The following is a 56,311-nucleotide window of genomic DNA, read 5'->3' as shown; positions in this document are numbered from 1 at the left end:
TTCCTGGGTGTTGTACAGCGGGCGCTGCACCAGCGTGACCGGTGGTGCCTGCGGTGCGCCCATGAAGGCCGCCTGGCCGACCACGGCGTCACGCCCGAATGCGCCCAGTGCATCGGCCACGCTGCCCAGCACCCAGCTGGCACGGCCCAGGTAGGCGCCGTTGCCGAGCAGTACCAGCTTGGCGGGATGGCCGCGCAGGATGTCGCGCTCCAGGTTGGCCGGGATCAGCACGATGCCTTCGGCATGGCCGGCTTCCAGCTGCTGGCGCGCACTGTCGATGTCCGCCGGTTGCCCGACCACGCGTGCAACGCGGAGTGCATCGAGCTTTCGCAGCAGCTCGCGGCTGGTGGCACTGTGGTCTTCGTCCACTACCAGCACCGGCAGGTTGCCGGCCACCTGGTGGCGATACGCGGCCGGGTAGAAGAACGAGTACAGGATGACCGCACCGACCATCACCACGATCGCGTAGCGGTCGCACAGCACCGCCATCAGGGTCTGCCGCAGGCTGCGCCACAGTGCGCTCATGCGTCTGCCCCTGCCGGTTGTGCGGCTTCGGGCGTGCGCGCGAAGGCGATCAGGCGCACGCCGCCGATGCCACCGGCCACCACCGTCATCAACAACAGCGTGGCCAGCGGCCATGCCGAAACCTGCAGCGGCGAACCGATGAACTGCTGCTGGGTCTGCAGCTTGATGTAGGCGCTGAGTGGCAGCAGTTGATGCCAGATGCGGGTGAACAGGGGGCCATCCAGCACCGGGAAGGTGGCGCTGGAAAATGCCAGCGCGGTGCCGATGCTGAGGCCCACCGCGGATAGCGCAGTACCCATGTCGCGGGTGACCCCGACGAAGAACAGCGCATAGGCGGCGGTGGCCAGGTAGAACACCGGCTGCGCGAGCAGCAGCAGGAGCACGCTGCCCGCAACGCCATCGCCGCGCAGCCAGGCCAGGTAACCGATGCCGAGCGCGCCATACAGCGAGAACAACAGGATGTACGGCGTGATCTTGCCGGCAATCGCAGCCCACGGCGTGCGGCCCAGCCAGGCGGGCAGGGTTCCGTCGCGGATCTCGCGGCCGAGGCTGCCAGCCACGGCAAGCGCCAGCACCAGCGACAACACTGCCGGGAAGATCAGCGGCAGCAGGAACAATTCGTAGCTGCGCGCCGGGTTGTAGAGGATGTCCGACTGCACCGCGATCGGTGCTGCACGCAGCTTGCCCGGGCCGACCTGCAGGCCGATGCGCTCGCGCAGCAGGCGTGCGTTCCAGGCCGAGACCGCATCGCCGATATCGCGTGCCGCCGACTGGCCGGTGGTCATGTAGGTGGCGTTGTAATAGGCGAACACCGTGCCCTGGCGGCCGCGCAGGGCCTGCCGGGTGACGTCGCGCGGCACCAGCACGATGGCGAACACATCCAGGTGGCGCAGCTGCGAACGCGCATCTTCCATGTCCGCAGGCTGGCTGGCGATGCGCACGCCGGGGCTGGCATCGAGCATGCGCAGCAGCAGGCGGCTGTCACTGCTGTGGTCGAGATCGACCACGGCAATGGGGATGTCGCGCATCACCGAAGGCGTGAACATCCACGCCATCACTACCAGCATCAGCAGTGGCAGCAGGGTCACCAGCATCAGGTCGGCGCGGTTGCCGCGCAGCGCATACAACTCGCGCCGCCACGAGGCGCCGAAACCGCCGGTATCCGGGCTCAGTGCTGGGGCCATGCGAACAGCACGCTCATGCCGGGGCGGAAACCCTCGATGCGGCGTACCGGGCGCACCCGCACCTCGAAGCTGCGGACGTCGTAGCCGGACGACTGGCGGGTTGTGCGCCAGGTTGCATAGTCGCCGGCCGGGTTGATGAAGTAGACCTCGAACTCGCCGTCCAGGCCGAGTGCCGGCACGCTGCCCTGCAGCTTGCTGCCGACCTTCAGGCCCTGCATCTGCGATTCGCGCAGGTTCATCGCTACCCACATGCGATCGATGTCGACCAGGGTGAACACCGGGTAGCCGGCCGGCACCAGTTCGCCCGGGTCGGCCATGCGCTTGTTGATCTCACCCGCCACCGGCGCGCGTCCTTCCACTTCGGCACGCGCAGCGTTGACCTCGGCCACCGCGCCTTGTGCCTGCTGCACCTGGCCCTGCGCCGCGCGCTTGTCCTGCTCACGTGCGCCGGCCAATGCCATGTCGTACTGCGCGCGGGCGGCACGCGCCAGTTCGCGCGAGCTGGTGGCCTGGGCATGCGCTTCATCGCGCTTCTGCCGGGTCATCACCCCTTCGTTGAACAGGTTCTGCACGCGCTGGTAGGTGGCTTCAGCCAGCGTCGCACCGGCTTCGGCCCGCTTCCAGTTCGCTTCGGCGGCGCGGATGTCCTCGCTACGCGCGCCTTCGTCGGCCTTGTCGGCCACTGCCTGCGCGGCGGCCAGGGCACCGTGTGCCTGCTGTTCCTTGGCGGCGACCTCGGGGCTGTCGAGCAGGAACAGCACCTGCCCGGGCTGCACGCGGTCACCCTCGCGCACCTTCAGTTCGGCCACGCGCGCGGTGATCTTGGCGGCAACGTTGATGGTGTCCGCATCGGCCATGCCCTGGATCTGGTCCGCCGGGCTGCGCCAGGCCAGCCACAGGCCGAGCACCACCACGACCAGCAATACCACCACCAGAATAGGTCCCAGCCGGCGCTTGCCAGGGGGCGTCGTCGCTTCGTCGTGCAGCACATCACTCATGGTCGATCACCTCGTCCGCACGCCGCCGGAACTCTTCGAAACGGTCCATCTGTCCACTGATCTCCAGCAACTGTGCCAGCGCAATATCGTATTGGTAGGCGGCCTGCGCACGCTCGACACGGGCGCCGCCGAGGCCGAGCCGCGCGTCGATCACATCCAGCGAGGTGGCCTGGCCTTCGCGGAACGCCAGTTCCTGCAGGCGCAGGTTTTCCTGTGCCTGGGCGATGCTGCTGTCGAGCAGCACGTACTGCTGGCGCGCGGTCTCCAGTTCGTTCCAGGCCTTGCGCACGCCCAGTGCGACCTGGTTTTCGGCCTCGCGCAGGCCGGCTTCGGCCTGCTCCTGCTGCGCGCGCGCGGCACTGATCTGCGCCGGCCGCGAGTTCGGCGACAGGAAGGTGTACTTCAGGCCGATGCCGAACGCCCAGTCCGGATCAGTCAGCATTTCGTCGCGGCGGCGGAAGTCGTACTGGCCGAAGGCGAAGATCTGTGGTTTCAGCTTGGCCTGCTGCACGCGCACGCCTTGTTCGGCCTGCGCCACCATCGCCCGCAGGCGCGCAATCTGCGGCTGGCGCGCCTGGGCGGTGCGCTCGAAGCTGGCGACCGGTTCCAGTGGCACGCGCTGCACGAACAGCGGCGATACCGGCTGCACTTCGCCTCCGCTGCGCAGCAGCGTGGCCAGTGCGGCCTTCAGCGTGGCCAGGTCGTTCACCGTCTTCTGGTATTCGCGCTCGGCCTTGTCGCGTGCCACGGTGGCCTGCAGGCGCTGGGCGCGGGTAGCGAAGCCCTCGCGTTCCAGCTTCTCCGCGTCGGACAGGTGGCGGTTGAGGCCATCACGTACGTCGCGGCGTACGTCCACGGCCTGCTCGGCCAGCCGCTGGCCGAAATAGGCCTGGGCCAGCTGCACGGTCAGCGATTGGCGCTGTGCCTCGCGCTCGGCGCTGGCCTGTTCGTGGGCGGCGCTGGCGGCACGTTGCGCGGCCGGAATCACGCCGCCGGTGTACAGCGGCAGCACAGCAGTCACCACCGGGCGCGTTCTCCAGTCGCGTTCGGTGAACGACAGCGGCGAGTCGATGCCATAGGCCTCGGCGACCGGCGCCAGCGAACCCAGCGGCAGGGTGAGGGTCTTCTGGAACTGCAGCCGGCGTACTTCGCCGGTGATTTCGGGCAGGCGCAGCAGGCGGGTCGCCTCCTGCAGGTCCTGCTTGTTGCGCACGGCGGCGTCGGCGGCGGCCAGTGCATCGGAGACCTGCTCCAACCGTTGCCGCGCCTGTTCCCACTCCAATGCGGGTGCATCGCCGGTGGTCTGTGCCAGTGCGGCGGGTGGCAGGCAGGTTGCCAGCGCCAGCGCCAGCGCCAGCGCGGCCTTCGCGCGGTGCATCCTTGTACGTCGGCCGATCACGCCCATGCCGTCCCAGTGGTGAAGAAGTGCGCAAACGGTAGTGCGCGTGGCGTGAAGCCCGGGTCTGCGGTCATCGGATTGTCCTCAACGAAGGGTGCCGCTGGCCGCAGTGCGCAGCGCCTGGGTGATGTGCTGCAGCGTGCTCGAGCGCACGGCGGCATGCTGCCAGTACAGCGGCACATCGAGCCAGCGGCGGGGTTCCAGTACCACCACGCGGCCGGCGCGCACGGCGGGTGCGACCAGCGATTCCGGGGCCATGCCCCAGCCAAGTCCGCACGCGGCGGCTTCGACGAAACCGGTGGAGGAGGGCAGGTAGTGTAGCGGCGGCTGCAGCCGCGCGCGGGTCAGCCTTCGCACGAAGCGCCACTGCAGTTCATCCTTGCGGTTGAACACCAGCATCGGCGCGCGTGCCAGTGCCGTGGCGTGCATGCCGTCGCTGAAGTACTGGCGGGCAAAGCCGGGCGAGGCGATGGCGTGGTAGCGCATGGCGCCGAGCGGGTGCACGTTGCAGCCCTTCACCGGCTGGCTTTCGGCGGTGACCGCACCCAGCACGCTGCCGTCGCGCAGCAGCTGCAGGGTATGGTCCTGGTCGTCCATGCGCAGGTCGAACAGGTAGCCATGGCGCTGGTGCAGGTCGGCGATGGCCGGCACGAACCACGTATCGAGCGAATCATCGTTGACCGCCAGCGGGATCGGCGTGCGTACGGCGTCACTGCCACGTTCGGGCAGCAGCTCGGCCAATGCCTCGGCCTCCAGCGCCTGCATCGGCCGTACCCGGCGCAGCAGCGCTTCACCCGCGGCGGTCGGCCGGCAGGGTGCCTGCCGTACCAACAGCACCTGGCCCAGCCGGTCCTCCAGTGCCTTGATCCGCTGCGACAGCGCCGACGGGCTGATCGACAGACGGCGTGCCGCGGCCTCGAAGCTGCCTTCCTCCAGCACGGCAGCGAACGCGGCCAGTTGTGGATGTACCAGGTCCATGCGGGGCCTCTTCAGTTTTTCTGCACAGGATAAAGAAAAACCAGATTGTCTTAACCGGCCATTGGCCGCACCCTGCGCATCCCTTCGCTGCCTGGCTTGTCCTGATGTGGATCGCCGCTACCGTTGCCGGCCTGTTCGCGGGCGCCGGCCTGATCATCGCCATCGGTGCACAGAACGCCTTCGTGCTGCGCCAGGGCCTGCAGCAACGTCACGTGGGAACGGTGGTGGCCGCCTGCGCCGGCGCGGACATCGCGCTGATCCTTGCGGGCGTGGGCGGCATGGGCGCGCTGGTGCTGCAGTGGCCGGTGCTGATACAGGTGCTGCGCTTCGGTGGTGCAGCGTTCCTGCTCTGGTATGGCCTGCAGGCCGGGCTGCGCGCGTGGCGCGGTGGCAGTGCGCTGGCGGCGGGCGAGGTGGAGGGTGGCAATCGACGGCAGGTGCTGCTGACCTGCCTGGCGTTCACCCTGCTCAATCCGCACGTGTACCTGGATACCGTGGTGCTGCTGGGCAGCCTGTCCACGCGCTATCCGGGCGAGCTGCGCTGGGCGTTTGCTGCTGGCGCCTGCGCAGCCAGCGTGATCTGGTTCTGTGCGCTGGGCTATGGCGCGCGCCTGCTGCAGCCGGTGTTCCGCAGGCCGAATGCCTGGCGTGCGCTGGACGCCGGCGTGGCGATCTTCATGTTCTGCCTCGCCACGCTGCTGCTGTTGCGCCCGCTCTAGGCCGCTTCCACCGCGCACAATGGCGTTTCCCCCGGACGCAGGGTCAGTACGCGCACGCCGTTGCGGGTGACCGCGACGGTGTGTTCGAACTGCGCCGAGAGCTTGCCGTCGCGGGTGTAGACCGGCCACTCGTCCGGCTGCTGGCGGATCGCCGGCTTGCCCTGGTTGAGCATCGGTTCGATGGTGAACACCATGCCTTCTTCCAGCACCATGCCGGTGTTGGGATGGCCGTAATGCAGGATCTGTGGTTCCTCGTGCATTTCCTGGCCAATGCCGTGCCCGCAGTACTCCTTCACCACGCTGTAGCCGTGGCTGCGCGCGTGGCGGGCGATGGCGTGGCCGATGTCGCCCAGGCGCGCGCCGGGGCGCACTGTGGCGATGCCTTTCCACATCGCCTGGTAGGTGGTCTGGACCAGCCGGCGCGCGGCGTAGTCGACCTCACCGACCAGGTAGGTGGTACTGGAATCAGCGATGTAGCCGTTCTTTTCCAGGGTGATGTCGAGGTTGACGATCTGGCCGTTGCGCAGCACGTCGGTGGTGCTGGGCACGCCGTGGCAGATGACGTTGTCGATCGAGGTATTGAGCACGTACGGGAAGCCGTACTGGCCCTTGCTGGCCGGCCGCGCCTGCAGCTCGTCGACGATCATGCGCTCGACGAAGTCATTGATCTCCATCGTGCTGCGGCCCTGCAGCGGCAGCTGGTCGAGCGCGGCGAATACCCGTGCCAGCAGGCGCCCGGATTCGGCCATCAGCGCGATCTCGTGCGGCTGCTTGATCATCGCCATGTCAGGCCCGCCCAGGCGCCAGCGCCTGCGGCTGTACCCCGGCCGCGCGCAGTTCGCTGGCGACGATGTCCTGGAAGCTCAGCGTGGGGTTCATCTCGCACAGCATGCCGACCCGGATCCAGAAGTTGGCCTGGGCGTTGATCGAGCGGCTGGAGACGGTGCAGGCACGGCGCAGCTGGTCGTGCAGGGTGTCATCGATGTTGACGATGCCCATGGGCGGTCCTTGAGAAACGATTATACGAAGCATATATGTTTCGTATATCCATCTCAAGCCGGCGTCGTTCAGTCCACGTGGGTGGCAAAGCGCAGCCGGTTGCCGTCGGGGTCGCGCAGCAGCATTTCGCGGCTGCCCCATTCGGTGTCGTGCGGTGGCTGCTCGATCGGCACGTTGGCCGCACTGAAGGCGCGGTGCAGGCTGTCGACGTCGTCGACAATGAAATACACCGCGCCGCCGACCTCGCAATCGCCGCTGTGTTCGGTGAGGAAGATCGTCTGGCCATCGCGGGTAAGCTGGGCGAACAGCGGGAAGCCGGGTTCGAAGCGGTGTTCCCAGTCGACCACGAAGCCCAACCCCTGCACGTAGAACGGCAAAGTGGTGTCGGCGTGGCGCATGCGCAGCTGCGGGATGACGGTCTGGGGCATGGCGGTGGCTCCGGGGTGGGAACCCAGTGTAGAGCCGAGCCATGCTCGGCTGCTGCTCGCGGTCCCCTCAGTCGAGCATGGCTCGACTCTACAGAAGGCGCCAGCCGAGCGTGGGCTCGACTCTACCCGGCTCTGATGGTTACCAACCTTGGTTGGCATTGCCGGCCAGCGGTCAACCGGCCATCGGCACCGAAGTCATCGCCGCCAGCAGTTCGCGGTTCACCTGCTGGTGCCGGGCCTGCCAGGCAGGAAGATCATCGGCGCTGACGTCCGGCTGGCCATCCAGCGACGACAGCCAGCGCTTGAAGCGGCTCTGATAGTTGGCCAGCGACACTTCGCCGGTGATGTCACTGCCGACCAGGCCGCCGGCACGCAGCGCCTCGATCACCACCAGCGCGTCCTCCAGCTGGAAACGGCCCTGGTCCCAGTTGCTACGCGCGACGTCCTCGGCGAACACGTCCTTGTCGATCGACAGGTAGGTCGGCTGCGGCGACTTGGCCTGTTCGGCAGCAAACGCAGCCACCAGCGCTTCGGGGTGCTCGAAGCGGCGGAACGCGTGGCCCATGCCGAGGCGATGGCCCCAGCCGACATCCACGTCCATGCACCAGTAGGTCAGGCGACCGCCCATCAGCGGGCGCCAGTGGTTCTCCCAGGCATGGCCGAGGCCGATGTCGCTGGAGGTGATGCCGAGCACATGGATGTGCGAGATCTGCGGCAGCTTGCTGGCGGCATTCACCCATGAACCGCAATGCATGCCGAACGGAAAACGCATGTTGTCCGGATGGTTGTCCAGCACCACCAGCTGGAACGGCGCCTGTGCGCGCATGCGGCGCAGCAGCGGCAGGCTGAGGTGATGGAAGTCACCACTGCCGAGCATTACTGTGCCGAGCTGGGCCGGCAGCGGCGCAAGCACCTCGGTGCTGAAGCGATCCAGGGTGCCGTTGCTGCAGGCGAATCGCAGCGGGTCGTGCCACTGCGGCAGCGCCAGGGTCTGCGCCTGGGCCAGTGGCAGCACGCCACCGTCCAGGTCGAGGATCAGCGGAGAACGCAACTGCATCGCTCAGCCGCCTCCATCAGGTTCGCCCTGCAGGTACGGGGCCAGCCGGCGCAGGGCGGCACGCAGCAGTGGGGAACGGGCGTGGATCGCGTGCCGGGTTGAGGTGAAGCTGGCGCCCAGCTCGGCCTTGATCCGCGAGTCGGTCCAGCCGGCCACGTAGTGGCTCAGGCCGTGCTGCAGGGCGTACTCGAGGTTGTGCATCCAGCTGACCGCGTACAGGTTGTGCTCGCGCGACTGCGGGTAGGCCAGGCCGATGTACTTGTCCACCAGTTTGCCGGCGTGCACGTAGCACAGGTTCCAGCCGATCAGCTGGCCCTCGTGGCGGTACAGGAACATCCGGCCGTGACCCTGGCTGTCGGCCAGCAGGTGCTGCAGGTAGGGCAGGCCGAGCTGGTCGAAGTGCACCGCGCTCTGCGCATACACGCCCAGGTACAGCGCATGCAGTTCGGCCTGCAGCCGTGGGTCGGCCAGGGCCGGATCACCGGTGGCGATGCAGTCGATCTGCAGGTCGTCGCGCGAGCGCAGCTTGCGCCGGATGTTCTTGCGGCGCGAGGACGACAGGCGGCCGAGATAGCCGTCGATCGAATCGAAATCGATCGCCACCCAGGCCAGCGGCATGCCTTCCAGTTCAACGAAGCCGCGCGCCAGCAATGCCTGCAGGAAGGCAGCACTGTGCGCGTTGGCCGCGTCGTCCAGCAGTGGTGAATCGATCGCCAGGTCCTTGACCACCAGCAGCCGGGTATCGCCGATCGCGTGACGCGTCACGTCCTCGGCCAGCGCCTCCGGCGCGACGTGTGCCGGCAGCGGGGTGTACTCGGTGCTGGTGGCACCGACGAAGCGGGTCTTCCAGGTGATCCACGGCCGCCACAGGCGCGACAGCGGCAGGCCGAGCAGCTTGCCGCGCAGCGCGTCGTCCATCGTGGTGGTCAGGTCGAGCGGTGCACGGAAGGTCGGCAGGCCGCTGGGAAGGCGGCCTGCCTCGAATCCGAGCGGCGGGTGGGCCAGGAAGCCCTCCAGCAGCGCGGCCGGTTCCAGCGCGGTGCTGGATGCACGTGACGTCATTTCCATCGGCACGGGAACCGGCAGCGCATCCAACCTCAGCCCTTGGCCTTGGTCAGCGCCTGGTCGAGCAGGGTGATCGCCAGGTCGATCTCTTCGTAGCTGATGTCCAGCGACGGCGCGAAGGTGATCACGTTCTTGTACCAGCCACCCACGTCGAGCACGAGGCCCATGCGCTTGCCGTCGTGCAGCAGGTCACCAGCCAGGCCGATGTCGACCATGCGGTCCAGCAGTTCCTTGTTCGGGGTGTAGCCATCTTCCTGGCAGATCTCGGCGCGCAGGGCCAGGCCCAGGCCGTCGACATCGCCGATTTCCTTGTGGCGCTTCTGCAGGCCACGCAGGCCGTCGAGGAAGTAGGCGCCCTTTTCCGGCACGGTGCGCTCGTAATCCATCTCCTTGCCCAGCTTCAGCACTTCCAGGCCCAGGCGGGTGCCCAGCGGGTTGGAGTTGAAGGTGGAGTGGGTGGAACCCGGCGGGAACACGGTCGGGTTGATCAGTTCTTCGCGCGCCCACAGGCCCGACAGCGGGTTCAGGCCGTTGGTCAGCGCCTTGCCGAACACCAGCACGTCCGGGGTCACGCCGAAGTGCTCGATCGACCACAGCTTGCCGGTGCGCCAGAAGCCCATCTGGATTTCATCGACCACCATCAGGATGCCGTACTTGTCCAGCACGCGCTTGAGGCCGGTGAAGAAGTTGCGCGGCGGGATGACATAGCCGCCGGTGCCCTGGATCGGCTCGACGTAGAACGCGGCGTACTCGGCCTGGCCGACCTTGGGATCCCACACGCCGTTGTACTCGCTTTCGAACAGGCGCTCGAACTGCCACACGCAGTGGTCGGAATACTCGTCCGGGGTCATGCCCTTCGGACGACGGAAGGGGTACGGGAACGGGATGAACATCGCGCGCTCGCCGAAGTGGCCGTAGCGGCGGCGGTAGCGGTAGCTGGAGGTGATCGACGAGGCGCCCAGGGTACGGCCGTGGTAGCCGCCTTCGAAGGCGAACATCAGGCTCTTGCCGCCGCGCGCGTTGCGCACGATCTTCAGCGAGTCTTCGATGGCCTGCGCGCCGCCGACGTTGAAGTGCACGCGGCCGTCGAGGCCGAACTTCTCATGCATGTCCACGGCAATGGTCTTGGCCAGCTGCACGCGGGTCGGGTGCAGGTACTGGCTGGCGACCTGCGGCAGGGTGTCGATCTGGTCCTTCAGCGCGTCGTTCAGGCGCTTGTTGCTGTAGCCGAAGTTGCAGGCCGAGTACCACATCTGCAGGTCGAGGTAGGGCACGCCCGCACCGTCGAACATGTAGCTGCCTTCCCCGCGCTGGAAGATCTTCGGCGGGTCGACGTAGTGGACGGTGTCGCCGAAGGAGCTGTAGCGGGCTTCGTCGGCCAGCAGCTGCGCATCGGAGGCAGCGGCGTCGGCGTTCTTGTCAAAAATGTTCATGCAGTTCGGTTCCGTGAAGGACGTTCGAAAGGGGGCAACGGGGGAGCGTGGCTGGAAGGGAGTGCTCAGGCGGTGGCCAGCAGCAGGGGCAGTACGGCGGGCTGCGGGCTGGCGTCGACGCGACGTGGCTGCAGCAGGCTGCCATCGAGCAGGCGCGGCAACAGCGCGATTGCATCGTGGAAGGTGTCAATGGCGGCATGCTCGATGCCGGCATTCGTGCAATGGGTGATCAGGCGGCGCTTGGCGAACACGAAGTCGGCATCTTCGGACACGCAGAAATCCGAGCTGCCGTCGCCGATCATCAGCACGCGCGGCGCTTCGTTGGCACGCGCCTGCGCGGCGCAGGTGCACTTGCAGGTACCGCTGCGGCAGCCTTCGGCCTGATAGGGCGATTCCAGTTCCCAGTGGCCGTCGCACCAGCGCAGGTGGTTGGCCACCACCGGCAGCCGCGACAGGCCGTGGTTGGCGAGGATGCGGTGGATCGCATAGTCCAGGCCGTCGCTGACGATGTGCAGCGGCAGGCCCAGCTGCTCGGCGCGGGCGACGAAGGCGACGAAGCCTGGATCGATCTGCACCTGGTCCAGGTGCGCATCAAGCGTGGCCGGGTCCAGCTTCAGCAGCCGCACCTGGCCCTGCATGCATTCGCGCGAGCCGATCTTTCCAGCCTTCCACTGGTCTTCCAGCGCCTGCCAGCCCGGCTGGCCGTACTTCTCCAGCAGCGAGTCGATGACATCTTCGAGGCTGATGGTGCCGTCGAAGTCACACAGGATGCTCCAGTGCATGGGCAGGTCCGTCGATGAAAGAAGCGTCCGGCACGATGCCGGGGCAGGCTCAATGTAGGCAGGCCGCCTTTCTCGTTCCTTTCCTGTTGAAAGGCTCTTTTGACGGGCTGGGAAAGCGTTCAGGAAGGTGCATGGATGAATGCGCGAAACGCAGGCCACGCCTACGCGTGCGGGTCAGGCGCGGGCCAGCACCTGCAGTATTTCAGCCGTCTCTTCACGGGTCTGCCAGGCGCTGTTGCCAAGGGTCAGCATGCGTGCGGCGAAGTCGCGTGCGTTGGGCATGTCGTGCTGCGGCACGATGCCGCGCAGGTACGCGTAGTCGGGCAGGGCATGGATGAACATGCGGCTGGCGCCGAGACCGCGTGGCCACAGGTCTTCCAGTACGGCATCGCGGGCCCGCTGGCTGGGCAGCAGCAGCATCAGCATCGGCCAGGTGCCGCCGGTACCGGCCAGCCCATCGACCACTTCCACCGCCGGCAGCTGTGCCAGCTGCACGCGCAGCTGCAATGCACGCAGGCGTCCGGCCTGCAGGAAGGCAGGCAATCGCCGCGCGGCATGGGCACCGATGTTCTGCCGCCACTGGCTGACCCGGTGTTGCGGAATCTCCAGCGGGAAAATGTCACCGACCGCTTCTTCCAGGTCGCCACGCTGCAACGCACTGCGCAGCGGATTTCCGTACACCAGCGATAGGAGCGATGGCCGATAGCAGGCGGCCAGGCCGAGCAGCTGCACACTGCGCAGCAGTTCCCAGCGCAGGCTGAAACGCACCTGTTCGGCGGCATGTCCGGCCAGCGCGGCACGCAGCTCGTCATCGCGGCTGACCATCAGGCCGCCTTCGTGCAGGCTCAGGCCCTTGCCGGCGGCCAGGCTGAAGAATCCGATATCACCGCGCAGGCCGACACTGGTGTTGCCAACGCGTGCGCCGAGCGCCTGCGCGGCATCTTCGATTACCCAGGCGCCTGCGCCGCGTGCGACCTCGCAGGCCAGATCGACATCGGCGATGCGCCCGCCCAGGTGGGTGGGCAGGATCGCCAGCGTGCGTGCGTCGGCCAGGCGCTTGAGCTGGCCAGGATCGAAATCGAAGTGGCCATGACGGGTGTCGCACAGCTGCACGCGCAGGCCCAGGCTGTGCACCGCGATCGGCACCAGCGGGCAGGTGTAAGCCGGCAGGATCACGGTGTCGCGCTTGGGCGCGCGCTTGCGCAGCGTCCGCAGGGCGATCAGCAGCGCGTGCGTGCCGGAACAGGTCAACTGCAGCGGCGGTGTGCCAAGCTGGCTGGCCAGGATCGCGCGCAGGTCGCCACCGCCGGGGAGGAAGTCGCTGGCCTGCATGGGCAGGCCGGCGGTGGGCGGCAGCTCGCGCGCGAACAGGCTCATCGCAACGCGCTCATGCGGCGCTTTCGGCAGGGCTGTGCGGATCGTCCGCTTCGGCACGGCCCAGGCAGACGATGCCGGCCACGATCAGGACCGCACCGACCAGGTGATGCAGGGTCAGCGGTTCGTTCAACAGCCAGGCCGACAGCAGCAGCACGCTGATCACTTCCAGGTGCGATGCGGCAAATGCAGGGCCGATCGGCGCATGCCGCAGCAGGCTCATCCAGGTGAAGAACGCACCCACGTAGCCGAGGATGGCGCCGTACACCCACGGCTGCGACAGCACGCGCAGCAGCCATGCCGTGTTGGCCTCGACCGGCAGCGCGGCATCGCCGGCGTACTTGAAGCACAGCTGGGCCAGCGTGTCGAAGGCCATCAGCAGCGGGAAGCCGATCACATACAGGCGCCTCATGAGCCCGCTCCCACCACGGCCACGCCGGCGGTGACCAGCAGCATGCCGGTCACCCGCAGCGGGGTGAGCTTCTCGCGGAACAGGAAGCGGCCGGCGATCATCAGCGCGACGATGTTGATCGAGCCCAGCAGCACACCCTTGGACAGCGGCACCAGCGACAGGAAGGCGATCCAGGCGACGAACTCAAGCACGTAGCAGGCGATGCCGATCCACAGCCACGGCCGGCTGAGCATGTGTTTCCAGCGCTGCAGGCCTTCGCCGTCCTGCGGGTCGCTGGCGGCGGCCTTGAAGGCAAGCTGGCCACCGGTATCGAGCACCACGTTGGCCAGCCACAGCAGCGTGGCAAGTGCCCCCATCTCAGGCCACCGCCTTGAGCACACCCGTACGCTCACCGATCTCGGTGAAGAAGCGGGCGCTGCGGCGGATCACGTCGCGGCGTTCGCGGTCGATGGTGATCATGTGGTAGCTGTCTTCCAGTACCACCAGCTCCTTCGGGCCGCTGACCCGCGACATCACCAGCTCGGCGTTGCCCATGCTGGCCACGTCGTCCTCGCGGGCGTGCATCACCAGGCACGGCGCGGTGACCTGGTGCAGGTGGCGGCGGGTCCAGTGGCTGAGCGCACGCATTTCGGCCAGCGCATGCCAGGGGTTGCCCGGCAGGCCAGCGGCGGCGCTGTCGCCGGACAGCATGGCGGCGCTGACCTGCGCACGCAGGCGCTCGTCACGCAGGCCGTACGGCGGTTCTTCCATGAACATGCGGTCGCGGCCGATGTTGAAGCGCTTGAACCACGGCAGGAGGAACGAAAAGCGGGCCACGGCGGGAATGTTCCAACCGTCGTAGCGGAACGTGGCGCCGTATACGCCCACGCCGGACACCCATTCCGGGCGTCGCGCGGCCAGTGCCAGCGACAGTACCGCGCCCATCGACAGGCCACCGACGAACAGCTGGTCAACCTTGCCGCGCAGGCTGGCCGCCGCATCTTCCACGCCCTGGTACCACTGTTCCCAGGTGGTCGCCAGCAGGTCATCCACGGTGCCGCAATGGCCGGGCAGCTGCACGCCGTGCACCGTGAAGCCGGCATTGTTCAGGCCCTTGCCCAGCATGCGCATTTCCGCCGGGGTGCCGGTCAGGCCGTGGACCAGCAGCACGCCCTGTGGGCCACCGGGGAGGAAGAAGTCGTGCGATTCGGTCACCTGGCGGCTCCGGGACGGCAGTGGGGATGGCAGGATCGCAAGCGCGATTTTCACCAGCCTTTCAGCGCCCCGGGCCGGGTCAGGGGGCCTTCAGCAGCGGCAGCGTGATGGCGACCTTGAGCCCGCCACCCGGGCGGTTGAGGAAGCTCAGGCGACCGCCGAAGTGCTCCACCGCCTCGTGCGCGATGGCCAGGCCCAGCCCGGTGCCGCTGGCAGTGGTGCCAGGGGCGCGGAAGAAGCGCTCGCCGAGGCGCGGCATCACGTCTTCCGGGACGCCCGGGCCGTTGTCTTCCACATAGAGTTCGACATCATTGTCGTCCAGTGCGTGCACGCCGACTGTGACGGTGGCTTCCCGGCCCGCATAGCGCAGGGCGTTGTCGATCAGGTTGTCCAGTGCTTCCTGCAGCATGGCACCATTGCCCAGCACGCGCAGCGGCTGGGGGCTGCCACGGTAGCCTAGGTCGATGCCATCACGGATCGCTTCCGGTACCCGCATGCCGACCCACTGCGGTACCAGAACGCCCAGGTCCAATGCCTCGACCGTTTCCGGCACGGTCTGCGCCCGGCTCAGTGCCAGCAGCTGGGTGCTGACCCGGGCAGTGCGCTGGTTGAGCCGGCGGATGTGCTGCAGAGCCTCGCGCACTGTGTCCGGATCGCCATGTGCCAAGGCCTGGTCCACGTGCAGGGCCATTCCGGCCAACGGCGAGCGCAGCTGGTGCGCAGCGTCGGCGATGAAGCGGTTCTGCAGGGTGATCATCTCCGCCTGGCGCGCGAACAGATCGTCGATGGTGCTGATCAGCGGCTGGATCTCTTCCGGTACGTCGGCATCGGAGATCGGCGCCAGCTCGCCGCGGCGCTGCGCCAGGCGGGTTCTCAGCGGGGTCAGGATGCGCAGGCCGTAGGTCACGCCGAACCAGACCAGCGCGGCGGTGCCCAGCGCCAGCATGGTCATCAGCGGAATGATGATCATCAGGATCTCGCGTGCGCGCTGGCGACGGTCGGCCATGCTCTCGGCCACGGTCACTGCCAGCTGGTCCTGCGGATCATTCATCGCCTGCGTGCAGACCGTGGCCATGCGTACCTGCTGGCCGTTGAGGGTGCCGTCGTACAGCGCCGGGTGCACGCCGGTGCAGTCCTGCGAGGGGGCATAGGGGCTGAAGTCGGCGTTGCCGCTGAGGGTGCCCTTGCGGCTGCTGTCGACGTTGAAATAGCGGTGGCCGTCGGGGTCGTACTCGATCAGGAAGCGCGCCTGTGGTGACAGGTCGCTGGTCACCGGCATGGTGCTGAGCATCTGCGCGAACGAGTGGGTGTCGTCGATCAGGTTGCGGTCGTGGATGCGGTTGGAATAGTCCAGCGCAACGTAATAGGCCAGGATCGTGTTGAAGGTGAGCAGGCCCAGCATCGGCAGCGCCAGGAAGGCGAGCAGGCGCCGGCGCAGGCTGGGCGGTCCACTGATCACGGGGTGCTGTCGTCCTGCGCGTCTTCCAGCATGTAGCCCAGCCCGCGCACGGTGCGGATGCCCATGCCGCCGGGCTGCAGCTTGCGGCGCAGGCGGTGCAGGGCGATGTCCAGGCCGTTGTCGGTCAGGTCCTGGCCCCAGTCGCACAGCGCTTCCACCAGCTGCGCGCGCGATACGATGCGCTCGGCGCGTACCGCCAGTGCCGACAGCAGGCCGAATTCGCGCGCGGTCAGTTCCAGCGACTGGTCGTCGATCCACACCCGATGCCCGGCCAGGTCCAGGCGCAGGCGGCCGATGCGCAGGTCCGGGTTGCCATTGCTGGTGACCCGGCGCAGCTGGGCACGCACGCGTGCTTCGAATTCGTCCAGCGCGAACGGCTTGACCAGGTAGTCGTCGGCGCCCAGGTCGAGCACGCGCACGCGTTCGGCCAGGCCGTCGCGGGCGGTCACCACCAGCACGGCCAGGCCATCACCGCGCTGGCGCAGGCGCTGCAGCACGTCGCGGCCATCCAGCTGCGGCAGGCCCAGGTCCAGCACCAGCAGTGCGTACTGGGTCGAGCCCAGGGCAGCGTCGGCGTGCGCGCCATTGTCGACGTGGTCGACCACGTGCCCCTGCCGGCGCAGCGAGGCGCACAGGCCGGAGGCGATGTCCGGGTCGTCTTCAGCAATCAGAACGCGCATGCGCGGGGCTCCTGTAACGGTCAGGCCCACCGGATGGACGGGGTGGGCCTCTCGGCTGCCGAGGGTAGCCGCAAACCGGGTGAAGGTGGAGCGCGGCGGCGGCGTCGGACGCCGTCGCGCTGTCCGTCCATTCAGTCCTGAAGGCCGGGCTCGCCCTGCGCCAGCGGCACCCGCGAACCGTCCAGCAGGCCACGGCTGAGTTTGCCATCTTCGATGAACAGCAGTTCGCCGTTCTCGCCGTTCTTGATGCTGCTGTCGATGGCGATCACGCGGTCGCCGTGGAAGCTGCTGACGTGCGGCATCGAGGTGTGGCCGACCACGATGCGCGAGAGCTGCAGGCGGTCGAGCACGTTCTGCACTCCTGCGGTGTCGAGGCGGCCATCGAAGTAGCCGCGATACCAGATCGGGCTGGTCTTGCCGTCATACAGTGGAGCGGTGGCCGGATCGGCTTTCACTTCGGCCTTGGGCAGGCCCAGCGAGGCCTGGTAAGCCGCGTTGGTGCGTGCCGGGTCCAGCGCCAGCTCGACGGCTTCGGGCGAGATGCCGCCGTGCAGGAACAGGGTGTCACCGATCTTCAGCAGTACCGGGCGGGTACGCAGCCACTGGCCGATCACCGAGTCGGGACCGTACAGCTGCGGGTAGCTGCGACCAAGCAGCTGGGCGCTGCGCAGGTACTTCGGGTTGACGTAGCGCAGGTCGTCGTACAGCACCATGGTTTCGTGGTTGCCGAGCACGAAGTGCACCGCGCCACCGGCCGCAGCTGCCTGCTGCTGCAGGCTGTACAGCAGCCAGAATGCCTCGGTCACCTGCGGGCCGCGGTCGAAGACGTCGCCGGCGATGACCAGGGTGTCCTTGCCCAGCGCCCAGCGGTCCTGTGCGTCGATGACCCGGTTGGCGCGCAGGAGGCGCACCAGCAGCCCATATTGGCCGTGGATGTCGGACAGCGCGACGATGCGAGGCACCGCAGGCAGTACGGAGACCGACGGCGTACTCGCTGGCGCCACATGCACGCTGTGCTGGTAGCCGCACAACGGGGCGATATCGGTGCCGGCCGCGTTGGCGGGCAGCGTGCGCGACTCGACCTTGTCGGCGCAGATCCAGTTGGCCTGCAGCTGCTTGCCCTGGCGGAACACGTAGGGGCCGTCGGCCTCCACATGGGCAGCCGGTGCGGCGACCTCGCGGGCCTGCAGGGTTCCGGTGGCGCAGGCCAGCAGCAGGGCGGTCGACAGGAAGGGGCGATAGCGCGACATTGGCGGCATCCAGCGGCGGAAAGCGCCGATGCTACCCGGCGCGGCCGCGCCACGGTGTGCGCGAATGGGCGGATCAGGCGTCGCGCCCTTCGTCCCTGAGCTTGCGCACACGGGTGGCCGCGGGCTGAAGCGGTTGGCCATCGCGCCCGCGCGGCTGCATGTAGGGCAACGGCCGCCGCGTGCTGGATTCAATCAACTGCGAATGTGCTTCGCCCGCGCCGAAGCGGTGGCGCTCGCCCCACTGGCGCAGCGCGACCAGCAGCGGGAACAGCTCCTGGCCAGCGGCAGTGAGCACGTATTCCTGGTAGGCCGAGCCGTCGGAGGCCGGCTGCAGCCGCAGGATGCCGGCATCGACCAGCCTGCGGAGGCGGTCACTGAGGATGTTGCGTGCCGCGCCGAGGCTGCGCTGGAAGTCGCCGAAGCGGGTGACACCGTCGAACGCATCGCGGATCACCAGCAGCGCCCAGCGATCACCGAGCAGGTCGGCACTGCGGGCGACGGGGCAAGGGCTGTCGGCGTGCATGGGGCATCTCCTGAATGTGGTTGCAGTTTAAAACCAATGTCGTTAGCCTGCATCAGGTTTCAAATTGCAACTGCATGATGAGCGTCTTACCTGTTCCGCGCCCACTGCGGGTCCTGCTTGCGATTGCCGCCGGTGCCAGTGTCGCCAACGTCTATTACGCCCAGCCGCTGCTGGAGCAGCTTGCGCGCGCTTTTGCACTGGACCGTGCGGTGGCCGGCGCGGTACTGGCCGCGACCCAGGCGGGCAGCGTGCTGGCGTTGCTTGGCCTGCTGCCGCTGGCCGACCGCAGTGACCGACGGCACCTGCTGCGGCTGCAACTGGCGGCGCTGGTTGTCGCCCTGCTGTGGCTGGCGGCCGCGCGCACTGCCGGCTGGCTGCTGTCGGGCATGCTGCTGGCCGGACTGCTGGGCACGGCGCTGACGCAGGGGCTGATTGCCTACACGGCAACATTGGCACCGCCCGAGCAGCGCGGTCGCGTGGTGGGCGTGGTGCAGGGCGGTGTATTCATCGGACTGCTGCTGGCGCGTGTGGTGTCGGGTACGGTGGCGGCAGCATTGGGCTGGCAGGCGGTCTATCTGCTGTCGGCGCTGGTGATGGCAACCCTGGCGGTGCTGTTGTGGCGGCGCCTGCCCGCAGTGCCGGTGCCGGAAGTCCCCCCACGCTGGCGCGAGCTGCTGGGCTCGATGCTGGGCATGCTACGCACCGACCGAACGCTGCGCGAGCGTGGGCCGCTGGCACTGCTGCTGTTTGCCGGGCTCAACGTGTTCTGGGCGGCCGCTCCGTTGCCGTTGTCGGCACCGCCATTGCACTGGTCGACTGCGGCCATCGGTGTACTCGGCCTGGCCGGGGTGGTCGGCGCATTGATGGCGGCGCGGGTCGGGCACTGGATGGACCGTGGATTCGCACATCGGGTCAGCCTCGGCGCGCTGCTGCTGATGCTCGCCGCGTGGTGGCCGCTGCTGGGCCTGCCGCACTCGCTGGCGTTGCTGCTGCTGGGCGTGGTGGTGCTGGATCTGGGTGGGCAGGCACTGCACGTCGCCAACCAGGCGCTGCTGCTGCGTGCGCCCGGTGAACAGCATGGACGCCTGGTGGCGCTGTACATGCTGTTCTATGCGATGGGCAGCGGTGCCGGTGCGACGGCGGGCACCTGGATGCAGGCCCATCATGGGTGGCCGGCGGTCTGCCTGCTGGGCGCCGGCATCGCGCTGTTGGCAGTGCTGTGGTGGGGCGCGTGGCGAGTGGCGGCGCTCAATGAATCGGCCGCGGTGCGAAGCGGTAGAGTTTGCCGTCGGTAGAGTCGACTGTTAGTCGACTGCTCTTGCGTCACTTTGCGAAAAACCCCGCGCTGCGCGCGGTAGTCGACTGACAGTCGACTCTACACGCCACCGGGATGTTTCATTTCCGCCGGTTCACCGCTGCAGCGCACGCCGTCCCGGCGCATCCTGCAAGGCGTCGCTGGCCACCACCACCCGGTTGCGACCGCTGCGCTTGGCCTCGTACATCGCGGCGTCGGCGCGCGCCATCAATCGTTCGTAGTCCGGGTGGCCATCATGGCCTGCCACACCGATGCTGGCGGTCAGTTCCAGTACCTGCCCGTTGGCCAGCGTCACTGGCGATTGCGCGATCTGCCTGCGCAGGCTTTCGGCAATCACCCCGGCCTGTGATTCGCTGGCCGCAACCAGCACCACCACGAACTCCTCACCGCCATAGCGGAACAGGTAATCACTGCCGCGTGTGAGCTGCCCCAGCAGGCCGGCCACATGCTGCAACGCGCGGTCGCCGGCATCGTGGCCGTGGCCGTCGTTGATCGCCTTGAAATGGTCCAGATCGAGCAGCAGCAGCGAGAACGGCGTGCGGTTGCGGGTGGCCAGTTCGATTTCCCGGCGCAGCACGGTGGGCAGGAAGCGGCGGTTGAGCAGGTTGGTCAGGGCATCGCTGCCGGCATCCAGTTCGCCGATGCGTTCGAACAGCAGCGTCATCAGGGTGCGGATCGCGGCCAGGTCCTCGCGGATGGCCGGCAGCACCGCCAGTCGCTGCCCCGGAGCATCGCCGCTCGCGCGCTGCAGGTGCCCGTCAATGCGGGCCATCAACTGGCCCACCTGCTGCGTTTCGCTGCTTTCGCCGAAGCTGGGGATGCCCTTGTGGGTGAACCACAGGCCGAACTCCGAAGTGGCGAGGCTGGCGTTGTCGCTGGCCTGCACGTGGCCGGCGAGTGCGTAGAGCAGGGCGTTCTCCCAGTCCAGCAGCAGTGCGCGCTGGCGCTCGCGTTCGGTACCGACGTTCTGTACCAGCGAGAACAGCCGGTAGGCGGCGTCGGCACGGGTGGAGCGTTCGCGCGCATGGGTGTAGGCCAGGGTCATGCCTTCCATGGCGATGTCCATGACCGCGCTGAGGCAGTCGATGGCAGCGAAGGCGGTGGCGCTGTCCGGCGCATCGTCGCGCAGGCGCAGGAACAGTTCGTGCTTGAGCACGCGTGCGCCGCGGGTGACCAGATCGACCGGAATGCCAACCCGCGCATGCACGTCGCCGATCACCCGCTGCGAGGCGACGGTGGCGACGACGCCGGCGGTGTCGGTGGTCAGCAGCTGCACCAGCCAGCGTTGCATCGCCGGCTGCAGGCGTTGCTTGACCTGTTCGTGGGACAGGAAGCGGCGCGCGCGGCCATCCTGCAGCAGCACTTCATAGAAGCGCCCGGCGAGCGCCGGTGGCGCGTCCGCGGCGGCGGCGTGCAGCAGCGCGGTGGCGGCTGGGCCGGCCTGCTGCAGGCACAGCTGCCACGCCTCGGCCAGCGGTTGGCTGGCTTCATCCAGTTGGGGTGTTTCCACGTCGATCTCTGACTGCGTACGGCAAACCACGGGTATCGGCCGCGGCGGCGTGCGGTTGATGGCGGGTTAGCCAGCCAGTTTACGCGCGGTGCAGGGTTGCGCGGTGCGCAAACCACAACGGTGCCGCTGCGGCAATGAGTGAACGCATTTGAGAATCACTCGCATTGATGGGAGAATGCGCGCACGGAGCGGGGTGCAGGTGCCTGCAGCAACGTTCCGCGCCTCCCCCTCGTCGTTGCCTCAAGCCCTTTGCCAGAGGCCCCGTTGCCCTGCCAGAAGGTCCAGACCATGTCCCCTGCCGTTGTCCTTTCGCCGCGCCCACTGGCGCTCGCCGTTGCCGCCCTGTTGGCGGGCGGTGCCCTGACCGCCCATGCCGAAACCGACGCCACCGATATCGACACGGTGCATGTCACTGCCTCGCAGATCGCACGCCAGGCGCTGGGCACCTCGACGATCACCGCTGAGGATATCGCCAGGCGCCCGCCGGCCAACGACATCGCCGAGCTGCTGCGCACCATGCCGGGCGTCAACCTGACCGGCAACAGCGCCTCGGGCCAGTACGGCAACAACCGCCAGATCGATCTGCGTGGCATGGGCCCGGAAAACACCCTGATCCTGGTCGATGGCAAGCGCATCGGTGCCCGCGATGCAGTACGCATGGGCCGCAGCGGCGAGCGCAATACCCGTGGCGATACCAACTGGGTGCCGGCGGAAATGATCGAGCGCATCGAAGTGCTGCGTGGCCCTGCGGCGGCGCGCTACGGCTCGGGTGCCTCCGGTGGCGTGGTCAACATCATCACCAAGCGCCCGACCGGTGATCTGACCGGCGCGGTCGACCTGTATGGCCTGGTGCCCGAGCACAGCGCCGAGGGCGGCAGCGAGCGCGTCGGCCTGCAGCTGAGCGGGCCGATGACCGACACCCTGTCGTTCCGCCTGTACGGCAACCTCAACAAGACCGACGCCGATTCGCTGGACCTCAACCGACAGTACGCCACCAATCCGAACGCGGTGCCACCGGCCGGCCGCGAGGGCGTCAAGAATCGTGATGTCAACGCGCTGCTGCGCTGGGACGTGACCGCCAACCAGGTGGTCGAGTTCGAAGCCGGCACCAGCCGTCAGGGCAACATCTATGCCGGCGACCGTGCGGTCAGCACCACCGGCACTTCGACCGGCATCGATCTGGCCGCCCTGGCCGACGACAAGGCGGAAACCAACCGCATGTACCGCACCACCGGCGCGATCACCCATCGTGGCCGCTGGGGCGATGTCACCTCGCGGGTGACGGCCGCGGTGGAAGCGGTGAACAACTCGCGCATCAATGAAGGCCTTGCCGGTGGCCCGGAAGGCAGTTTCAACGGCACCGACTGGTCGACCTCGCGCCTGCGCAACTACCAGCTGGATGGCGAAGTGAGCTTCCCGACCACGCTGGGCGGCGCCGAGAACATCTGGACGCTGGGCTTCGAGTACCTCGACAGCCGGCTGACCGATCCTTACTCGATGAGCCAGTCCAGCACCAGCGGCGGCGGCTTCCCGGGACTGTCGGCCGATCGTGCGCGCGGCAAGTCCGATGCGCAGACCACCGCCGTGTTCGTCGAAGACAACATCTACCTGGGTGAGCGCTGGATCGTCACCCCGGGCCTGCGCTTCGACCACCACAGCCAGTTCGGCAACAACACCAGCCCCAGCCTCAATGCGCAGTTCCGCATCAACAGCGACTGGGTGGTGAAGGGCGGCATCGCACGTGCGTTCAAGGCACCGAACCTGTACCAGTCGAATCCGGACTATCTGTACTACACCCGCGGCAACGGTTGCCCGAATGCACTGCCGAGCCTGGGCGCCGGCTGCTACATGCGCGGCAACGCGGACCTGAAGGCGGAAACCAGCCTGAACAAGGAACTGGGCATCGAGTGGGCGCCGCAGAGCGGCTGGCAGGCGTCGCTGACCTACTTCCACAACGACTACAAGGACAAGATCCAGGCCGGCTACGTCCAGATCGGCCTGACCGCCGACGGCCGCGGCCGCATCTTCCGCTGGGAGAACGCACCGAAGGCGATCGTGCAGGGGCTGGAAGGCAACCTGGTGATCCCGCTGCTGGGCGAGCAGGGCAACCGCCTGAAGTGGAGCAACAACTTCACCTACATGGTGGAGAACGAGAACAAGACCACGCGCCAGCCGTTGTCGGTGATCCCGAAGTACACGATCAACACGATGCTGGACTGGCAGGCCACCGACAAGCTGTCGGTGCTGCTGACCGGCACCTTCTACGGCAAGCAGAAGCCGGCCACCGCCAACATCAACAACGATCCGCGCTGCACCGGCAGCTGTGATGCGTCGATCGCACTGCAGGACCGCGGTGCCTACAACATCTGGGGCGTGAGCGCGCGCTACAAGGTGACCGAGACGGTCAGCTTCGGCTTCGGCGTCAACAACCTGGCCGACAAGCGCCTGTTCCGCGAGGCCAACAGCAGCGATGCCGGGGCGGCGACCTACAACGAGCCGGGCCGCGCGTACTGGGCCAGCCTGCGCTTCGGCTTCTGACCGCGCGGGGCGTTGCTCCGCTGCGCTCGCCAGGCATGGCCTGGCGCTACCCTGGTAGCGCCGGGCCATGAGCGGCGGCGTTCCAGCCGCGGTAGCGCAGGGCCATGCCCGGCGGCCTCAATCCCGCAGGCCTGCAATGTTATAAACACCGTGATAGTTTCCCCACGGCCGCCAGCGTAGCCTGCCTCCATCGCAAAGGAGCTGTTGCCATGGGCCACGACCACGACCACCTGCCGTCCGAGATCCGCCACGAGAAACCCTTGTGGTGGGCACTCGGCCTGACCTCCACCTTCCTCGTCGTCGAGGTGGTGGGCGCGTTCTGGACCAACAGCCTGGCGCTGCTGTCCGACGCGGCGCACATGGCCACCGATGCACTGGCGCTGATGATCGCGCTGATCGCGGTGCGGCTGAGCCGGCGCCCGCCGGATGCGCGCCGCACCTATGGGTATGCGCGCCTGGAAGCACTGGGCGCGATGATCAACGGCGCGATGCTGTTCGTGGTTGCCGGCTACATCCTGTGGGAAGCCGTCGGGCGCTTCAGCAAGCCGCAGGAGATCGCCTCCACCGGCATGCTGGTGATCGCCTCGGCCGGTCTGGTCATCAACCTGATCTCGATGCGCCTGCTGCAGGCCGGCAGCGGCGAGAGCCTCAACGTTAAGGGCGCCTACCTGGAAGTGTGGGCGGACATGCTCGGCTCGGTGGCGGTGATCGCCGGTGCGGTGCTGATCCAGTTCACCGGCTGGAAGCCGATCGATCCGATCCTGGCGGTGCTGATCGGCCTGTGGGTACTGCCGCGCACCTGGGTGCTGATGCGCGAGGCGATCAACGTGCTGCTGGAAGGCGTGCCCAAGGGCATGGACGTGGCCAAGGTGCGCGACAGCCTGTCGGGGCACGACGCGGTACTCGATGTGCATGACCTGCATGTGTGGGCGCTGGCCTCCAGCACGCCGGCGCTGACCGCGCATGTCGTGATGCGCGACGGCACCGATGCCGATGCGCTGCGCCGTGAGCTGGGCGCCCGCCTGCACGATGATTTCGGCATCGAGCACGTGACGCTGCAGATCGAAGCGGACCACTGCGGTGAAGCCTGTGGCGAGCCGGCACCGGCCAAGCGCGGCGAGCACGAGGGCCATGAAGGCCACGACCATGGCGAGGACGCGCAGGGCCATCGCGGCCACGTGCATCGTTGAATGGGATGTGCCGTCACGCGGATCGGGTGAAACCGACCGGGCGAAACCGGTGGGGCAAAACCGCTTGAACGAAACCGGCTGGACGAATCCGGCTTGGTAGAGTCGACTGTCAGTCGACTGCTCTCCTACGAGGCTGCTACAAAGCCCGCGCTGCGCGCGTTAGTCGACTGTCAGTCGACTCTACCCTGTCGCGAGGCCAGTTGGGTCGGTTCCGGCAAGAGGCCGCCATGCAGAGTCTGCTACGAAACCAGCGGGGTGGGACCGCCTTGGTAGAGTCGACTGTCAGTCGACTGCTCTCCTGCGAGGCTGCTACAAAGCCCGCGCTGCGCGCGTTAGTCGACTGACAGTCGACTCTACCCTGTCGCGAGGCCAGTTGGGTCGGTTCCGGCAGGAGGCCGCCATGCAGAGTCTGCTACGAAACCAGCGGGGCGGAACCGCCTTGGTAGAGTCGACTGTTAGTCGACTGCTCTCCCGCGAGGCTGCGACAAAGCCCGCGCTGCGCGCGTTAGTCGACTGACAGTCGACTCTACCCAGTCGTCCCGACGCGATCGCGCAGGCTGCATCCGTCCAGAGCAGCGAAGGTCATTCGTCCCGTCGGGAAGCCAGCCGATCCGCCAGCCGGGTCGGCTCAGGCAGTCGGTAACCGCGCAGGGTGCGCTGCACCCAGTCCAGCGCGGTATCGGCACTGACCCGATGGCCGCCAGCGACGAACAGCGGCTTGCAGCGCAGCTTGCTGCGCAGCACCCAGCCCAGCTGCTCATCGCCGTCCAGCAGTGGTGTATGCGCGCCCGCTTCGGCGCCCGGTTCGACGAACCGGCCGACCAGCTTCGACTTGGCCACACCGATGCTCGGCAGGTCGGTGACAACACCCAGGTGCGCGGCCACGCCCAGCCGGCGGGGATGGCTGATGCCGTGGCCATCGACGAACACCAGGTCCGGCGTGCGTGGCAGCAGTGCCAGTGCGGCCAGCAGTGCCGGCAGCTCGCGGAAGCTGAGCAGGCCAGGAATGTAGGGCATCACCGTGGGGATGCGCGCGATCTCCTGCGCCACGGGCTGCAGCGTCTTCGCATCCAGCAACACCGCTGCGGCACGGGTGGTGGCACCGTTGTCCTCGAAGCCGACATCGAGCCCGGCCAGCCAGCGCACGTCGCGGGGCAGGCGGTCCTGACGCTCCACGCGGCCGGCAAGCTGGGTCTGCTGCGCGCGGGCAGTGGCGACGCTGCCTTCCCAGCGTCCGGGGTCGATCACCGTATTCATTGGCCGCAGCATCGCATGCGCGGTGCCACGGCCCGGTGAGCGGCGGCCGGGGCTACAATGGCGGCCTGCCTTTCCTCGCGTTGGAGACCCTGCAGTGACCCGTAAACTCGTACTGTTGCGCCATGGCCAGAGCCAGTGGAACCTGGACAACCGCTTCACCGGCTGGGTTGATGTCGACCTGACCGAGCAGGGTCGCCGGGAAGCGGCCGCCGCCGGTCGCCTGATGCGCGAGGAAGGCCTGCAGTTCGACGTCGCCCACACCTCCGTGCTGAAGCGCGCCATCCACACCCTGCAGGGTGCGCTGGCCGAGCTGGAGCAGGACTGGCTGCCGGTGAACAAGTCCTGGCGTCTCAACGAGCGCCACTACGGTGGCCTGCAGGGCCTGGACAAGGCCGAGACCGCCGCCAAGCACGGCGAGGACCAGGTCAAGGTGTGGCGTCGTTCGTACGACATCCCGCCGCCGCCGATGGATCTGGAGGATCCGGGCCACCCGATCCATGACCGCCGCTACGCCGGCCTGGACCGCAACGCGCTGCCGGGCACCGAATCGCTGGCCACCACCCTTGACCGCGTGCTGCCGTACTGGCACGACGCGATCGCGCCGCAGCTGAAGGACGGCAAGACCGTGCTGGTCACCGCCCACGGCAACTCGCTGCGCGCGCTGTACAAGTACCTCAACAACGTCTCGCGCGAGGAAATCCTCGAGCTGAACATCCCGACCGGCATCCCGCTGCTGTTCGAACTGAACGACGATCTGACGGTGAAGTCGTTCCGCTACCTGGGCGACCCGGAAGCCGCCCGCAAGGCCGCCGAAGCCGTGGCCAACCAGGGCAAGGCGAAATAAGAAGCAGAAGGCCGGCGCAAGCCGGCCTTTGCGTAACTTGTGTTCTTGTACTCCGGCGATCGATGATTCGTCGCGGTATCGATTTGCAATTCGCGTTATCGATTTACAATTTTTTCAATATTGTCGCCGAACTTGTCGAATGATACTGACTGCATTAAATCATCAGATAATTTCTGCACGAACATAAGTTCCTCAATGCCTCTCTGTTCGAGATTTTTTCTCAGTCTGAAATAGAATTTTTTGTCGGGTTGTTCCACTTTCTTTCCGCTATAGTGCGTGTTGTGCTCCGCAATTAGCGAGTCCAATGATTCGAGTTGGAAGTACTTGTCGTTCACCGTCCTCTTAAGGACTGGATCCTTTCCTTCATATATGGCGCTATACAAGAGCTTTTCAATGCTCTTGATTGGGAGGAATAGCTTTCGCAGATCGGGGTGGTTTTTGGATGCCTCGTTCTCTACATCGCCATCTAATATGCTGAACACCTGTCGGCCGACGCCCAGTACATTTCCTCGAAGCAGGTCTTGCTGCAGAGTTAGAACGTTCTTCCATCCGCCAGCAGGGACTACGTGGATCAGTTTGCTTGCAGAAAGTCCTCGATTTTCAATTACTTTTTCGACCAGAGTCTTTGCAAGGATGTCTTCAACCAGTAGGAGGAAATCAAATCCATCATGCCTATAAACGTCGCGAATCACGTAGCTCGGGAAACCTGGATTGACTACGTCAACTATTCCGAGATTGTTTTCGATCTTGTAGATATTCTTTGGCTTTATTTTTCTTATCACCTCGGGCGAGTGGGATGTCAGGATGACGGTGAGATTGGCTGACGTGTGGACCAGTTCCTCCATCAGGTCAATAAAGCGGCTTACTGCGATTGGATGTAGTGCAACCTCAATTTCGTCGATGAGGACGAGGATTGGTTTATCTGGCGTAAGTGATCGCCTTACGATTGCGTTGTATACGAAGTGAAGGAGTGAAATTAGCAAGCACTCGCCTGAACTCATTCGATACTGACTTATTAGTCTTCCGTTTACGGAATTAAAATATGGCGTGCTTGCGAATCCTAGTTTCGCTGAGATATTTTTGTTCTTTATTCTCTTTAGGTTCGGATACTTGTCCTTTGAGCCGCTTAAAATAAAGCTAAGCTTTTCCTTGACGTAGTCATCTGCGTCAACTATTTCCTCATCCTTGATGTTGCCGTCGCGAAGGTGTGAGTCAACGGTTCGAGAGTCATTGAATCTAGTGCCGTAGAAGAGGCTTCCTTCGTACATTCCATTTACGGAGACCATTTTTTTGGGGATTTGCCATCTCGTCGATCCTAGCCAATCATCAACCTCGCTATCCAGTGAAATTTGAACCCTGGACGATTGATCGTAGTCCTCATCTCCGAGCGATTCGAGCGATCGCTTGATGGATTGCGACAGAGCAAGGAGGATTGTGCTTTTACCGGATCCGTTGCTTCCAACTATCAGATTAAGGCTCTTTTCAAGAGGGAGTTCGAGTTTTGCATACTTTATGTTCTTTACATTTTCAATGGTGATTGAAAGTTCTTTCACTTTTGCATTCCTTGCGATCTCGGCTGGTCTGTCCGGCAAGGACGGAGACTATCCGGAAATGCTTGCGTGAGGAAGTTGCAAAGTCTTAGGGTGTTTGCCTGCACCTGTGACCTTTGGCCGGTCCCCGCGCTGGGCCTTCCCGGCTACCCTGTGAAATTACCCGCAGGAGAGCCTCATGAACTTCCGCAACCTGGCCCCGCTGGGCCTGACCATCGCCATTGCTGCCTCGCTGGCCGCCTGTGGCAAGAATGAATCTGCGTCGGCTGCCAACGCCGACGCCAAGCCGGCCTTCGACCAGTCGCAGATCAAGACCCCGCTGATCTCGCTCAACAGCGCCGATCTGGACCCGTCGATCTCGGCCTGTACCGACCTCAATGGCTTCGTCAACAGCAAGTGGCTGAAGGCCAACCCGGTGCCGGGCGACCAGACCACCTGGGGCAGCTTCGAGATCCTTCGCGAGCGCTCGCTGGAAGTGCAGCACACGCTGGTGCAGCAGGCCGCCGCCAGCCAGGCCAAGGCCGGCTCGGTGGAAGCCAAGATCGGTGACATCTGGAAGACCGGCAACGACGAAGCCAAGATCGAAGCCGCCGGCCTGGCGCCGCTGCAGCCGCAGCTGGACAAGATCACCGCGCTGAACGACACGGCCGCCATCACCCAGTACCTGCGCGACAGCCAGGCCGAGGGTAAGGGCGTGCTGTTCTCGCTGTTCGCCAATGCCGACTACAAGGATTCGGCCAACGTCATCGCCTACGTCGGCCAGGGCGGCCTCGGCCTGCCGGAGAAGGGCTATTACTTCGACGACGCGCAGGCCAAGATCCGCGATGCCTACGTGGCCTACATCGCACAGGTGCTGACCCTGTCCGGCGTGGACGCCGCGCAGGCCGCCGAGCAGGCCAAGGCCGTGATGGCCTTCGAGACCCGCCTGGCCAAGGCCTCGATGTCGCGCATCGAAATGCGTGACCCGGCCAAGCGCTACAACCCGCTCAGCGCCGCCGACGCCGACAAGCTGACCCCGAACTTCAGCTGGACCGCGCTGTTCGACACCCTGAAGGTGCCGGCCGCGCAGAAGTTCTCGCTGGCCCAGCCGGGCTTCTTCGGTGAAATGGACAAGATGCTGGCCGACGTGCCGGCCAGCACCTGGCAGGCCTACCTGCGCTTCCACACCATCGACGACGCCTCGCCGTACCTGAGCAGCCAGTTCGAGAAGGCCAACTTCGATTTCTACGGCACCACCCTGCGTGGCCAGAAGGAAATGCAGCCGCGCTGGAAGCGCGTGCTGGAGTCGGTCAACGGCGGCATGGGTGAAGCGCTGGGCCAGCTGTACGTCGACGCCGTGTTCCCGGCCGAATCCAAGGTGGCCATGCAGCACCTGGTGGAAAACCTGTCGCAGGCGCTGAAGGCGCGCCTGGAGCAGCTGCCGTGGATGGGCGAAGAAACCAAGAAGAAGGCACTGGAGAAGTGGGCCAGCTTCACCCCGAAGATCGGTTACCCGGACAAGTGGCGTGACTGGGCGGGCCTGCAGACCAACGGCGACAGCTACCTGGGCAACATGCAGGCGGCGCGCGCGTTCAACTACCGCTACATGCTGGACAAGATCGGTAAGCCGGTGGACAAGACCGAGTGGGGCATGACCCCGCAGACGGTCAACGCCTACTACAACGCCACCAAGAACGAGATCGTGTTCCCGGCGGCGATCCTGCAGGCGCCGTTCTTCGACGCCAAGGCCGATCCGGCGCTGAACTACGGCGGCATCGGTGCGGTCATCGGCCACGAGATGATGCACGGCTACGACGACTCGGGCAGCCAGTTCGCCGCCAACGGCAACTTCGACAACTGGTGGACCGACGCGGACCGCAAGGCCTTTACCGAGCGTACTGACCAGCTGGTCGCACAGTTCGATGGCTACGAGTCGGTGCCGGGCGTGTTCGTGAAGGGCAAGCTGACCCTGGGCGAGAACATCGGCGACCTCGGCGGCCTGACCGTGGCCTACGACGCACTGCAGATGGCGCTGAAGGAAAACCCGAAGGCGAATGTCGAGGTCGATGGGCACAGCCAGGACCAGCGCTTCTTCATGAACTGGGCCACCGTGTGGCGTCGCAACTTCACCGATGGTGAACTGCGCGTGCGCCTGAACACCGACCCGCATGCCCCGGCCAACTTCCGTGCCAACGGTGCGCCGTCGAACATGCCGTCCTTCGCTGCGGCGTTCCAGTGCAAGGCTGGCGACGCGATGGTGCGTGCCGACGACAAGCGCGTGGTGATCTGGTAATCGATCGCACGTGATGCGTGATGCAGAAGGCCCGGCGAACGCCGGGCCTTTTGTTTGCCGGCACGATGGCGCCGGATCGGTAGAGTCGACTGTCAGTCGACTATCGCGCGCAGCGCGGGATTTTCGCGATCTGAAGGAAGAGCGGTCGCCCCTCTGGGCCGATGGAGCCAGGTCGGTAGAGTCGACTGTTAGTCGACTATCGCGCGTAGCGCGGGATTTTCGCGATCTGTAGGAAGAGCAGTCGACTAACAGTCGACTCTACCAGCAAGTCGGTCGGCGCATCAGCCGCCGTGCCCGTCGGCAAGTCGGTCGGCGCATCAGCCGCCGTGCCCGTCGGCAAGTCGGTCGGCGCATCAGCGGCCGTGTCCGTCGGCAAGTCGGTCGACGCATCAGCCGCCGTGCCCGTCGGCAAGTCGGTCGGCGCATCAGCCGCCGTGTCCGTCGGCAAGTCGGTCGGCGCATCAGCCGACGTGTCCGTCGGCAAGTCGGTCGACGCATCAGCCGCCGTGCCCGTCGGCAAGTCGGTCGACGCATCAGCCGACGTGTCCACCCGTAAGTCGGTTAGCACATCAGCCGCCGCGTCAGCGGGCGCATCCGTCAGCACATCAGCCGACGGGTCACTTCACGTTCGGGAAGGACTCAGGCCAGCGCCGGTTCCTGTGCCAGCATGCGATGAAAGCGCTGCAGCACATACGGATCGATCAGCCCACCCGACTGCTCGTCGATGATGCGCATCGCAGTATCGTGTTCCATCGCGGCACGGTAGGGGCGCACGCTGGTCATCGCGTCATAGGCGTCGGCCACGGTCATGATGCGGGAACCCAGCGGAATACCCTCACCGCGCAGCCCATCGGGGTAGCCGCTGCCATCGAAGGCCTCGTGATGGGCGCGGATCAGCCGCGCAACCGGTGCCGCGTCGCTGCGGCCGGTGGCGAGGAAGATGTGTTCACCGCGAACGGGATGCTCGCGCATGATCGCGCGTTCCTCCTCGGTGTGCCGGCGCGGCGTCAGCAGCACCTCGTCGGGGATGCCGATCTTGCCGATGTCATGGAAGCGCGCGGCCAGGCTGATCTGCGAACAGGCATCGTCATCGAGATCGCAGTGCACGGCCAGGCGCTGCGCAAGCAGGCCGACGCGGTCGCAGTGGTGGCGGGTGTAGGCATCACGCATCTGCAGCGACATCGAAAGGGCATCGATCAGGCAGGCCTGCGCGTGCAGCAGGTCGGGGGCGGGTACGGCGTCAGGAAACATGGTCATCCGCCCGCACCGGGTGGGGACCGGTGCGGGGTATTCGGGGGCGATCAACCCGGGGCGAGGGTGGTCAGAAGGGCGCGGGCCGCGTTGAAGCGGTCTTCCGGCAACGGCAGCGGATGCTTGATGCGCAGCTTGTCAGGCCCTTCCATGGCGTAGAGGTTCGGTTGTTTCTGGATCAGCTGGATCACCGCCATCGGATCGATGTTCGGCTTGGACTCGAACACGATGCGGCCACCATTCTCGCCCAGGTCCAGCTTGCGGATGCCCAGCGTGTTGGCTTTCAGCTTCAGTTCTGCGATGGCGAACAGGTGCTTGGCGGCATCCGGCAGCAGGCCGAAACGATCGATCATCTCTACCTGCAGCTCGCGCAGCGCATCGCTGTCGCGCGCGCTGGAAATGCGCTTGTACAGGGTCAGTCGAGTGTGCACGTCTGGCAGGTAATCTTCCGGAATCAGCGCCGGCACGTGCAGCTCGACCTCGGCACCGCGCACTTCCTCGCCAGCATCCAGGTCGGGCAGCTTGCCCTGCTTGATGCTGCGTACCGCGCGTTCCAGCAGCTCGGTATACAGGCTGAAGCCGACCTCGGCCATCTGCCCGCTCTGGTCCTCGCCGAGCAGCTCACCGGCACCGCGGATCTCCAGATCGTGCGTGGCCAGGGTGAAGCCGGCGCCCAGTTCGTCCATCGAGGCGATCGCTTCCAGGCGCTTCTCGGCGTCCGGGGTGATCGATCGGCGGTCCGGCGCCACCAGGTAGGCGTAGGCGCGATGGTGCGAACGGCCGACGCGGCCGCGCAGCTGGTGCAGCTGGGCCAGGCCGAAGCGGTCGGCGCGGTTGATGATGATGGTGTTGGCGTTGGGGATGTCGATGCCCGACTCGATGATCGTGGTCGACAGAAGCGCGTTGAAGCGCTGCTTCTGGAAGTCCAGCATCACCTTTTCCAGCTCGCGCTCGGGCATCTGCCCATGGGCAATGCCGATGCGCGCTTCCGGCACCAGCTCGGACAGCTCGCGCTGCATGCGGCCGATGCTTTCCACGTCGTTGTGCAGGAAGTACAGCTGGCCACCGCGCGCCAGCTCGCGCTGGAAGGCTTCGCGCAGCAGTGCGTTGTCCCACTGGGTGATGAAGGTCTGCACCGCCAGCCGGTTCGGCGGCGGCGTGGCAATGATCGACAGGTCGCGCAGGCCGGCCATGGCCATGTTGAGCGTGCGCGGGATCGGCGTGGCAGTCAGCGTCAGCAGGTGCACGTTGGCGCGCAGCGCCTTCAGCGCTTCCTTCTGGCGCACGCCGAAGCGCTGTTCCTCATCGACGATGACCATGCCCAGGTCCTTGAACTTCACGTCCGGCTGCAGCAGGCGGTGGGTACCGACGATGACGTCGATGGTGCCGGCGGCAACCTTCTCCAGTTCGGCCTTGATTTCCTTGGTGGTCTTGAAGCGCGACAGCACCTCGACCTTCAGCGGGTAATCGGCGAAGCGGTCGCGGAAGTTACGGTAATGCTGTTCGGCCAGCAACGTGGTCGGCACCAGCACGGCCACCTGTTTGCCGGCGCTGGCGGCGGCGAACGCGGCGCGCACGGCGACCTCGGTCTTGCCGAAGCCGACGTCGCCGCAGACCACACGGTCCATCGGCTGGCTGCTGGCCAGGTCGCGCAGGGTGGCATCGATCGCGGCCAGCTGGTCTGGCGTTTCCTCGAACGGGAAGCCGGCCGCGAACGGCTCATACATCGCGCGGTCCACCTGCAGTGCCAGGCCGGCACGCGCCTGGCGGCGGGCCTGGATCTCCAGCAGTTCGGCAGCGACGTCGCGCACCTTCTCGGCGGCCTTGCGCTTGGCCTTGCTCCACTGCTCGCCACCCAGCGAATGCAGCGGCGCGGTTTCCGCCGAGGCGCCCGAGTAGCGGCTGATCAGGTGCAGCTGGGCGACCGGTACGTACAGCCGGTCACCCTTGGCATACTCGATTTCGAGGAACTCGCCGGGCATGCCGCCGACGTCCATCGCGATCAGACCACGGTAGCGGCCGACGCCATGGTCCTCGTGCACGATCGGCGCGCCCTCGGTCAGCTCGCCGAGATCGCGGATGATCGCTTCCGGCTCGCGGCCGGCACGGCGAGTACGGCGGGTGCTGCCGGCGCGCTCGGGGAACAGCTGGCGTTCGGTCAGCACCGCAATGCGCGGATCGTCCAGTGCGAAGCCATCCTCCAGCGGCGCCACCGCGATCGCGAAGCGCGCATCGTCGGCGAGGAACGCGGGCAGGTCGGCCACCACCGGTGGTTTCAGCTCGGCGGCCTGCAGCACTTCCAGCAGGGCTTCACGACGGCCGGGCGAATCGGCGGCGATCAGCACGCGGCCCGGGTAGTGGCCGAGGAAGGATTTCAGTGCGTCACCGGCCGGTGCGTCGCGCGCGGCCACCGGCAAGGGCGGCAACGGCTGGTCGCCCAATGGGTGCGCGTCGGCGATGCGTGCGTGGTCAGCAGCCCACACCTCGATGCGCGGGGCGTCGTTCAGGCGCTCGCGCAGCAGTTCCGGCGACAGGTACAGCGCCGATGGCGGCAGCAGCGGCCGTTCGACATCGTGGCGGCGCTGTTCGTAGCGCTCGCCGGTCTGCGCCCAGAACGCCTCGGCGGCTTCGCCGGCACCGGCGCAGACCACCGGCAGGCTGCCGTCGGGCAAGTAATCGAACAGGGTTGCGGTGCGCTCGAAGAACAGCGGCAGGTAGTACTCGACGCCCGCCGGGGCCAGCCCGGACTTCAGGTCCTGGTACAGCGCGCTGCGCCGGGTATCGACATCGAAGCGCTCGCGCAGCGTGGCCAGCACGCGGGCGATGCTGGCCTCGTCCATCGGGACTTCGCGGCCGGGCAGCATGTGCACCGCTTCGACCCTGTCCAGCGAACGCTGGCTTTCCGGGTCGAAGGCGCGGATCGAGTCGATGTCCTCGTCCAGCAGTTCGACACGCAACGGCTCATCGGCACCCATCGGGAACACGTCGAGCAGACCGCCGCGCACGGCGAAATCACCCGGGTCCATCACCTGCGGCACGTTGCGGTAGCCGGCGCTTTCCAGGCGTCGCTTCTCCGCTTCCAGGTCCAGGCGCTGGCCGACCTTCAGGTCGAAGCTGCCACCGATCACATAGCTGCGCGGGGCCAGCTGCTGCAGCAGGGTCTGCACCGGCACGATCACCAGGCCGCGCTTCAGCGTGGGCAGGCGGTGCAGGGCCGACAGGCGCTGCGAGATGATGTCCGGATGCGGGCTGAAGCGGTCGTAGGGCAGGGTTTCCCAGTCCGGGAAAGCGACCACCGGCAGGGCGGGGTCGCCGCCGAGCAGGGTGTGCAGGTCGGCTTCAAGCTGGTTGGCGCCGTGGTTGTCACGGGTGATCACCAGCAGCGGAGCGTCGTGCGCACGCGCAGCCTGGGCCAGGTACCAGGCCAGGGCGGTCGGCGAAGCGGGGGCGCGCCACCAGGCGCGGAGCTGGCCGGCACGCGGCAGCGGCGGGGCGGGGTATGAGGTACGCGACATGGACCCCGGATTTTAGCAGAAGCCCCCGCCGGGCCCATGATCGTGACGTGAGCGGGGTAGCGCCGGGCCAAGCCCGGCGAGCGCAGCGGTTGAATCAATGTCGCCGGGCCTGACCCGGCGCTACCTTCAGTTGTCCAGCTCCAGCACCATCCGCACCAGGCCTTCGGCGCCAGTCGGGTGCGGCACCGGCTTGAAGCCCAGCGACGCGGCCAGCTGCTTCATCGGCTCGTTTTCGGCGGCAACGTCGCCGTACAGGCGGTCCAGGTACTTGCCGCGGCCCCACTTCACCAGCTTGCGCATCAGCTGCCGGCCCAGGCCCTGGCCGATCAGGAAGCGGCTGATCAGGATCGCGTACTCGGCTTCACGGGTACCGGGGATGATCGAGGCCCGGGCGACCGCACCGACCACCGCTTCGCCAGCCGGCAGGGATTCGGCAGCGACCAGGGTGATCTCGGTCTTGGGATTGGGATGGGTCAGGCGCTGGGTGGTTTCCGGCGACAGCTCGGTCACCGCCTGCAGGAAACGATCACGGATTTCTTCCGGCCCGAACAGGCTGAACGCCGCTTGCAGCGGTGCGCCATCTTCCGGGCGGATGGGGCGGATCAGCAGCTCGTGGCCGCTGGGAGCCTTGAAGATCTCATGCCAGGGCGGCATGCGGTTGCGAGTGGCCATACCGGGTGATTCCTTGGTGGTCCATCGATTGTGGCATCACCGGGGCTGCATTCCGTGAACGAAAGGCTCACGGCGGTACAGCCTCGTGAAGGCCGTTATTCGGGTGCTTTGAGCCAATCCAGGCGGGTGCTGGCACCGGGCTCGCCCAGGTGCTGGCGCAGTGCCGGCAGGGCCGGGCCGACCACCCGGTCGAACTGCCAGGGCGGGTTGAGCAGCAGCATGCCACTGCCGTTGAGGCGCAGCGGTGAGTCGTCCGGGCGCACCAGGAATTCGATCGTCATCGCCGATTTCACCGGCAGGGCGGTGGCCTTGCGCAGGAAATGCAGGATGGTGCGGCGCTGCTTGATCGGGAACCAGACCGCGCAGGTGGCCTGCGGCCAGCGTGCCAGGGTCTCGGCCAGAGCGGCCAGGACGGACTGGTACTCGGCGTCCTGCGCCTCGTAGGGCGGGTCGATCAGCACCAGGCCGCGGCCGATCTTGCTGCCGTTGAACTTCGGCGGCAGCAGCGAACGCAGCAACGCGTAGCCATCGCCCGGATGCACTCCGACCCGGCTGTCATGCGCGAACAGCGCCTTCAGCGTGGCCGTTTCGGCTTCCTGCAGCTCGCACACCGCCATGCGGTCCTGGGAGCGCATGGCCTGCGCGCTCAACAGCGGCGAGCCCGGATAATTGGTCAGCGCGCCCACCGGGTTGTCGGCCTGTACCGCCTTCAGGTAGCGCTCGACCACCTCCGGCAGCTTGGGCTGGGCCATCAGCCGCATGATCCCGGATTCGGCCTCGAGGGTCTTGCGGCTCTCTTCGCTGGCCAGCAGGTAGCGGCCGGCACCGCCGTGGGTGTCGAGCACGAAGAACGGGCTGTCCTTGCGCTTGAAGCTGTCGATCAGGGCCAGCTGCACGATGTGCTTGAGCACATCGGCGTGGTTGCCGGCATGGAAGGCATGGCGATAGTTCATGGGCGGCAGTGTACGGGGCGGCGGCCGCAGCGGCTATGCTGCGCGCCATGACAGCTCCCGTTGCCCATGTCCTGGTAGTCGAGGACGAAGCCGCCATCGCCGAAACCGTGCTCTATGCGCTGCGCAGCGAGGGCTATGCCGCCAGCCACTGCCTGCTGGGCGGCGAGGCCCTGCAGCGGCTGCAGGCCGGGGATATCGATGTGGTAGTGCTGGACGTGGGCCTGCCCGACCTGGGCGGCTTCGAGGTGTGCCGGCGGCTGCGAGCGCAGCCCGGACCGGCGGCCCAGCTGCCGGTGATCTTCCTGACCGCCCGCAACGATGAAGTGGATCGCGTGCTCGGCCTGGAGCTGGGCGCCGACGATTACATGACCAAGCCGTTCTCGCCGCGCGAACTGGTGGCGCGGGTGCGTGCGCGCCTGCGCCGCGCGGCACCGGTCGTGGCAGCATCCGGCGCCGATGCGGGCTGGCAGGAACATGGCGCCTTCGCCATCGACCGTGAAGGCCGGCGTATCCGCTTCCATGGCCAGGCACTGGACCTGACCCGTTACGAGTACGCGCTGCTGGAGGCGCTGCTGCAGCGCCCCGGCGCCATTCTCAGCCGTGCCCAGCTGATGGACCGTGGCTGGGACAGCAGCGCCGACAGTGCTGACCGGACCGTTGATACGCATGTAAAGACGCTGCGCGCCAAGCTGCGTGCGGCCGGCGCCAGCGATGATCCGATCCGTACCCACCGTGGCCTTGGCTACGCGCTGGAGGTCTAGCCGATGCGCCTGGTACTGAAGCTGTTCCTGGGCTTCTTCCTGATCACCGGCATCGCCGCCTTCTTCGTGATGCGGGTGTTCGTCAACGAGGTGAAGCCCGGTGTGCGCCAGGCGATGGAATCGACCCTGGTCGATGCGGCCAACGTGCTGGCCGAAATGGCCGCCGCCGACGTCAAGGCCGGCACCATCCGCAGCGGCAGCTTCACCCGCAACCTCGCCAAGGCACGGCAGCGTGACCTGAAGGCGATGGTCTGGCGCTTCCCGAAGCGCTCGCTGGATTACCGGGTGACCATCACCGATGCCAAGGGCATCGTCATCTACGACTCGCTGGGCCGCGACCTGGGGCGCGACAACTCGCGCTGGAATGATGTGTACCGCACGCTGCGCGGCGAGTATGGCGCCCGCTCCAGCCCGGAAACACCGGGTGAGGAAGGCGATACAGTGATGCACGTGGCGGCGCCGGTGTACGACCCGGCCGATGGGCACACCCTGATCGGCGTGCTCAGCCTGGCCCAGCCCAACCGCAGCATCGATCCGTTCATCGCGGCCAGCCAGCGCGCCATCATCGAGCGCGGTGCCTGGCTGATCGGCTTGTCGGCGCTGGTCGGCGTGCTGGTGACGATGTGGCTTACCACTGGCCTGGGCCAGCTCAGCCGCTATGCGCGGGCGGTCAGCGCCGGCGAACCGGTGCCACCGCCGCGCCGCCGCCGCGACGAGATCGGCGATCTGGGTCAGGCGCTGGAAACCATGCGCCGCAAGCTGGAGGGCAAGGCTTACGTCGAGCAGTACGTGCAGTCGCTGACGCATGAAATGAAGAGTCCATTGGCGGCGATCCGCGGTGCGGCCGAGCTGCTGCAGGAGCCGCTGCCGGAAGCCGATCGCATGCATTTCGCGCGCAGCATCGTCGATCAGCAGGAGCGGTTGACCGAGACCATCGACAAACTGCTGGCGCTGGCCGAAGTGGAACAGCATGGCTGGCTGCAGACCCGCGATCCAATCGCGCTGCCAACCTTGTTGGCCGATGCCGCCGCGGCCGCGCAGGTGCGCGCGCAGGCGGCGGGCGTGCAGGTCCGCATCGGCAGCGTGCCCGACCTGCAGGTGCAGGGCGACGGCTACCTGCTGCGGCAGGCACTGCACAACCTGATCGACAACGCGATTGCGTTCTCTCCGGCCGGCGCGGAGATCGCGTTGCAGGCCGAGGCGGACGGGCAGGGCGTGCGCCTGCAGGTGGCCGATCGTGGTGCCGGCATTCCCGACTATGCACGCGAACGGGTGTTCGAACGCTTCTATTCGCTGGCCCGCCCCGGCAGCGGACGGCGCAGTTCCGGCCTGGGCCTGCCGTTCGTGCAGGAGGTCGCGCGCCTGCATGATGGCCGCGCCAGCGTCGATGCCCGCGACGGCGGCGGTACCGTGGCCAGCCTGTGGTTGCCGCTGGGTACACCGGGCCAGCGTCCCCGCCGCTGACTTCACATTCGCTTCAAATTCGCCACAAACCCTGCTCACTGCAGCGGTCCATCCTGCAGCCCTCTCCAACGAGGATGGACCATGAAATCCCTGAAGATGCTGCTGCGGTTCGCCATTGTCGGCGGGCTGATCCTGCTGCTGCTGGTTCCGCTGACGATGATCCGCGGTGTCATCAACGAACGCAGTGCGTACCGCGACGAGGCCTTCGCGCGGGTGGCCGACAGCCGCGCCGGTGCACAGCAGCTGGTCGGCCCGGTGCGGGTGGTGCCGTGGGTGGAGCGCAAGCAGGTTGAGCTGGTCGACCCGCTGGGCGTCAAGAAGACCGAGGTACAGGTCACCGAAGGGCACTGGCTGCAGATGCCGGCGTCGCTGGAGGTCGGCGGTGAAATGCTGCCGAGCCAGCGTGAGGTCGGCCTGTTCAAGGTGCCGGTGTACAGCTGGAACGGCCAGATGAAGGCAACCTTCGCCGAGGACGACTATCCGGTGAAGGCGGGCCGCAGCTACGGTCAGCCGTATGTGGCGGTGGGGGTTTCCGACGTTCGTGGCCTGGTCGGTACGCCGAATCTGCGCGTGGATGGCAAGCAGCTGCGCCTGCTGCCCGGCGTCGGCTCAGCCAGCGAAGTCGGCCGCGGCCTGCATGCACCGGTCGCCGGATTCGCCGAAGACCATGGCGGCACGCTGGCCGCCAGCACCGTGGAGCTGGAGCTGCGCCTGGACGGAAGCCGCATGCTGTCGGTGGTGCCGGTGGGCGATGATACCCACATCGCACTGCGTTCCAGCTGGCCGCATCCGTCGTTCAGCGGCGCCTTCCTACCGAATGAGCGCCGCGTTGATGCGCAGGGCTTCGATGCGCGCTGGGCGGTGTCTTCGCTGGCGTCCGATGCCCAGCGTCAGCTGCGCAGTGAGGGGGCCATCGATTCGCAGGCGGTGACGGTGTCGCTGGTCGATCCGGTCGACACCTACACCCAGGCCGACCGCGCTTCCAAGTATGGCGTGCTGTTCGTGCTGCTCACCTTCGTCGGCTTCATCCTGTTCGAGCTGATCAAGTCCCTGCGCATCCACCCGTTGCAGTACCTGATGGTCGGCCTGGCACTGGCGATCTTCTTCCTGCTGCTGATCAGCCTGTCCGAGCACATCGCGTTCTGGAAGGCCTACCTGGTGTCAGCGGTGGCGTGCATCGGCCTGCAGGCGGTGTACCTGGCCAACGTGCTGGGCCACTGGAAGCGCGGCCTCGGCTTCGCCGCGCTGTTGACCGTGCTGTACGGCGCGCTGTACGGCCTGCTGGTCTCGGAAAACAACGCCTTGCTGATGGGTTCGCTGCTGCTGTTCGTGATCCTGGCGCTGGCGATGTGGGTGACCCGCCGGGTCGATTGGTACGCGCTTGGCGCGGAACTGAAGTAAGGAGCACGCCATGGGCTGGCGCCAGGGATTGCGGCAACGGGCACGGCAGGGCATTCCGGCCCTGCTGGAAGTGGATGCACTGCTGCAGGCACATGGCGTGCTGGCGGCCCTGCCGGGCGCACGGATCGCCCCCGGCCTGGTCCGCTTCCAGCTGGCCGCGGAGACCTGCGAGGGATTGCAGGGGCAGGGGCTGGCATGGCTGCAGGGTGCGCGGCAGGGACGCGGCGCACTGGCGGGCAAGGTGCCGCGCTACCGGCCATGGAGGGCCGGGCCGGAGGCGCTGGCCGAGATCGGCATCGGCGGCCTGCCGGATGACTGGCCGGCACATGCGGCGGTGTATGGCTGCAGCAGCATTGATCGGCGGCACTGGTTGCTGTTGCTGCCGGAGCGGGCGCAGTTGTGGTTGGGATGGAGTGGGTGATTCGGCTGTTCATCCACGCATGGCGTGGATCTACAGGTGGGAACCCCAGCCCTTTGGTGGGTGCGAACCGACCGGTCACCTGTGGGTGCGAACCTTGGTTCGCACGCTCCTGCCCCATGACCGATGGGACGGTATCGCCGCGCCCCTGCTGGCTAGACTCGATGGGTTGATGATCGAGCCGAAAGGCAGGGGTGCGATGTGTTGAAGTGGGGCGTGCTGGCCGCAGCGCTGGTGATGGGTGGCAATGCAGGGGCGCAGCAGCGCGAAACGGTGGACCTGGACATGGTCAGCCGCATCCGCCAGGAGGCCTTCCACCGTTCGCAGGTGATGGACACCTTCAGTTATCTCACCGAGCGCATCGGCCCGCGCCTGACCAACTCGCCGGCGATGGGCCGCGCCAACGCCTGGACCCGCGGCAAGTTCAACGAATGGAAGCTGGACAACGTCCACGACGAAGCCTTCGATGACTTCGGCCGTGGCTGGGAGTTCACCTCGGCCAGCGTGGAAATGCTGGGTGACCGCGTGCAGCCGCTGCATGCGCTGCCGAAGGCTTGGACCCCCGGTACGAAGGGGCCGGTCGAAGGCGAGCTGGTGCAGGTCGAGATCAAGAAGCCCGAAGACATCGAGAAGTACCGTGGCAAGCTGCGCGGCAGGATCCTGCTGCTGGGCGAGGCACGCGAATACAAGCGTGGCACCGAGCCCGATTCGCACCGCCACGACGCGACCTCGCTCGAGGGCCTGCAGGAGTTCACCCTGCCCAAGGACAAGGACGCTACCGCCGAGCGCGCCAAACGGGTCAAGGAGTACCAGGAGCGCCAGCAGCTGGCGGCCAAGGTCAATGCGTTCTTCGTCGAAGAGGGCGCACTGGCCTCGATCAGCATCAGCAGCTGGGACAACGGCATCATCCGGGTTGCCGGTGGTGGTTCGCGCAAAGCCGGCGAGTCGGTGGGCATCCCCGAGCTGGCGATGATCAGCGAACACTTCAATCCGTTGGTGCGCGCGCTGGAGGCCAAGCAGACGGTACGCCTGCGCGTGGATGTGGCCGCACGTTTCACCGACGAGGCCAACCAGCCGGGCTACAACACGCTGGCCGAGATCCGCGGCAGCAGCAAGCCGGATGAAGTGGTGATGATCGGCGCGCACCTGGATTCCTGGCACAGCGGTACCGGTGCGGCCGACAATGCCGCCGGCGTGGCGGTGATGATGGAAGCGATGCGCATCCTCAAGGCCACCGGCGCCAAGCCCAGGCGTACCATCCGCGTGGCGCTGTGGAGCGGTGAAGAGCAGGGCCTGATCGGCTCGCAGGCCTACGTGGCCAAGCACTTCGGCCAGTTCCCGGAACCGACCGACCCGGCGCAGAAGGCGCTGCCGGCGTCGCTGCGCGAGCCGACCGGTGCACTGCAGAAGACCCGCGACTACAGCAAGTTCCAGGTCTACTTCAACATGGACAACGGCTCCGGCCGCTTCCGTGGCATCTACGCGCAGGAAAACCTGGCGGCGATGCCGATCTTCGAAGCGTGGCTGGCGCCGTTCCATGACGTGGGCGCCACCACCGTGGCCACCCGCAACACCGGCAGCACCGACCACATCAGCTTCGACCGCATCGGCCTGCCGGGCTTCCAGTTCATCCAGGACCGGCTGGACTACTTCACCAATGTCCACCACAGCCACCTGGACACCTGGGACCATGCCGAACCGGAAGACCTGAAGCAGGCCGCCGCCATCGTCGCCTCGTTCGCCTACAACGCCGCGATGCGCGAGCAGTCCTTCCCGCGCAAGCAGGAACCGTAAAAGGGGACGGAGGGGATTAAGTCGTTTCTCCCCTCCGTTTCCCGGTTGCAGCGCCCAGAGGCTGGGCAATCGCGACTTAATCCCCTCCGTCCCCTTTTTCCGTCGGGGGCGGAGGGCTGGTAAAATCGGGGAATTCCCGTTCCTCGAGCCGTCCATGACCTGCCGCACCCGCTTCGCCCCCAGTCCCACCGGCTACCTGCACATTGGTGGTGCCCGCACTGCGCTGTACTGCTGGCTGGAGGCCCGCCACCGTGGCGGCGAGTTCGTGCTGCGCATCGAGGATACCGACCGTGAACGCAGCACCCAGGGGGCGATCGACGCCATCCTGGAGGCGATGGAGTGGCTGGGCCTGGATTACGACGAGGGCCCGATCTACCAGACCGACCGCGTGGCCCGCTACCTGGAAGTGGCCGAGCAGCTGGTGGCCGATGGCAAGGCGTACTACGCCTACGAGACCCGCGAAGAGCTGGACGCGATGCGCGAGGCCGCGATGGCCAAGCAGGAGAAGCCGCGCTACAACGGGGCTGCGCGCGAGCTGGGCCTGCCGCGCAAGGACGACCCGAACCGCGTCATCCGCTTCAAGAACCCGCTGGAAGGTACGGTGGTGTTCGACGACCTGATCAAGGGCCGCATCGAGATCGCCAACAGCGAGCTGGATGACATGGTCATCTTCCGTCCGGACGGCTACCCCACCTACAACTTTGCGGTGGTGGTGGACGATTGGGACATGGGCATCACCGAGGTCATCCGCGGTGACGACCACATCAACAACACCCCGCGCCAGATCAACCTGTACGAAGGCATCGGCGCCCCGGTGCCGAAGTTCGGTCACATGCCGATGATCCTGGACGAGCAGGGCGCCAAGCTGTCCAAGCGCACCGGCGCGGCCGACGTGATGCAGTACAAGGACGCCGGCTACCTGCCCGACGCGCTGCTGAGCTACCTGGCCCGCCTGGGCTGGTCGCACGGTGACCAGGAGCTGTTCAGCCGCCAGGAACTGATCGACCTGTTCGACGTGAAGGACTGCAATTCGAAGGCCTCGCGGCTGGACATGGCCAAGCTGGGCTGGGTCAACCAGCACTTCCTGAAGACCGAGGATGTGGGCGCCATCGTGCCGCATCTGGTCTACCAGCTGCAGAAGCTGGGCCTGGACGTGGCCGCCGGCCCGGCCCCGGAGGACGTGGTGATCGCCCTGCGTGAGCGCGTGCAGACCCTGAAGGAAATGGCCGAAAAGGCCGTGGTCTGGTACCAGCCGCTGACCGAGTACGACGAAGCCGCCGTGGCCAAGCACTTCAAGGCCGGTGCCGAGGTGGCGCTGGGCAAGGCCCGCGAACTGCTGGCAGCCCTGCCGGAATGGACCGCCGAGTCGGTGGGCGTGGCCCTGCACGACGCCGCCGCCGCGCTGGAGATCGGCATGGGCAAGGTCGCCCAGCCGCTGCGCGTGGCCATCACCGGCACCCAGGTCAGCCCTGACATTTCCCATACCGTGTACCTGGCCGGCCGCGAGCAGGCCTTGAAACGCATTGATGTGGCCATCACCAAGGTAGCAACGGCCTGAGGCATCCTTGCCAGGCCCGAACCGGAGAACACGCATGCCCGCCAAGACCGCCACTGCCTGTACGGCCCCGCACCACCACGTCCATGACGCATCGGATTTCGTGGCGGTGGTCGAGCGCGTCTCGCGCGAACGCGGGCTGCGCCTGACCCCGATCCGCGCCAATGTGCTGAAGCTGATCGCCGAGGCCGGCAAGCCGGTCAAGGCCTACGAGCTGCTGGAATGGGTACGCAACGGCAAGGGCGTGGGCGCTGACGCCCCGCCCACCGTGTACCGCGCGCTGGACTTCCTGATGGCCAACGGCTTCGTGCACAAGCTGGAATCGGTGAATGCGTTCGTGGCCTGCCACCATCCCAGCAGCGCCGCGCATTCGGTGCCGTTCCTGATCTGCAACAGCTGCCACAGTGCGGTGGAGCTGGAAGACCGCGAGATCGTCACCCAGCTGGAAAAGCGTGCCAAGGAGCTGGGCTTCCAGCCGCAGGCACAGACCCTGGAAGTGCACGGCCTCTGCGCGCGCTGCGCGGGCTGAGCGCGAGGGCGCGGGGTAGAGCCGACTGGGTAGAGTCGACTGGGTAGAGTCGACTGTTAGTCGACTACCGCGCGCAGCGCGGGGTGTTCATGGGGCCCATGGAAGAGCAGTCGACTAACAGTCGACTCTACCCAGCCGAGTCCACCAGCCGAATCCACCAGGCCGCAGGCTAGTCCATCGGCTTGCTTGCGGTATCCACCCGCACGATCACCGACATGCCGGGCCGCAACTCTGCTGCCAGCTTCTGGCCTTCATTGATCGATATCCGCACCGGCAGCCGCTGCACCACTTTGGTGAAGTTGCCGCTGGCATTGTCGGGGCGCAGCACGCTGAATTCCGACCCGGTAGCCGGCGCGATCTCCTGCACGCGGCCCCGCAGCACCTGGCCCTGGAACGCGTCCACCGAGAACGAGGCCGGCTGGCCGATCGCCATTCCCCAGGTCTGGCCTTCCTTGTAGTTGGCCACCACCCACAGCGTGTCAGGCACCAGGAACAGCAGCTGCGAACCGGCCGCGACGTACTGGCCAACGCGCACGCTGGCCTCGCTGATCTGGCCGTCGCGCGGCGCATGGATCACGGTGTTGGCCAGATCGATGCGCGCCAGTTCCAGCTGTGCCTGCGCACTCTCCACCTGCGCCTCCAGGCTCTTGCGCGCGACCTGGGTCGAAACCAGGGTTTCCTCGGCAATGCGGATCTGCGCCTGCGACTGCTGCACGCTGGCCTGCGCCGAGGCCTGGGTGGTGCGGAACTTGTCGCGGTCGTTGACGGACACCAGCTGCTGCGCAGCCAGTTCCTCGTAGCGTTTCAATTCATTGCGCGAACGCTGCAGTTCGGCCTGGCCGGCCGACAGCGTGGCATGCGCGGAGGCGATCTGTGCGCGGTTCTGGGCCTGCGACTGGTCGGAGTTGGCCAGCGCCGCGCGCGCGCTGTCCAGCGTTGCCTGCGCCTGCGCGACACGCTGTGCGTAGATACGGTCATCGATGCGCAGCAGCGGCGCGCCCTCCTTCACGTGCTGGAAGTCTTTCACCAGCACCTCGGTCACGTAGCCGTTCACCTGCGGTGCCATCACCGTGATCTGTCCGCGCACATAGGCGTTGTCAGTCACCATCACGCTGCTGGTGAAGGGCCACAGGTGCCAGGCACGCAGGATCAGCGCGATGCCCAGCAGTGCCACCACCACCATCACCACCACACTGCGCGCGCTGGGCTTGAGGTACTTCGGTGCGGCTGCCGGTGCAGCCGGCGTGGGCGCTGGCGCCGCATCGGTCGGTGGCGGTGGGGTGACGTTGTCGGCGTCGGTATCGTCAGGGCGGGGCGGGATGGGAGGCATGAGGACGGACTCAACAGGATGCGGCCGGCGTGGCCGCAGCAGGGGAGATGGGATGGCGCTTGCGCCATTGCTTGAGCACGGCGGTGCGCAGCGAGAGCAGCAGCAACCAGCACAGGAAGCCGATGGCCAGCCAGCCACTCAGCGTGAACACATCATTGAAGCCGCGCACGTTGGCTTCGCGGCGCGTCGTCTGCGCCAGCTGCGCGCTGCCCTGCGCACTGCGCAGCACCGGATCGGTGATCTGGGCAGCATACAGCTGCTGCTGGATACGCAGGCGCTGCGCCACCACCGGATCGGCCGGGTCGAGCTGGCTGGTCAGCGCGCTGGAATACAGCTGTTCGCGATGCAGCTGGAAGGTGCCCAGCACCGCCGATCCGGCCAGGCCCCCCAGGGTCTGCGTGATCGACAGCGTCACCAGGAAGGTGATGATGTGGTCCGCGCCCTGTTTGAGGGCGGCGGTGATGCCAAGCATGATCAGCGGGCCCATGAACATGCCGGCGCCGACCGAGGCCAGGAACTGGCTGACATAGAAGTCGTGCGGGCGGTCCATGCTGGTGCGGTGCTGGTCGAAGAACGCGGCGGCACCGAGCAGCAGGATCGCCATCAGCAGCTGCGGGATCAGCCGTTTGGGCCCGAAGGTCAGTGCAGTGCCGGCGATACCGGTGATCACGCCGGCAAGAATCACCACGAACAGCGGCCGCAACTGATCAGGGCCCATGCCGAGCGTGCGCATCAGGTTGACCACGCCGTAGGACTGCTCGGTGGTCAGGAAGCGGATCAGGAAGGCACCGATGATGAAATGCAGCACCGGCAGGCTGGCCAGCCAGCGTGTCTGCAGCAGCGGGTTGCGCCGGTAGTGCTCGATGATGAAGGCGGTAGTGGACAGCGCGATCGAGGCAACCAATGCCCAGCCCAGCCACGGCGTGTTGAGCCACCAGCGCGTGTAGCCCTGCGCCAGCACGATCACCAGCAGCGCGACCGCCGGTGCCAGCAACGCGAAGGTGAGGAAGTCCAGCGGTTCGAAGGCCTTGATCTGGATGCCGGGCGGCAGCTTCAGCACCACCACGGCGGCAAACGCACACAGCGCCAGGCCGGCTTCGAAGGAATACAGCTGGTGCCACTGGCCGGTATCGACCAGGCCTGGCGAAACGATCCAGGCGATCGGCACCGCCAGCTGCGAAAGGCCTACCCCGACCACCAGCAGATTGCCGGTGAACCGCCGCGGCAGCGCCTGCAGCATGTACAGCGTGCCCAGGGTCGAACAGGCCGCGCCGGCGAAGCCGCTGGCGGCACGGGTCAGCATCGTGGTCTCGAAACTGCCGACGAACAAATGCAGCACTGCCAACGCTGCATACAGGCCCAGCCCGATCTCGGCGAACAGGCGGATGCCGTACTGCTGGCGGAACTTGAAGGCCAGCAGGTTGGCCGTGACATTGACCATGGCATAGGCCGCCACCAGCCAGCTGCCCTGGGTCGGGGTCAGCGCCAGCTGGCCCTGCAGGAACGGCAGGTTGGCAGTCACCAGCGCATTGCCGAGGCCGCCGGTGATCGCCACCAGCAGCGACACCAGTGCATAGGCCACGCGCCGATACGGCGGATGCCAGGGCATCGATGCCGAACCGGGCATGGTCGGCTTCTCGTGCTCCTCCCAATCCGGAACCGGCTTCAGATACGGCTGGACCATCAGCGGGCCTCGCTGGCTGCTCCCTGGAGACCCCCGCGCAGCAGCTGCAGGGCACGCCCGGCCAACTGGGCACGCTCGTCGCGGGTTTTGCCGCGCAGGGCAGCCCCCAGCATGCCCGAGATCAGTGAAATATCCGTCTTTTCCAGATCGGCCCGGCACAGGCCGGCTGCCTTGGCGCGGGCGATCGGCACCTCCAGCAGGTCGCGCACGGTTTCGCGCGCGGTGCGCATGGCTGGCACATCCGAATCGACGGCGCGCCAGTAATCGGCCAGCGCCGGTGAATCGATGATGCGCTGGGCCATGCCCTCGAACACCTCGAACAGGGCATCGTCGCGGTCGCCGAGCTGTTCGACCTGGCGCCGGATGCGGTCGACCGTACGTTGCAGCAGCGCCTGGATCAGCGCGGTGCGGTCGGGGAAGTTGCGGTACAGGGTGGCGCGGCCCACCTGGGCGCGTTCAACCACCAGGTCCAGCGGGGCGGTGACACCGTGTTGGCCGAAGACATGATCGGCGGCGTCGAGGATGAGGGCGCGGCGGGCAGCGGCATCGGCACGTTGGGCGGTCATGGGTATATTTTCGGACATTAGTGTCCGGTTGGCGAGACATTGAGTGACGGGATTGTCCGCTTGTTGTCGTACGCACATCTTTGTGACGAATGCGTGATGGTATCGGCCCCAACGAGAACGGGGACCCTAAGGCCCCCGTGGGATCCGACCCCTGCCGGTCGGTAGATCCACGCCACGCGTGGATGCTGTTGCTCTGGGGGCAGAGCCCTTTCCGTCGGAAAGGGATCCGCCCCCCGGTTACGCGATCAGAAGAACGCGCGGATGCCGAATGCGACACCACGGCCCGGCAGCGGCGAGTAGTCACGCAGCAGCGACGTATGCGGACGCACTTCGCGGTTGGTCAGGTTGCTGCCATCCAGGAAGACCTCGTAGCTGTTGCTGGCGTTGCGGTCCCAACGGTAGGCCAGGTGCGCATCGACCAGAGTGTAGCCGTTGCTCGGCTCCTCGTTCTGCGCCACGTCCTTCTGGCGGCTGTAGCGCACCGCACCGACCGATGCGCGCCAGCCATCCTTCGACCAGCGCAGGTCGGCGCCGACGCGGGCCGGTGCGATGCGCGGCAGGTAGCCGGTATTGGCCAGTTCCACCGAGTAATTGTGGCTGTGGTCGCCGTGCGGCACGGCGATGTCGAGATTGCGGCTGCCGCTGCCATCCAGCTTGGCCTTCACGTAGTCACCGAACAGGCGCAGGTCCCAGTCACCGGCGCCACCCTCGAACAGGTGCACCAGCGCTTCGGCCTCGGCGCCGCGGAACACCGCATCCTGCTGGGTCCAGGCGCGGACCGGCAGGCTCTCGGTCACCCCGGTGTCGGCCAGGTAGATGAAGTCCTTGAACCTGGTCTGGTAGACCGACGCCGAGAAGTCCAGGCGCTCGCTGTGGGTGTGGATGCCCAGTTCCACGCGCTGGCCGCGCTCGGTCTTGAGGTTGCCGTCGCCGATTTCCAGCGAACGGGTAGCAATGTGCGCACCGGCAGCGTACAGCTCTTCATTGGTCGGTGCACGCTCGGAGCTGTCCACGCCGATGCGCAGGTCGACTGCGTCGTTGAGCTTCCAGATGCCGGCAGCCGACAGGTTGGTGGCGCCGAAGGTGCGGCGACGGTAGTCACCGGTCGGGTCCAGCTTGACCTGGTCGTGGCGGCCGCCCAGTTCCAGCTTGAACGGGCCGAACTGCTTTTCCTGCAGTACGAACAGGCCGATGTTCTTCGTGCCGGTATCCGGAACGAACGCCTCTTCGCCCTTGGCGCCGAAATCACTGTTGCCGAACTGCAGGCCGAAGGCACCGTCCCAGCCACCGATCTGTTGCTGTACGGCCTCCAGGCGTGCTTCGATGCCACGGTTGGTGAAGCGGGTCGACGGCGTGCCGGCCTCCAGCTCCACGTGCTCGTAGTCGGTGTAGGCCACGCGTGCGTTGATGTTCTTCAGGAACGAGACCGGGTTGTAGATGCCGGCCTTGGTCTCGAAGCGGTTCTGCACCATGTCGATGCGCACGTCATGCTCGTCGCCGCCTTCCTCTTCGTCGCCATGGTCGTGGCCGTGGTCATGGCCGTGATCGTCGCCATCGGCGTGCACGTGCGCGCCGTTGGGAATGCCGTAATTGGTGCGGTAGGTGCTGGCCGACACGCCGAAGTAGCCGCCTTCGCCCAGCCAGGTCGCGCCGACGCCGCCGGCGCGGGTGCGGATGGAGCTGTTGTCGAGGCGGCCGCGGCGCGGCTCTTCGCCTTCCTCGCCTGCGTGGTCATGGTCGTGGTCGTCGTGGTGGTCTTCCAGGCTGTCGATCACCGCATAGCCGGGAATGCGGTAGTCGTCGCCATTGCGCACCAGGCCGTCCACATGAAGCACGACATTGCCGCTGACGCCATCGAGGCGGAACATGCCGCTGCGCTCGTTGTTCACCGAATTGCCGCGCAGTTCGGCACGACCGCTGAGCGGTCGCTCCGGCAGCTCGCGCGCGATGCGGCCGTCGACCACATTGACCGCACCACCAATGGCGCCGCTGCCGAACAGCAGCGTGGCCGGCCCCTTCAGCACTTCGATCTGGTCAGCCAGGAACGGCTCGATGCTGGTGGCATGGTCCGCACTGACGGTGGATGCATCCATGTTGCCCATGCCGTTGGACAGCACGGCAACGCGCGGGCCTTCCTGGCCGCGGATGATCGGCCGACCGACGCCGGGGCCGAAGAAGGTGCTCTGCACGCCCGGCAGCTTGGCCACGGTGTCGCCGAGGGTACCGGCCTTCTGCTCGTCCAGGCGCTCGCCAGCCAGCACGTCAACCGGGCGCGCCAACGATTCGGCATCGCCCTGCAGCGGCGACGCGGTGACCTGCACGGACGACAGTTCAGTCAGGTGGCGGTCACGATGGGAGGTGTCTTGGCCGGCTGCAAAGGCAATGGACGGCAGCAGGGTGGCCAGAGCCAGGGCCAGGGAATGCGGCTTGAGCCGCGGGGTGTGGGCGGGCATGAAGAAGTCCTTTGTTACTGTATATCAATCGCTGGGCGCACGAATCCCGTCAGCGGGACAGGGGGAGGGAAGCAGTGCGGGTCGGGAATGAATGTTATATTATTCCATAACGATTCGCCGACCCTGCTGGAAGTCATGTCCCTGTCCTCACGCCTGCGCCACCTGCTCGACCGTTTCGGCGCCACTGGTTCGATGCTGTGCGCGGTGCACTGCGCGGTGATCCCCGTGCTGCTGGCGGCGGCGCCGTCGCTGGGCCTGTCGTTCTGGCTGAGCGACGGCGTGGAGCAGGCACTGGTGGTGTTCGTGACCCTGCTGGGTCTGTTCAGCCTGGTCTGGGGCTACCGCCGCCATGGTGCGCTGCGCGCGCTGGGCTTCCTGATTCCCGGCCTGGTCGCTCTGTGGGCGGGCGTGCTGTACGACCCGCTGCATCACAATGCGGTGCCGCATGCGGTGGTGATGACCGTCGGCGGCCTGTTGGTTGGCGTTGCCCATCTGGTCAACCTGCGCCTCAACCACGGTCACGTGCACGACGCCAGCTGCGCGCACTAGGCGCTCCGTGATAGGATTTTCGATCGTGCGCGGGGGCGCCCAACAAGGCGGCCCCGCCGAACCCGTGTCAGTACGGGGTAACCAGATTTCACATTTGAGGAGTTGAAGACATGGGTAAGGGTGACCGCAAGACCGCCAAGGGCAAGCGCTACAACGCCAGCTACGGCAACGCCCGTTCGCACACCGCGAGCAAGGTCGCCGTAGGCGCCGCCGCTCCGGTTGCCAAGAAGACCGTGGCCAAGGCTCCGGCGAAGAAGGCTGTGGCGAAGAAGGCCGTCGCCAAGGCCTGATCCGGCCGAACGACCGGTTCAAGGAAAAACGCGGCGCCTGGCGCCGCGTTTTTTTTATGCGTGCCGTCCGGGCCACCGCGTTCGCCGGGCATGGCCCGGCGCTACCCACACTGGCGTGGTAGCGCCGGGCCATGCCCGGCGGAGACATTCGATCAACGCAGGGTCTGCTTCAGCGTTTCCGGATTGCCGTCGTTCGGTGCTGCCGGTACCTGCAGCAGGTGGGCCAGCAGCGGGTAGACATCGACGTTGTCGAAACCGTCGATCACCAGGCCCTGGCGGAACGATGGGCCACCGGCCACGAACACCGCACGCATCGACGGCAGCGCGTTGTCGTAGCCGTGCGAACCCCGGTCCTGCTTGGCGCGCTTGGCGATCTTTTCGCGGTGCAGCGCATCCCAGCCTTCATCCATGGCGCAGACGATGTCCGGAACCCGCGGGTGCGTACCGTAATGCCAGCGCGGTGGCAGGTTTTCCTTCTTCCAGCATTCGTAATGCGCATGGCGGCCAAGCAGCGCGCGCTCGGCATCCGTTTCACGGCCGGGCAGAGGGGCGAACCCTACAGATTGGCCCTGGCTGACATTGCGCGCGATGGCCGGATCGACCATCGATTCGGTCGCGATCACGTGGCCATCGGCCACGCTGGCCATGCCGTGGTCAGACACCACGATCACATTGGTGGTGGATGCCAGCCCACGCTGCCGCAGGCCGTCCAGTACCTGCCCGATGATCTGGTCGGCACGCACGATGGCGTCGGCGTACTGCTTCGAATCCGGGCCGTAGTGATGGCCGGCCTTGTCCACGTGTTCCATGTACAGCGTGGTCAGTCGCGGCGCATCGGCGTCGGTCTGCGCCAGCCAGTCGAGGACGATACCGGCGCGCTGCTCCAGCGGCTCCTGCCCGTCATAGACGCGCCACTGGCTAGGGCGCACGCCGCGGATTTCCGACTCGCTGCCCGGCCACGAGGTGGTGGCGGTGCGCACGCCGACGTTCTCTGCGCCGACCCAGATCGGTTCACCGCCCCACCAGCCACTGGTGGTGACCGCCTCGCGGTTGCTCAGTTCGAAACGTCCCAGTGCTGCATCGTCCATGCTGTTGTTGACGATGCCGTGGTGGTCCGGGCGCAGGCCAGTGACGATGGTGTAGTGGTTGGGGAAGGTCAGCGAGGGGTACGAAGGCGTCATCCAGCGCGCGCGGACGCCGCCGTCGATCAGTCGCTGCAGGTTCGGGGTAAGCCCGCGGTCCAGCGCATCGGCGCGCAGGCCGTCGATGGAGATCAACAGCAGCTTCGGCGGCGCGGCCGTTGCAGCAGCGGCGGGAACGGAGGCGGAAGGGGCGGGCGTGGTGGTGCAGGCGGCCAATGGCAGCAGCAGCGCCAGCGCGCAGGTCAGGCGTACGGAAGTCATCCCAACATCATAAGCGGCGGCAATGACGTGCCCAAGACACGCTGCACCGAAGGGCGCAGCGTGTCCGCGCATTTTTCCTTATCCACGCGCCCCCTTCAACAACAAGGGAGCTCTTCTCCAGGTAGATTACAGACGCTTCCATCCACGCATGGCGTGGATCTACCGTGTCGACCCAGGTCGACACCTACCAGCCGCCGCGCGGTAGGCCATTCCGACAGATCGCAGGAACCTGTCGAAGGCGTGGTGGGTCCGGTTGCGGGGGTGTCCGCGGCATGGGCCCGAGGCATGCCTCGGGCGGGTTGGGCAGGAGGCCCAACCCCGGTCTTGCCGTGTGCGCAGGACAGCGCACGCGAGCAAGCCGCGGCCAAGCCCCCATGGAAGGGTTTACGGCGTCCCCCGCAACCGGACCCACCACGGCATCCCACGGAACCCTGCTGTTGCTTCGGCCGTTGCTGTTGCCGTTGCCGTTGCTTCTGCGGGTGCCGGGCGCCGCCCGGCCAGCAACTCTCAGGCGAACAGCGGTGCCTGGCGTTGTTCCAGCCGCAACAGCGCGGCCTTGGTTTCCAGTCCGCCGCCGAAACCGGTCAGCGCGCCGTTGCTGCCGATCACACGATGGCAGGGCAGGATGATCGGCAGCGGATTGCGGCCGTTGGCCGCGCCCACTGCGCGGGTCGCGCTGGGTTGGCCCAGGTGCTGCGCCAGCTGCAGGTAACTCCAGGTCTGGCCGAACGGGATCAGTGCCAGTGCCTGCCACACGCGTAGCTGGAACGGGGTGCCACGTGGCGCAAGCTGCAGGTCGAACTGGTTGCGCTCGCCGTGCAGGAACTGCAGCAGCTGGTCGCGTGCTTCCGGCAAAGCATCCGGCGCGTAATGCCAGTCGTCGCGGCCGCGTGCCGGATGGCGGTTCTCCGGGAACAGCACATGTGACAGGCCACGCTCGTCACCGGCGATGGTCAGCACGCCGATGGGGCTGTCGAAACGATCGAACAACAGGGTCATGTCGGTTCTCCAACGAAGGTGCCGGACAGGTGCCACAGGTGCAGCACGGCGTAGGCGCGCCACGGGCGCCACGGTTGCGAGCGGGCTTCGGTCGCACGTTCGCTCAGGCGCTGGCCCTGCGCATGGCCAAGCACCTGCTGCAGTACCAGGTCGCCAGCGGGGAAGGCATCGGGTTGGCCGAGCCCGCGCAGGGCGATGTACTGCGCGGTCCATGGGCCGATGCCCGGCAATGCCACGCAGCGGGCCACGAACTCCTCCAATGCCTGGCCGGGTCCGAAGTCGAGCTGGCCACTGGCACACGCCGCGGCCAGCGCACGCACGGTGGCGGCGCGGCTGCGCGGCAGGCCGATCGATTCCAGCGGCGCCTCGGCCAGTACCTCGGGCGCCGGGAACTGGCGATCGAACTCGGACGGCATGCCCGGCAGATGCGCGCCGTACGCATCCACCAGACGCCGCGCAAAGGTAGTGGCGGCGGCGACGCTGACCTGCTGGCCGAGCACGGCGCGTACGCCGACCTCGAAGCCATCCCAGCCGCCCGGAACGCGCAGGCCCGGGCGTTCGGCAATGCCGCGTGCCAGCAGCGGTTCCTCGCCCAGGGCTGCGTGGACCTGCTGCAGATCGGCATCGAGGTCGAACACGCGACGTACCCGGCGCACGATGTCGGGGATCAGGCGTGGATCGACGGCACCCAGCTGCAGGCGCAGTTCCGGCCGTTTCGGGTCGGCGGTGACGCGCAGCAGCGTGGGGCGTTCGGGTGTGCCGAGCACGCGCTGGTAGCTGTCTTCGCCGATCAGCTCGATGCCGGGCAGGCTGCGCTTGCGCAGGAACGCCAGCATGCGTGGGAAATCCAGTGGCGGGCGATACACCAGGCGCAGCACCAGGCCGCCATCATCGGCTGCCAACGGTTGATGCTGGCGGCGCAGCGCGGTCGGCGCCATGCCACAGCCCTGCAGGAACGCGGTATTGAAACGACGCAGGCTGTTGTAGCCGGCGGCCAGCGCGACGTCGGTCACCGGCAGCGTGGTTTCGGTCAGCAGCTGCTTGGCCAGCAGCAGGCGGTGGGTGGCATGGATCTGCCCGGGTGTTGCGCCGAGATGTTCGACGAACAGGCGCTGCAGCTGGCGCGCGCTGAGTCCGATCTTCTGCGCCAGGTCCGCTACCGGTTGCTCCTGCAGGAAGCCGCCCTGGATGATGGCCAAGGCGCGCTGTACGGTCTGCCCGGCGAGGGCCTGCTGGGCCTGTGGCGCCAGTTCCGGGCGGCAGCGCAGGCAGGGGCGGTAACCGGCGGCAGCGGCCGCGGCGGCGGTCGGGTAGTAGGTGATGTTGCGTGGTTTCGGCGGCGGCGCCGGGCAGACAGGGCGGCAGTAGATGCCGGTGCTGCGCACGGCGGTGAAGAACACGCCGTCGAAGCGTGCGTCGCGGGCCAGGCGGGCGCGGTCGCAGGCGGCGGTGTCAAGGGCGAGGGCGGTGTCCATGGCGCCAGTCTAGGCCTGCGAGGGCGGCGATACTCGCCACATTCGGACATGGATGCTGAAGGGGGTTCGGCAGGGCTGCGCCCTGCACCTGCCGAATCAACGTCAACGTCAACGTCAAAAGCGGGCAATCCGTGGGATGGCGGGGTGGGTCCGGTTGCGGGAGACGCCGTAAATACGTCCCTGTAGCAACTGTGTTGCTGGGGAGGCTTGGATCTCTCCGGCAAGCGGGCACGGTAGTGCCGGCCGCTGGCCGGCAGCCTCCGGAGGGACGCCGCGACTGTCCTTAGGCGGGGATCGGTCTGCTTCGGGCGTCG

General features: G+C 66.8%; 50 protein-coding genes (1 of these 50 cut by a window edge). 15 read left to right on the top strand and 35 right to left on the bottom strand.

Annotated features, from left to right (window positions below; all coding sequences use genetic code 11):
- From AC5P88_RS04060 to AC5P88_RS04040, 5 genes are all read right to left on the bottom strand, one after another.
- Positions 1-525, bottom strand: partial view of an ABC transporter permease gene (locus tag AC5P88_RS04060; protein WP_495224374.1) — the 5' end (the start) only. Its footprint begins 603 nt before the window's first position; the window shows 525 of its 1,128 coding nt (coding positions 1-525); the start codon lies at positions 523-525; its stop codon lies beyond the left edge, outside the window.
- Positions 522-1,709: an ABC transporter permease gene (locus AC5P88_RS04055; RefSeq protein ID WP_495224373.1), complete on the bottom strand. Its 1,188-nt coding sequence runs from the start codon at positions 1,707-1,709 to the stop codon at positions 522-524. The genes AC5P88_RS04060 and AC5P88_RS04055 overlap by 4 nt, the downstream gene beginning before the upstream one ends.
- A complete protein-coding gene (locus tag AC5P88_RS04050; RefSeq protein WP_478446809.1) occupies positions 1,694-2,707 on the bottom strand; it encodes an HlyD family secretion protein in 1,014 nt (337 codons plus the stop codon). Before AC5P88_RS04050 ends, AC5P88_RS04055 begins: the two co-directional genes overlap by 16 nt.
- Entirely contained in the window at positions 2,700-4,112 is a 1,413-nt protein-coding gene (locus tag AC5P88_RS04045) for a TolC family protein (protein ID WP_495224371.1), read from the bottom strand. Before AC5P88_RS04045 ends, AC5P88_RS04050 begins: the two co-directional genes overlap by 8 nt.
- A gap of 78 nt (positions 4,113-4,190) precedes the next feature.
- Entirely contained in the window at positions 4,191-5,084 is an 894-nt protein-coding gene (locus AC5P88_RS04040; RefSeq protein WP_106549537.1) for a LysR family transcriptional regulator ArgP, read from the bottom strand.
- 104 nt (positions 5,085-5,188) lie between these two features.
- Here AC5P88_RS04040 and AC5P88_RS04035 point away from each other — a divergent pair, with 104 nt between their 5' ends.
- Positions 5,189-5,803, top strand: coding sequence for a LysE/ArgO family amino acid transporter (locus tag AC5P88_RS04035; RefSeq protein ID WP_495224370.1), 615 nt, complete (start codon positions 5,189-5,191; stop codon positions 5,801-5,803).
- Here AC5P88_RS04035 and map read toward each other — a convergent pair.
- From map to AC5P88_RS03960, 15 genes are all read right to left on the bottom strand, one after another.
- The gene (gene map, locus AC5P88_RS04030; protein WP_181453969.1) at positions 5,800-6,582 is read right to left on the bottom strand and encodes a type I methionyl aminopeptidase; all 783 of its coding nucleotides are present in this window, start codon (positions 6,580-6,582) and stop codon (positions 5,800-5,802) included. The genes AC5P88_RS04035 and map overlap by 4 nt on opposite strands.
- 7 nt (positions 6,583-6,589) lie before the next feature.
- Positions 6,590-6,802, bottom strand: coding sequence for a ParD-like family protein (locus AC5P88_RS04025; RefSeq protein ID WP_006425741.1), 213 nt, complete (start codon positions 6,800-6,802; stop codon positions 6,590-6,592).
- A gap of 68 nt (positions 6,803-6,870) precedes the next feature.
- Positions 6,871-7,230 carry a bleomycin resistance protein gene (locus tag AC5P88_RS04020; RefSeq protein WP_106549541.1) on the bottom strand — a complete coding sequence of 120 codons (360 nt, stop codon included), beginning with the start codon at positions 7,228-7,230 and terminating at the stop codon, positions 6,871-6,873.
- Positions 7,231-7,402: 172 nt separating this feature from the next.
- Positions 7,403-8,287 (bottom strand): arginase family protein, encoded by an 885-nt coding sequence (locus AC5P88_RS04015; RefSeq protein ID WP_495224369.1) that lies wholly within the window; start codon positions 8,285-8,287, stop codon positions 7,403-7,405.
- Positions 8,288-8,290: 3 nt separating this feature from the next.
- Positions 8,291-9,355 carry a GNAT family N-acetyltransferase gene (locus AC5P88_RS04010; protein ID WP_495224368.1) on the bottom strand — a complete coding sequence of 355 codons (1,065 nt, stop codon included), beginning with the start codon at positions 9,353-9,355 and terminating at the stop codon, positions 8,291-8,293.
- A 29-nt stretch (positions 9,356-9,384) separates the two neighbouring features.
- Positions 9,385-10,785 (bottom strand): aspartate aminotransferase family protein, encoded by a 1,401-nt coding sequence (locus tag AC5P88_RS04005; RefSeq protein WP_008268657.1) that lies wholly within the window; start codon positions 10,783-10,785, stop codon positions 9,385-9,387.
- A gap of 65 nt (positions 10,786-10,850) precedes the next feature.
- On the bottom strand, positions 10,851-11,567 hold the full coding sequence (locus tag AC5P88_RS04000; protein WP_495224367.1) for an MtnX-like HAD-IB family phosphatase: 717 nt from the start codon (positions 11,565-11,567) through the stop codon (positions 10,851-10,853).
- A gap of 174 nt (positions 11,568-11,741) precedes the next feature.
- On the bottom strand, positions 11,742-12,944 hold the full coding sequence (locus tag AC5P88_RS03995) for a DegT/DnrJ/EryC1/StrS family aminotransferase (protein ID WP_495224366.1): 1,203 nt from the start codon (positions 12,942-12,944) through the stop codon (positions 11,742-11,744).
- A 10-nt stretch (positions 12,945-12,954) separates the two neighbouring features.
- On the bottom strand, positions 12,955-13,353 hold the full coding sequence (locus AC5P88_RS03990; RefSeq protein WP_106549546.1) for a DMT family transporter: 399 nt from the start codon (positions 13,351-13,353) through the stop codon (positions 12,955-12,957).
- Positions 13,350-13,709 carry an EamA family transporter gene (locus AC5P88_RS03985; protein WP_006425769.1) on the bottom strand — a complete coding sequence of 120 codons (360 nt, stop codon included), beginning with the start codon at positions 13,707-13,709 and terminating at the stop codon, positions 13,350-13,352. The genes AC5P88_RS03990 and AC5P88_RS03985 overlap by 4 nt, the downstream gene beginning before the upstream one ends.
- 1 nt (position 13,710) lies before the next feature.
- Positions 13,711-14,547 carry an alpha/beta hydrolase gene (locus tag AC5P88_RS03980; protein WP_049429589.1) on the bottom strand — a complete coding sequence of 279 codons (837 nt, stop codon included), beginning with the start codon at positions 14,545-14,547 and terminating at the stop codon, positions 13,711-13,713.
- 79 nt (positions 14,548-14,626) lie between these two features.
- Entirely contained in the window at positions 14,627-16,006 is a 1,380-nt protein-coding gene (locus tag AC5P88_RS03975) for a sensor histidine kinase (RefSeq protein ID WP_106549547.1), read from the bottom strand.
- Complete coding sequence (locus tag AC5P88_RS03970; RefSeq protein WP_088025290.1) at positions 16,003-16,686, bottom strand: response regulator; 684 nt, start codon at positions 16,684-16,686, stop codon at positions 16,003-16,005. Before AC5P88_RS03970 ends, AC5P88_RS03975 begins: the two co-directional genes overlap by 4 nt.
- 131 nt (positions 16,687-16,817) lie before the next feature.
- Complete coding sequence (locus AC5P88_RS03965; protein ID WP_495224365.1) at positions 16,818-17,936, bottom strand: metallophosphoesterase; 1,119 nt, start codon at positions 17,934-17,936, stop codon at positions 16,818-16,820.
- A gap of 73 nt (positions 17,937-18,009) precedes the next feature.
- Positions 18,010-18,459 carry a winged helix-turn-helix transcriptional regulator gene (locus AC5P88_RS03960; RefSeq protein ID WP_106549549.1) on the bottom strand — a complete coding sequence of 150 codons (450 nt, stop codon included), beginning with the start codon at positions 18,457-18,459 and terminating at the stop codon, positions 18,010-18,012.
- A 77-nt stretch (positions 18,460-18,536) separates the two neighbouring features.
- On the opposite strand from AC5P88_RS03960, the gene AC5P88_RS03955 reads away from it, so the two are divergent.
- Positions 18,537-19,754 (top strand): MFS transporter, encoded by a 1,218-nt coding sequence (locus AC5P88_RS03955; protein WP_495224364.1) that lies wholly within the window; start codon positions 18,537-18,539, stop codon positions 19,752-19,754.
- Positions 19,755-19,868: 114 nt separating this feature from the next.
- On the opposite strand, the gene AC5P88_RS03950 is transcribed toward AC5P88_RS03955, so the two are convergent.
- Entirely contained in the window at positions 19,869-21,284 is a 1,416-nt protein-coding gene (locus tag AC5P88_RS03950; RefSeq protein ID WP_495224362.1) for a GGDEF domain-containing protein, read from the bottom strand.
- Between the two features lie 288 nt (positions 21,285-21,572).
- Here AC5P88_RS03950 and AC5P88_RS03945 point away from each other — a divergent pair, with 288 nt between their 5' ends.
- Together AC5P88_RS03945 and AC5P88_RS03940 are read left to right on the top strand one after the other, a co-directional pair.
- Complete coding sequence (locus AC5P88_RS03945; RefSeq protein WP_495224361.1) at positions 21,573-23,822, top strand: TonB-dependent siderophore receptor; 2,250 nt, start codon at positions 21,573-21,575, stop codon at positions 23,820-23,822.
- Between the two features lie 209 nt (positions 23,823-24,031).
- Positions 24,032-25,012: a cation diffusion facilitator family transporter gene (locus AC5P88_RS03940; RefSeq protein ID WP_495224360.1), complete on the top strand. Its 981-nt coding sequence runs from the start codon at positions 24,032-24,034 to the stop codon at positions 25,010-25,012.
- Between the two features lie 582 nt (positions 25,013-25,594).
- Here AC5P88_RS03940 and nfi read toward each other — a convergent pair.
- Entirely contained in the window at positions 25,595-26,269 is a 675-nt protein-coding gene (gene nfi / locus AC5P88_RS03935) for a deoxyribonuclease V (protein ID WP_495224359.1), read from the bottom strand.
- 94 nt (positions 26,270-26,363) lie between these two features.
- Between nfi and gpmA the strand changes: the two genes are divergently transcribed.
- Positions 26,364-27,113 carry a 2,3-diphosphoglycerate-dependent phosphoglycerate mutase gene (gene gpmA / locus AC5P88_RS03930; RefSeq protein ID WP_495224358.1) on the top strand — a complete coding sequence of 250 codons (750 nt, stop codon included), beginning with the start codon at positions 26,364-26,366 and terminating at the stop codon, positions 27,111-27,113.
- Between the two features lie 95 nt (positions 27,114-27,208).
- Here the strand turns inward: gpmA and AC5P88_RS03925 are convergent, their stop codons facing one another.
- Positions 27,209-28,666, bottom strand: coding sequence for an ATP-dependent nuclease (locus tag AC5P88_RS03925; RefSeq protein WP_495224356.1), 1,458 nt, complete (start codon positions 28,664-28,666; stop codon positions 27,209-27,211).
- A 175-nt stretch (positions 28,667-28,841) separates the two neighbouring features.
- Between AC5P88_RS03925 and AC5P88_RS03920 the strand changes: the two genes are divergently transcribed.
- Entirely contained in the window at positions 28,842-30,935 is a 2,094-nt protein-coding gene (locus tag AC5P88_RS03920; RefSeq protein ID WP_495224355.1) for a M13 family metallopeptidase, read from the top strand.
- 196 nt (positions 30,936-31,131) lie between these two features.
- On the opposite strand, the gene AC5P88_RS03915 is transcribed toward AC5P88_RS03920, so the two are convergent.
- From AC5P88_RS03915 to AC5P88_RS03895, 5 genes are all read right to left on the bottom strand, one after another.
- The gene (locus AC5P88_RS03915; protein WP_495224354.1) at positions 31,132-31,485 is read right to left on the bottom strand and encodes a hypothetical protein; all 354 of its coding nucleotides are present in this window, start codon (positions 31,483-31,485) and stop codon (positions 31,132-31,134) included.
- 89 nt (positions 31,486-31,574) lie between these two features.
- Entirely contained in the window at positions 31,575-32,192 is a 618-nt protein-coding gene (locus AC5P88_RS03910; RefSeq protein ID WP_495224353.1) for an HD-GYP domain-containing protein, read from the bottom strand.
- 44 nt (positions 32,193-32,236) lie between these two features.
- The gene (mfd, locus tag AC5P88_RS03905; protein ID WP_495224352.1) at positions 32,237-35,701 is read right to left on the bottom strand and encodes a transcription-repair coupling factor; all 3,465 of its coding nucleotides are present in this window, start codon (positions 35,699-35,701) and stop codon (positions 32,237-32,239) included.
- A gap of 126 nt (positions 35,702-35,827) precedes the next feature.
- A complete protein-coding gene (locus tag AC5P88_RS03900) occupies positions 35,828-36,373 on the bottom strand; it encodes a GNAT family N-acetyltransferase (RefSeq protein WP_004150340.1) in 546 nt (181 codons plus the stop codon).
- 95 nt (positions 36,374-36,468) lie between these two features.
- The gene (locus AC5P88_RS03895) at positions 36,469-37,326 is read right to left on the bottom strand and encodes a 23S rRNA (adenine(2030)-N(6))-methyltransferase RlmJ (protein WP_106551045.1); all 858 of its coding nucleotides are present in this window, start codon (positions 37,324-37,326) and stop codon (positions 36,469-36,471) included.
- A 35-nt stretch (positions 37,327-37,361) separates the two neighbouring features.
- Here AC5P88_RS03895 and creB point away from each other — a divergent pair, with 35 nt between their 5' ends.
- From creB to AC5P88_RS03860, 7 genes are all read left to right on the top strand, one after another.
- The gene (gene creB / locus AC5P88_RS03890) at positions 37,362-38,087 is read left to right on the top strand and encodes a two-component system response regulator CreB (RefSeq protein ID WP_111112078.1); all 726 of its coding nucleotides are present in this window, start codon (positions 37,362-37,364) and stop codon (positions 38,085-38,087) included.
- Between the two features lie 3 nt (positions 38,088-38,090).
- Positions 38,091-39,551 carry a two-component system sensor histidine kinase CreC gene (creC, locus tag AC5P88_RS03885; RefSeq protein WP_495224350.1) on the top strand — a complete coding sequence of 487 codons (1,461 nt, stop codon included), beginning with the start codon at positions 38,091-38,093 and terminating at the stop codon, positions 39,549-39,551.
- A gap of 81 nt (positions 39,552-39,632) precedes the next feature.
- The gene (creD, locus tag AC5P88_RS03880; protein WP_495224349.1) at positions 39,633-40,952 is read left to right on the top strand and encodes a cell envelope integrity protein CreD; all 1,320 of its coding nucleotides are present in this window, start codon (positions 39,633-39,635) and stop codon (positions 40,950-40,952) included.
- Positions 40,953-40,962: 10 nt separating this feature from the next.
- Positions 40,963-41,373, top strand: a complete 411-nt coding sequence (locus AC5P88_RS03875; protein ID WP_495224348.1) for a hypothetical protein — start codon at positions 40,963-40,965, stop codon at positions 41,371-41,373.
- A gap of 198 nt (positions 41,374-41,571) precedes the next feature.
- Entirely contained in the window at positions 41,572-43,164 is a 1,593-nt protein-coding gene (locus tag AC5P88_RS03870) for a M28 family metallopeptidase (RefSeq protein ID WP_495224347.1), read from the top strand.
- A gap of 154 nt (positions 43,165-43,318) precedes the next feature.
- Positions 43,319-44,722: a glutamate--tRNA ligase gene (gltX, locus tag AC5P88_RS03865; RefSeq protein WP_106551052.1), complete on the top strand. Its 1,404-nt coding sequence runs from the start codon at positions 43,319-43,321 to the stop codon at positions 44,720-44,722.
- A gap of 34 nt (positions 44,723-44,756) precedes the next feature.
- On the top strand, positions 44,757-45,248 hold the full coding sequence (locus AC5P88_RS03860) for a Fur family transcriptional regulator (protein ID WP_004150412.1): 492 nt from the start codon (positions 44,757-44,759) through the stop codon (positions 45,246-45,248).
- 169 nt (positions 45,249-45,417) lie between these two features.
- On the opposite strand, the gene AC5P88_RS03855 is transcribed toward AC5P88_RS03860, so the two are convergent.
- The 4 genes from AC5P88_RS03855 to AC5P88_RS03840 all read right to left on the bottom strand — a co-directional run bounded on the left by AC5P88_RS03855 (position 45,418) and on the right by AC5P88_RS03840 (position 51,281).
- Complete coding sequence (locus AC5P88_RS03855; protein ID WP_495224346.1) at positions 45,418-46,578, bottom strand: HlyD family secretion protein; 1,161 nt, start codon at positions 46,576-46,578, stop codon at positions 45,418-45,420.
- A gap of 10 nt (positions 46,579-46,588) precedes the next feature.
- Positions 46,589-48,262, bottom strand: a complete 1,674-nt coding sequence (locus tag AC5P88_RS03850) for an MFS transporter (protein WP_495224345.1) — start codon at positions 48,260-48,262, stop codon at positions 46,589-46,591.
- Positions 48,262-48,828 (bottom strand): TetR/AcrR family transcriptional regulator, encoded by a 567-nt coding sequence (locus AC5P88_RS03845; protein WP_106551349.1) that lies wholly within the window; start codon positions 48,826-48,828, stop codon positions 48,262-48,264. Before AC5P88_RS03845 ends, AC5P88_RS03850 begins: the two co-directional genes overlap by 1 nt.
- 245 nt (positions 48,829-49,073) lie before the next feature.
- Positions 49,074-51,281, bottom strand: a complete 2,208-nt coding sequence (locus tag AC5P88_RS03840; protein ID WP_495224343.1) for a TonB-dependent receptor — start codon at positions 51,279-51,281, stop codon at positions 49,074-49,076.
- 135 nt (positions 51,282-51,416) lie between these two features.
- Here AC5P88_RS03840 and AC5P88_RS03835 point away from each other — a divergent pair, with 135 nt between their 5' ends.
- Together AC5P88_RS03835 and AC5P88_RS03830 are read left to right on the top strand one after the other, a co-directional pair.
- A complete protein-coding gene (locus AC5P88_RS03835; protein WP_019338435.1) occupies positions 51,417-51,830 on the top strand; it encodes a MerC domain-containing protein in 414 nt (137 codons plus the stop codon).
- Positions 51,831-51,940: 110 nt separating this feature from the next.
- Positions 51,941-52,120: a 30S ribosomal protein THX gene (locus tag AC5P88_RS03830; protein ID WP_004150462.1), complete on the top strand. Its 180-nt coding sequence runs from the start codon at positions 51,941-51,943 to the stop codon at positions 52,118-52,120.
- Between the two features lie 152 nt (positions 52,121-52,272).
- Here AC5P88_RS03830 and AC5P88_RS03825 read toward each other — a convergent pair whose 3' ends face one another.
- From AC5P88_RS03825 to AC5P88_RS03815, 3 genes are all read right to left on the bottom strand, one after another.
- Positions 52,273-53,523 (bottom strand): alkaline phosphatase family protein, encoded by a 1,251-nt coding sequence (locus AC5P88_RS03825; RefSeq protein WP_495224342.1) that lies wholly within the window; start codon positions 53,521-53,523, stop codon positions 52,273-52,275.
- A 507-nt stretch (positions 53,524-54,030) separates the two neighbouring features.
- Positions 54,031-54,522, bottom strand: a complete 492-nt coding sequence (locus AC5P88_RS03820) for a methylated-DNA--[protein]-cysteine S-methyltransferase (protein ID WP_106550394.1) — start codon at positions 54,520-54,522, stop codon at positions 54,031-54,033.
- The gene (locus AC5P88_RS03815; protein WP_495224341.1) at positions 54,519-55,997 is read right to left on the bottom strand and encodes an AlkA N-terminal domain-containing protein; all 1,479 of its coding nucleotides are present in this window, start codon (positions 55,995-55,997) and stop codon (positions 54,519-54,521) included. The genes AC5P88_RS03820 and AC5P88_RS03815 overlap by 4 nt, the downstream gene beginning before the upstream one ends.
- Positions 55,998-56,311: the final 314 nt, after the last annotated feature.

It is taken from the genome of Stenotrophomonas sp. YJH_SMC_8, from assembly GCF_059371315.1.
Note: the sequence above shows the minus strand (reverse complement) of the source record. Positions and strands in the feature narration are given on the sequence as shown.

Excerpts from the sequence above, each read along its gene's own strand:
- AC5P88_RS04055 (WP_495224373.1), bottom strand. The coding sequence starts at position 1,709 with ATGGCCCCAGCACTGAGCCCGGATACCGGCGGTTTCGGCGCCTCGTGG.
- AC5P88_RS04050 (WP_478446809.1), bottom strand. The coding sequence starts at position 2,707 with ATGAGTGATGTGCTGCACGACGAAGCGACGACGCCCCCTGGCAAGCGC.
- AC5P88_RS04045 (WP_495224371.1), bottom strand. The coding sequence starts at position 4,112 with ATGGGCGTGATCGGCCGACGTACAAGGATGCACCGCGCGAAGGCCGCG.
- AC5P88_RS04040 (WP_106549537.1), bottom strand. The coding sequence starts at position 5,084 with ATGGACCTGGTACATCCACAACTGGCCGCGTTCGCTGCCGTGCTGGAG.
- AC5P88_RS04035 (WP_495224370.1), top strand. The coding sequence starts at position 5,189 with ATGTGGATCGCCGCTACCGTTGCCGGCCTGTTCGCGGGCGCCGGCCTG.
- map (WP_181453969.1), bottom strand. The coding sequence starts at position 6,582 with ATGATCAAGCAGCCGCACGAGATCGCGCTGATGGCCGAATCCGGGCGC.
- AC5P88_RS04025 (WP_006425741.1), bottom strand. The coding sequence starts at position 6,802 with ATGGGCATCGTCAACATCGATGACACCCTGCACGACCAGCTGCGCCGT.
- AC5P88_RS04020 (WP_106549541.1), bottom strand. The coding sequence starts at position 7,230 with ATGCCCCAGACCGTCATCCCGCAGCTGCGCATGCGCCACGCCGACACC.
- AC5P88_RS04015 (WP_495224369.1), bottom strand. The coding sequence starts at position 8,287 with ATGCAGTTGCGTTCTCCGCTGATCCTCGACCTGGACGGTGGCGTGCTG.
- AC5P88_RS04010 (WP_495224368.1), bottom strand. The coding sequence starts at position 9,355 with ATGGAAATGACGTCACGTGCATCCAGCACCGCGCTGGAACCGGCCGCG.
- AC5P88_RS04005 (WP_008268657.1), bottom strand. The coding sequence starts at position 10,785 with ATGAACATTTTTGACAAGAACGCCGACGCCGCTGCCTCCGATGCGCAG.
- AC5P88_RS04000 (WP_495224367.1), bottom strand. The coding sequence starts at position 11,567 with ATGCACTGGAGCATCCTGTGTGACTTCGACGGCACCATCAGCCTCGAA.
- AC5P88_RS03995 (WP_495224366.1), bottom strand. The coding sequence starts at position 12,944 with ATGAGCCTGTTCGCGCGCGAGCTGCCGCCCACCGCCGGCCTGCCCATG.
- AC5P88_RS03990 (WP_106549546.1), bottom strand. The coding sequence starts at position 13,353 with ATGAGGCGCCTGTATGTGATCGGCTTCCCGCTGCTGATGGCCTTCGAC.
- AC5P88_RS03985 (WP_006425769.1), bottom strand. The coding sequence starts at position 13,709 with ATGGGGGCACTTGCCACGCTGCTGTGGCTGGCCAACGTGGTGCTCGAT.
- AC5P88_RS03970 (WP_088025290.1), bottom strand. The coding sequence starts at position 16,686 with ATGCGCGTTCTGATTGCTGAAGACGACCCGGACATCGCCTCCGGCCTG.
- AC5P88_RS03965 (WP_495224365.1), bottom strand. The coding sequence starts at position 17,936 with ATGTCGCGCTATCGCCCCTTCCTGTCGACCGCCCTGCTGCTGGCCTGC.
- AC5P88_RS03960 (WP_106549549.1), bottom strand. The coding sequence starts at position 18,459 with ATGCACGCCGACAGCCCTTGCCCCGTCGCCCGCAGTGCCGACCTGCTC.
- AC5P88_RS03955 (WP_495224364.1), top strand. The coding sequence starts at position 18,537 with ATGAGCGTCTTACCTGTTCCGCGCCCACTGCGGGTCCTGCTTGCGATT.
- AC5P88_RS03945 (WP_495224361.1), top strand. The coding sequence starts at position 21,573 with ATGTCCCCTGCCGTTGTCCTTTCGCCGCGCCCACTGGCGCTCGCCGTT.
- AC5P88_RS03940 (WP_495224360.1), top strand. The coding sequence starts at position 24,032 with ATGGGCCACGACCACGACCACCTGCCGTCCGAGATCCGCCACGAGAAA.
- nfi (WP_495224359.1), bottom strand. The coding sequence starts at position 26,269 with ATGAATACGGTGATCGACCCCGGACGCTGGGAAGGCAGCGTCGCCACT.
- AC5P88_RS03920 (WP_495224355.1), top strand. The coding sequence starts at position 28,842 with ATGAACTTCCGCAACCTGGCCCCGCTGGGCCTGACCATCGCCATTGCT.
- AC5P88_RS03910 (WP_495224353.1), bottom strand. The coding sequence starts at position 32,192 with ATGACCATGTTTCCTGACGCCGTACCCGCCCCCGACCTGCTGCACGCG.
- mfd (WP_495224352.1), bottom strand. The coding sequence starts at position 35,701 with ATGTCGCGTACCTCATACCCCGCCCCGCCGCTGCCGCGTGCCGGCCAG.
- AC5P88_RS03900 (WP_004150340.1), bottom strand. The coding sequence starts at position 36,373 with ATGGCCACTCGCAACCGCATGCCGCCCTGGCATGAGATCTTCAAGGCT.
- AC5P88_RS03895 (WP_106551045.1), bottom strand. The coding sequence starts at position 37,326 with ATGAACTATCGCCATGCCTTCCATGCCGGCAACCACGCCGATGTGCTC.
- creB (WP_111112078.1), top strand. The coding sequence starts at position 37,362 with ATGCTGCGCGCCATGACAGCTCCCGTTGCCCATGTCCTGGTAGTCGAG.
- creC (WP_495224350.1), top strand. The coding sequence starts at position 38,091 with ATGCGCCTGGTACTGAAGCTGTTCCTGGGCTTCTTCCTGATCACCGGC.
- creD (WP_495224349.1), top strand. The coding sequence starts at position 39,633 with ATGAAATCCCTGAAGATGCTGCTGCGGTTCGCCATTGTCGGCGGGCTG.
- AC5P88_RS03875 (WP_495224348.1), top strand. The coding sequence starts at position 40,963 with ATGGGCTGGCGCCAGGGATTGCGGCAACGGGCACGGCAGGGCATTCCG.
- gltX (WP_106551052.1), top strand. The coding sequence starts at position 43,319 with ATGACCTGCCGCACCCGCTTCGCCCCCAGTCCCACCGGCTACCTGCAC.
- AC5P88_RS03860 (WP_004150412.1), top strand. The coding sequence starts at position 44,757 with ATGCCCGCCAAGACCGCCACTGCCTGTACGGCCCCGCACCACCACGTC.
- AC5P88_RS03855 (WP_495224346.1), bottom strand. The coding sequence starts at position 46,578 with ATGCCTCCCATCCCGCCCCGCCCTGACGATACCGACGCCGACAACGTC.
- AC5P88_RS03850 (WP_495224345.1), bottom strand. The coding sequence starts at position 48,262 with ATGGTCCAGCCGTATCTGAAGCCGGTTCCGGATTGGGAGGAGCACGAG.
- AC5P88_RS03845 (WP_106551349.1), bottom strand. The coding sequence starts at position 48,828 with ATGACCGCCCAACGTGCCGATGCCGCTGCCCGCCGCGCCCTCATCCTC.
- AC5P88_RS03840 (WP_495224343.1), bottom strand. The coding sequence starts at position 51,281 with ATGCCCGCCCACACCCCGCGGCTCAAGCCGCATTCCCTGGCCCTGGCT.
- AC5P88_RS03835 (WP_019338435.1), top strand. The coding sequence starts at position 51,417 with ATGTCCCTGTCCTCACGCCTGCGCCACCTGCTCGACCGTTTCGGCGCC.
- AC5P88_RS03830 (WP_004150462.1), top strand. The coding sequence starts at position 51,941 with ATGGGTAAGGGTGACCGCAAGACCGCCAAGGGCAAGCGCTACAACGCC.
- AC5P88_RS03825 (WP_495224342.1), bottom strand. The coding sequence starts at position 53,523 with ATGACTTCCGTACGCCTGACCTGCGCGCTGGCGCTGCTGCTGCCATTG.
- AC5P88_RS03820 (WP_106550394.1), bottom strand. The coding sequence starts at position 54,522 with ATGACCCTGTTGTTCGATCGTTTCGACAGCCCCATCGGCGTGCTGACC.
- AC5P88_RS03815 (WP_495224341.1), bottom strand. The coding sequence starts at position 55,997 with ATGGACACCGCCCTCGCCCTTGACACCGCCGCCTGCGACCGCGCCCGC.